This window comes from Companilactobacillus miaonis, from assembly GCF_036913615.1.
Taxonomy (GTDB): Bacteria; Bacillota; Bacilli; order Lactobacillales; family Lactobacillaceae; genus Companilactobacillus.
The window spans coordinates 1-57,671 of record NZ_JAYKTX010000010.1 but is presented as its reverse complement, the minus strand read 5'-3'; the positions used below and the strand labels follow the sequence as shown (position 1 = coordinate 57,671).

Annotated in this window: 47 protein-coding genes, 1 pseudogene and 1 other annotated feature (1 of these 49 running past the window's edge); of the genes and pseudogenes, 35 read left to right on the top strand and 13 right to left on the bottom strand. The window is 37.2% G+C overall.

Features of this window, described 5'->3' with window-relative positions:
* The 5 genes from U8521_RS09525 to U8521_RS09505 form a co-directional block, all read left to right on the top strand.
* Positions 1-52, top strand: the 3' end of a protein-coding gene (locus U8521_RS09525) for a GNAT family N-acetyltransferase (RefSeq protein WP_334333645.1). 437 nt of this gene lie to the left of the window's left edge; the window shows 52 of its 489 coding nt (coding positions 438-489); its start codon lies off the left edge, out of view; it ends in the stop codon at positions 50-52.
* A gap of 295 nt (positions 53-347) precedes the next feature.
* Positions 348-2,879 (top strand): M1 family metallopeptidase, encoded by a 2,532-nt coding sequence (locus U8521_RS09520; RefSeq protein ID WP_334333644.1) that lies wholly within the window; start codon positions 348-350, stop codon positions 2,877-2,879.
* Positions 2,880-3,715: 836 nt separating this feature from the next.
* Positions 3,716-4,456 (top strand): metal ABC transporter ATP-binding protein, encoded by a 741-nt coding sequence (locus tag U8521_RS09515; RefSeq protein ID WP_334333643.1) that lies wholly within the window; start codon positions 3,716-3,718, stop codon positions 4,454-4,456.
* On the top strand, positions 4,456-5,304 hold the full coding sequence (locus U8521_RS09510; RefSeq protein ID WP_334333642.1) for a metal ABC transporter permease: 849 nt from the start codon (positions 4,456-4,458) through the stop codon (positions 5,302-5,304). The genes U8521_RS09515 and U8521_RS09510 overlap by 1 nt, the downstream gene beginning before the upstream one ends.
* Positions 5,301-6,236: a metal ABC transporter solute-binding protein, Zn/Mn family gene (locus tag U8521_RS09505; protein WP_334352558.1), complete on the top strand. Its 936-nt coding sequence runs from the start codon at positions 5,301-5,303 to the stop codon at positions 6,234-6,236. The genes U8521_RS09510 and U8521_RS09505 overlap by 4 nt, the downstream gene beginning before the upstream one ends.
* A 142-nt stretch (positions 6,237-6,378) precedes the next feature.
* Here the strand turns inward: U8521_RS09505 and U8521_RS09500 are convergent, their stop codons facing one another.
* Positions 6,379-7,077 (bottom strand): Bax inhibitor-1/YccA family protein, encoded by a 699-nt coding sequence (locus U8521_RS09500; RefSeq protein WP_334333638.1) that lies wholly within the window; start codon positions 7,075-7,077, stop codon positions 6,379-6,381.
* A gap of 120 nt (positions 7,078-7,197) precedes the next feature.
* Between U8521_RS09500 and U8521_RS09495 the strand changes: the two genes are divergently transcribed.
* The 8 genes and pseudogenes from U8521_RS09495 to U8521_RS12770 all read left to right on the top strand — a co-directional run.
* On the top strand, positions 7,198-9,372 hold the full coding sequence (locus U8521_RS09495) for an alpha-galactosidase (protein ID WP_334352557.1): 2,175 nt from the start codon (positions 7,198-7,200) through the stop codon (positions 9,370-9,372).
* Between the two features lie 687 nt (positions 9,373-10,059).
* On the top strand, positions 10,060-10,512 hold the full coding sequence (locus tag U8521_RS09490) for a LytTR family DNA-binding domain-containing protein (protein ID WP_334352556.1): 453 nt from the start codon (positions 10,060-10,062) through the stop codon (positions 10,510-10,512).
* 2 nt (positions 10,513-10,514) lie between these two features.
* On the top strand, positions 10,515-11,261 hold the full coding sequence (locus tag U8521_RS09485; protein WP_334352555.1) for a LiaF transmembrane domain-containing protein: 747 nt from the start codon (positions 10,515-10,517) through the stop codon (positions 11,259-11,261).
* A gap of 233 nt (positions 11,262-11,494) precedes the next feature.
* On the top strand, positions 11,495-12,751 hold the full coding sequence (locus tag U8521_RS09480; protein WP_334352554.1) for a Fic family protein: 1,257 nt from the start codon (positions 11,495-11,497) through the stop codon (positions 12,749-12,751).
* Positions 12,752-12,779: 28 nt separating this feature from the next.
* The gene (locus tag U8521_RS09475; RefSeq protein WP_334352553.1) at positions 12,780-13,220 is read left to right on the top strand and encodes a hypothetical protein; all 441 of its coding nucleotides are present in this window, start codon (positions 12,780-12,782) and stop codon (positions 13,218-13,220) included.
* A gap of 10 nt (positions 13,221-13,230) precedes the next feature.
* Positions 13,231-14,025, top strand: a complete 795-nt coding sequence (locus U8521_RS09470; protein WP_334352552.1) for an N-formylglutamate amidohydrolase — start codon at positions 13,231-13,233, stop codon at positions 14,023-14,025.
* A 105-nt stretch (positions 14,026-14,130) separates the two neighbouring features.
* A complete protein-coding gene (gene mazE / locus U8521_RS09465; RefSeq protein WP_334352551.1) occupies positions 14,131-14,382 on the top strand; it encodes a type II toxin-antitoxin system PemI/MazE family antitoxin in 252 nt (83 codons plus the stop codon).
* Positions 14,376-14,541: pseudogene (locus tag U8521_RS12770) on the top strand (type II toxin-antitoxin system PemK/MazF family toxin); the annotation flags it as partial. The gene mazE and the pseudogene U8521_RS12770, both read left to right, overlap by 7 nt.
* Before the next feature lie 167 nt (positions 14,542-14,708).
* Here U8521_RS12770 and asnA read toward each other — a convergent pair.
* Positions 14,709-15,716 (bottom strand): aspartate--ammonia ligase, encoded by a 1,008-nt coding sequence (asnA, locus tag U8521_RS09455; protein ID WP_334352550.1) that lies wholly within the window; start codon positions 15,714-15,716, stop codon positions 14,709-14,711.
* Positions 15,717-15,790: 74 nt separating this feature from the next.
* Positions 15,791-16,031, bottom strand: a binding site (T-box leader).
* Between the two features lie 385 nt (positions 16,032-16,416).
* On the opposite strand from asnA, the gene lacD reads away from it, so the two are divergent.
* The 9 genes from lacD (at position 16,417) to nagA (ending at position 25,482) form a co-directional block, all read left to right on the top strand.
* On the top strand, positions 16,417-17,403 hold the full coding sequence (gene lacD, locus U8521_RS09450; RefSeq protein WP_334352549.1) for a tagatose-bisphosphate aldolase: 987 nt from the start codon (positions 16,417-16,419) through the stop codon (positions 17,401-17,403).
* Between the two features lie 250 nt (positions 17,404-17,653).
* Positions 17,654-18,364, top strand: coding sequence for a GntR family transcriptional regulator (locus tag U8521_RS09445; RefSeq protein ID WP_334352548.1), 711 nt, complete (start codon positions 17,654-17,656; stop codon positions 18,362-18,364).
* Positions 18,365-18,391: 27 nt separating this feature from the next.
* Complete coding sequence (locus U8521_RS09440; protein WP_334352547.1) at positions 18,392-18,880, top strand: PTS sugar transporter subunit IIB; 489 nt, start codon at positions 18,392-18,394, stop codon at positions 18,878-18,880.
* Positions 18,881-18,901: 21 nt separating this feature from the next.
* Complete coding sequence (locus U8521_RS09435; RefSeq protein WP_334352546.1) at positions 18,902-19,798, top strand: PTS mannose/fructose/sorbose/N-acetylgalactosamine transporter subunit IIC; 897 nt, start codon at positions 18,902-18,904, stop codon at positions 19,796-19,798.
* On the top strand, positions 19,785-20,600 hold the full coding sequence (locus U8521_RS09430) for a PTS system mannose/fructose/sorbose family transporter subunit IID (RefSeq protein ID WP_334352545.1): 816 nt from the start codon (positions 19,785-19,787) through the stop codon (positions 20,598-20,600). The genes U8521_RS09435 and U8521_RS09430 overlap by 14 nt, the downstream gene beginning before the upstream one ends.
* A gap of 13 nt (positions 20,601-20,613) precedes the next feature.
* Positions 20,614-21,036 carry a PTS sugar transporter subunit IIA gene (locus tag U8521_RS09425; protein WP_334352544.1) on the top strand — a complete coding sequence of 141 codons (423 nt, stop codon included), beginning with the start codon at positions 20,614-20,616 and terminating at the stop codon, positions 21,034-21,036.
* On the top strand, positions 21,029-23,044 hold the full coding sequence (locus tag U8521_RS09420) for a hypothetical protein (protein ID WP_334352543.1): 2,016 nt from the start codon (positions 21,029-21,031) through the stop codon (positions 23,042-23,044). Before U8521_RS09425 ends, U8521_RS09420 begins: the two co-directional genes overlap by 8 nt.
* A 28-nt stretch (positions 23,045-23,072) precedes the next feature.
* Positions 23,073-24,245 (top strand): SIS domain-containing protein, encoded by a 1,173-nt coding sequence (locus U8521_RS09415; protein ID WP_334352542.1) that lies wholly within the window; start codon positions 23,073-23,075, stop codon positions 24,243-24,245.
* Between the two features lie 79 nt (positions 24,246-24,324).
* Entirely contained in the window at positions 24,325-25,482 is a 1,158-nt protein-coding gene (gene nagA / locus U8521_RS09410) for an N-acetylglucosamine-6-phosphate deacetylase (RefSeq protein WP_334352541.1), read from the top strand.
* A 200-nt stretch (positions 25,483-25,682) separates the two neighbouring features.
* On the opposite strand, the gene U8521_RS09405 is transcribed toward nagA, so the two are convergent.
* Together U8521_RS09405 and U8521_RS09400 are read right to left on the bottom strand one after the other, a co-directional pair.
* Entirely contained in the window at positions 25,683-27,080 is a 1,398-nt protein-coding gene (locus U8521_RS09405; protein WP_334352540.1) for an SLC13 family permease, read from the bottom strand.
* A gap of 18 nt (positions 27,081-27,098) precedes the next feature.
* Positions 27,099-28,079 carry a hydroxyacid dehydrogenase gene (locus U8521_RS09400; RefSeq protein ID WP_334352539.1) on the bottom strand — a complete coding sequence of 327 codons (981 nt, stop codon included), beginning with the start codon at positions 28,077-28,079 and terminating at the stop codon, positions 27,099-27,101.
* A 303-nt stretch (positions 28,080-28,382) separates the two neighbouring features.
* Here U8521_RS09400 and U8521_RS09395 point away from each other — a divergent pair, with 303 nt between their 5' ends.
* Together U8521_RS09395 and U8521_RS09390 are read left to right on the top strand one after the other, a co-directional pair.
* Complete coding sequence (locus tag U8521_RS09395) at positions 28,383-29,600, top strand: mandelate racemase/muconate lactonizing enzyme family protein (protein ID WP_334352538.1); 1,218 nt, start codon at positions 28,383-28,385, stop codon at positions 29,598-29,600.
* Positions 29,601-29,614: 14 nt separating this feature from the next.
* The gene (locus U8521_RS09390; RefSeq protein ID WP_334352537.1) at positions 29,615-30,745 is read left to right on the top strand and encodes a lactonase family protein; all 1,131 of its coding nucleotides are present in this window, start codon (positions 29,615-29,617) and stop codon (positions 30,743-30,745) included.
* Between the two features lie 14 nt (positions 30,746-30,759).
* Here U8521_RS09390 and U8521_RS09385 read toward each other — a convergent pair whose 3' ends face one another.
* Entirely contained in the window at positions 30,760-31,668 is a 909-nt protein-coding gene (locus U8521_RS09385) for a LysR family transcriptional regulator (protein ID WP_334352536.1), read from the bottom strand.
* Positions 31,669-31,752: 84 nt separating this feature from the next.
* Here U8521_RS09385 and U8521_RS09380 point away from each other — a divergent pair, with 84 nt between their 5' ends.
* The 3 genes from U8521_RS09380 to U8521_RS09370 all read left to right on the top strand — a co-directional run bounded on the left by U8521_RS09380 (position 31,753) and on the right by U8521_RS09370 (position 34,806).
* Positions 31,753-33,081, top strand: coding sequence for an enolase C-terminal domain-like protein (locus U8521_RS09380; protein WP_334352535.1), 1,329 nt, complete (start codon positions 31,753-31,755; stop codon positions 33,079-33,081).
* Positions 33,082-33,389: 308 nt separating this feature from the next.
* Positions 33,390-33,719, top strand: coding sequence for a plasmid maintenance system killer protein (locus U8521_RS09375; RefSeq protein ID WP_334352534.1), 330 nt, complete (start codon positions 33,390-33,392; stop codon positions 33,717-33,719).
* Positions 33,709-34,806: a HigA family addiction module antitoxin gene (locus tag U8521_RS09370; RefSeq protein WP_334352533.1), complete on the top strand. Its 1,098-nt coding sequence runs from the start codon at positions 33,709-33,711 to the stop codon at positions 34,804-34,806. Before U8521_RS09375 ends, U8521_RS09370 begins: the two co-directional genes overlap by 11 nt.
* 40 nt (positions 34,807-34,846) lie before the next feature.
* Here the strand turns inward: U8521_RS09370 and U8521_RS09365 are convergent, their stop codons facing one another.
* Positions 34,847-35,461, bottom strand: a complete 615-nt coding sequence (locus U8521_RS09365) for a LysE/ArgO family amino acid transporter (protein WP_334333629.1) — start codon at positions 35,459-35,461, stop codon at positions 34,847-34,849.
* Positions 35,462-35,706: 245 nt separating this feature from the next.
* Here U8521_RS09365 and U8521_RS09360 point away from each other — a divergent pair, with 245 nt between their 5' ends.
* A complete protein-coding gene (locus U8521_RS09360; RefSeq protein ID WP_334352532.1) occupies positions 35,707-36,162 on the top strand; it encodes a hypothetical protein in 456 nt (151 codons plus the stop codon).
* 110 nt (positions 36,163-36,272) lie between these two features.
* Entirely contained in the window at positions 36,273-37,964 is a 1,692-nt protein-coding gene (locus U8521_RS09355) for a DUF262 domain-containing protein (RefSeq protein ID WP_334352531.1), read from the top strand.
* A 64-nt stretch (positions 37,965-38,028) separates the two neighbouring features.
* On the opposite strand, the gene U8521_RS09350 is transcribed toward U8521_RS09355, so the two are convergent.
* On the bottom strand, positions 38,029-40,911 hold the full coding sequence (locus U8521_RS09350; RefSeq protein WP_334352530.1) for a DEAD/DEAH box helicase: 2,883 nt from the start codon (positions 40,909-40,911) through the stop codon (positions 38,029-38,031).
* Positions 40,912-40,994: 83 nt separating this feature from the next.
* Between U8521_RS09350 and U8521_RS09345 the strand changes: the two genes are divergently transcribed.
* The 3 genes from U8521_RS09345 (at position 40,995) to carB (ending at position 46,429) form a co-directional block, all read left to right on the top strand.
* Complete coding sequence (locus tag U8521_RS09345) at positions 40,995-41,903, top strand: hypothetical protein (RefSeq protein ID WP_334352529.1); 909 nt, start codon at positions 40,995-40,997, stop codon at positions 41,901-41,903.
* 275 nt (positions 41,904-42,178) lie between these two features.
* Positions 42,179-43,237: a carbamoyl phosphate synthase small subunit gene (locus tag U8521_RS09340; protein ID WP_334352528.1), complete on the top strand. Its 1,059-nt coding sequence runs from the start codon at positions 42,179-42,181 to the stop codon at positions 43,235-43,237.
* Positions 43,238-43,252: 15 nt separating this feature from the next.
* Positions 43,253-46,429: a carbamoyl-phosphate synthase large subunit gene (carB, locus tag U8521_RS09335; RefSeq protein WP_334333618.1), complete on the top strand. Its 3,177-nt coding sequence runs from the start codon at positions 43,253-43,255 to the stop codon at positions 46,427-46,429.
* Between the two features lie 97 nt (positions 46,430-46,526).
* Here the strand turns inward: carB and U8521_RS09330 are convergent, their stop codons facing one another.
* The 4 genes from U8521_RS09330 to U8521_RS09315 all read right to left on the bottom strand — a co-directional run bounded on the left by U8521_RS09330 (position 46,527) and on the right by U8521_RS09315 (position 53,510).
* On the bottom strand, positions 46,527-49,700 hold the full coding sequence (locus U8521_RS09330; RefSeq protein ID WP_334352527.1) for an AAA family ATPase: 3,174 nt from the start codon (positions 49,698-49,700) through the stop codon (positions 46,527-46,529).
* A 2-nt stretch (positions 49,701-49,702) separates the two neighbouring features.
* Complete coding sequence (locus U8521_RS09325) at positions 49,703-50,881, bottom strand: exonuclease SbcCD subunit D (protein WP_334352526.1); 1,179 nt, start codon at positions 50,879-50,881, stop codon at positions 49,703-49,705.
* Positions 50,882-51,179: 298 nt separating this feature from the next.
* On the bottom strand, positions 51,180-52,586 hold the full coding sequence (locus U8521_RS09320) for a C69 family dipeptidase (RefSeq protein WP_334352525.1): 1,407 nt from the start codon (positions 52,584-52,586) through the stop codon (positions 51,180-51,182).
* 81 nt (positions 52,587-52,667) lie between these two features.
* Positions 52,668-53,510: a mechanosensitive ion channel family protein gene (locus tag U8521_RS09315; protein ID WP_334352524.1), complete on the bottom strand. Its 843-nt coding sequence runs from the start codon at positions 53,508-53,510 to the stop codon at positions 52,668-52,670.
* A 133-nt stretch (positions 53,511-53,643) separates the two neighbouring features.
* On the opposite strand from U8521_RS09315, the gene U8521_RS09310 reads away from it, so the two are divergent.
* Positions 53,644-54,099 (top strand): DUF3955 domain-containing protein, encoded by a 456-nt coding sequence (locus U8521_RS09310; protein WP_334352523.1) that lies wholly within the window; start codon positions 53,644-53,646, stop codon positions 54,097-54,099.
* Here U8521_RS09310 and U8521_RS09305 read toward each other — a convergent pair.
* Positions 54,096-54,452 carry a DUF2200 domain-containing protein gene (locus U8521_RS09305; RefSeq protein WP_334333612.1) on the bottom strand — a complete coding sequence of 119 codons (357 nt, stop codon included), beginning with the start codon at positions 54,450-54,452 and terminating at the stop codon, positions 54,096-54,098. The genes U8521_RS09310 and U8521_RS09305 overlap by 4 nt on opposite strands.
* A 112-nt stretch (positions 54,453-54,564) precedes the next feature.
* Here U8521_RS09305 and U8521_RS09300 point away from each other — a divergent pair, with 112 nt between their 5' ends.
* Complete coding sequence (locus U8521_RS09300) at positions 54,565-55,146, top strand: peptidylprolyl isomerase (RefSeq protein WP_334333611.1); 582 nt, start codon at positions 54,565-54,567, stop codon at positions 55,144-55,146.
* On the opposite strand, the gene U8521_RS09295 is transcribed toward U8521_RS09300, so the two are convergent.
* On the bottom strand, positions 55,139-55,993 hold the full coding sequence (locus U8521_RS09295) for a LysR substrate-binding domain-containing protein (RefSeq protein WP_334333610.1): 855 nt from the start codon (positions 55,991-55,993) through the stop codon (positions 55,139-55,141). The two genes, U8521_RS09300 and U8521_RS09295, sit on opposite strands and share 8 nt — an antisense overlap.
* Positions 55,994-56,092: 99 nt before the next feature.
* Here U8521_RS09295 and U8521_RS09290 point away from each other — a divergent pair, with 99 nt between their 5' ends.
* Positions 56,093-57,112, top strand: a complete 1,020-nt coding sequence (locus tag U8521_RS09290) for a YeiH family protein (RefSeq protein WP_334352522.1) — start codon at positions 56,093-56,095, stop codon at positions 57,110-57,112.
* Positions 57,113-57,671 lie beyond the last annotated feature (559 nt).

Below are 57,671 nucleotides of genomic sequence, written 5' to 3'. Positions count from 1 at the left end.
CGAACATGCTGGTGAGACTTGGTATAATTTAGTTAAGAGATTAGATAATTAATGAATTAGATTTTTATCGTTATTGGGAATTGAAACTATATCCTTATTTTTTAATTAATTGATCTAAAGTATAAAATCTGTTATTTAGTCTGGAGCACAAGTCCTGTGATGACTCAGCCGCCAAATTCTAGTTAGTGCTTTAGCACTAACCAATGTGAAGAAAGAGTTCCGTTTATGCTTTCGGTCGTTTTTTTTTCAGAAATTTGAGTATAATAGTTCCATTTTTATTAAAAGTCGTATAAAGTTAAAACTATAATATATTAGAAAGAAATTAAAATTAAATTAGAGGGGTACTCATGACTGAAATTAAACATTTTTATGAAACATTTCATCCAGAACACTATGATGTCTACATTGATATCAATCGTGGAACAAAGACATTTTCTGGTACAACTAAGATCAACGGGGATGCCGTTGAAAAAACAGTTTTAATCAACCAAAAGTATTTGAACATTAAATCAGTTGAAGCAGATGGAGAAACAGTTCCTTTTAAGGTCGACGACGAAAACGAAGGTATTCAAATCGAACTTGAAAAAACTGGCGAAACAACTCTAACAATCACTTATGATGCTAAGTTGACTGATACTATGATGGGAATTTACCCTTCATATTACGAAGTAAATGGCGAAAAGAAGCAACTTATTGGTACACAATTTGAAACTACTTTTGCCCGTCAAGCTTTCCCATGTGTCGACGAACCAGAAGCTAAGGCTAAATTTGACTTAGCATTGAAATTCGACGAACAACCTGGCGAAACAGTTTTGGCTAACATGCCTGAAATCCGTAACGAAGATGGTGTTCACTACTTCGATACAACCGTTCGTATGTCAACTTACTTAATTGCCTTTGCCTTTGGTGACATGCAATATAAGAAGACTAAGACTAAGAGTGGCGTTGAAGTCGGAGTATTCGCTACTAAAGCCCACAAAGCTAAGGAATTAGACTTCACCCTTGATATTGCTAAACGTGCAATTGAATTTTATGAAGACTTCTACCAAACACCTTATCCACTACCACATTCATGGCAATTAGCACTACCTGACTTCTCAGCCGGTGCCATGGAAAACTGGGGACTAGTAACTTATCGTGAAGCTTACTTGTTAGTTGATCCTGACAATACTTCAATTGATACTAAGATGTTAGTCGCAACTGTTGTTACCCATGAACTTGCTCACCAATGGTTCGGTGACCTTGTAACCATGAAGTGGTGGGACGATTTATGGTTAAACGAAAGTTTTGCCAACATGATGGAATACGTTGCCGTTGACGCTTTGGAACCTGATTGGCACGTTTGGGAAATGTTCCAAACATCCGATGTTCCTGCAGCCTTGCAACGTGATGCTACTGATGGTGTTCAATCAGTTCACGTTGAAGTTCAAGATCCAGCCGAAATTGATTCAATCTTTGATTCAGCCATCGTTTACGCTAAAGGTGCTAGAATGCTAGTTATGGTTCGTGCCTTGCTCGGTGATGACAACTTACGTAAAGGTTTGAAATTGTACTTTGAAGCTCACAAGTACAGCAATGCTAAGGGTAGTGACCTTTGGGATGCTCTTGGTGAAGCTTCAGGTATGGACGTCGGCAAGATCATGAACTCATGGCTCGAACAACCAGGTTATCCAGTCGTTTCAGCTAGTGTCGTTGATGGTAAATTGACTTTGTCACAACAACAATTCTTTATCGGAGAAGGTAAAGAAATTGGACGTCAATGGCAAATTCCTTTGAACAGCAATTACGATGTCGCTCCAACAATCATGGCCGACAAGACTATTGAATTAGGTGATTACGAGAAGTTACGTCAAGAAAATGGCAAACCATTCCGTCTAAATGTTGGTAACAACTCACACTTCATCGTTAAATATGATGAAACACTTCAAAAAGATATCTTCGACAATATCGATACAGTCGACACAATTTCTCAACTCGGCCTCTTGCAAAATCTGCGTTTGTTGTCCGATGCTCGTGAAATCTCTTATGCCGACGTTGTCCCAATGCTAAAAGGATTTGCAGAAAGTACATCATCAACTGTCACATCTGCAATGTACAGCATCGCTAATAATTTGAAGAAATTCGTTAAACCAAATTCAGATGAAGAAAAAGCTTTGCAAGCCTTCTTCAACAAGTTGAGTGAAAAACAAGTTGCTCGTCTAGGTTGGGAACCAAAAGCCAACGAATCAATCGATGATCAATTGACAAGACCTTATGTCTTGAATGCAGCTTTGTATGCTAAAAATTCTGATGCTATCGAACAAGCACATAAACTGTTTGAAGCCAATAAGTCCGATTTAGCAAGCTTACCAGCTGATATTCGTTTATTAGTAGTTAGAAATGAAGTTAAGAACTACGGTAATGAAGAATTAATTAAGAGCTTGTTCAAAGACTACAAAGAAACTTCAGATCCAAGTTACAAAGCTGACTTGTCAGTTGCTATTCCAAGTACACCAGATGCAAAATTGATTCAAGAAATCGTTGATAAGTATGAAGATGCCGATGTCATCAAGCCACAAGACTTACGTGCATGGTATCGTGGAATCTTAAACAATGACAATGGTCAACAGGTTGCTTGGGATTGGTTAAGAAATGATTGGTCATGGCTAGAAGATACAGTCGGTGGAGACATGGAATTTGCAACCTTCATTACTGTGACATCATATGCCTTCCATACACCAGAACGCTTAGCAGAATTCAAAGCCTTCTTCGAACCAAAAATCAACACACCAGGATTAACTCGTGAAATTACTATGGATATGAGTATAATCGAAACAAAAGTTAACCTAGTTGAAGATGAAAAAGATGCAGTTAATGCTGCTGTTAAGGCAGAAGCTTAATAGAGTAGTTCTGTTGGTTTGGTAGTGTTTAATGCCGTCTTCCACAACAACTCTGGGAAATTGCTGGAACGATGTGGGCGGACTTGGAGCCAATTCCAAAATCAGGAATTGTCTTCAAGCTCCACCTTTGTCTAGGTGCTAAAGCACCAAGTCAAATTTCACATCTGAGCATTTCCCAGAGTTGTTGCTCCAGACTAGAATGTGGATCTTTGCGTTAGTTCAGTGAATTCTGAATTTTGGTGTAAATTCTATTCAGAATTAATGGGAGCTTATTTTATAGTCTGAATACGTTATCGTATTTCAATATTTTGTTTGGCTTAGTTTTTTAATAGAAAAAGAATTGAGGATCTTACTAGAGCAGCTGTAAATTGCTGCAATGAGTAAGATCCTCTTTTTTTGTCGTTATTATTTCTATTTTAATGATGGCGGTACAATTCCAGCTATCAAAATGCCAACCTCCAAATCAAAATAGAACTACCATTCTTAAACAAGTGGAAAGCAAATAAATAATAAAAGTGAAATTCAGTCCGGAGCACAATCCCTGTGATGACTCAGCCGCCAAATTTTTGTTGGTGCTTTAGCACCTACAAAAAGGCCTAGTTTTGAGATTTTGCGTACTTTGCAAAAGCTCAAAATAGTGCCGGCAGCGTTCCAGCTCATCACAGGGATTGTGCGGAGGACGGCATACTACGTCCCTAAAGAAAGAACGCCAACTATCCATAATTCAACAAAGCTAATTTGCAAGTTAATCTAGCCTAATAAAAATATTGTACCATTATTAACTGCATGTTATGATATAGATAAGGCGGAATACGCCAAAGAAATGGGGGCTCTTAATGCTAACTGTAAAGAACCTCACTGTCGCTTATGATGACACACCAGTGTTTTCTGATGTTGCCGTTAACTTCAACGCAGGAAAAATTACTGGAATCATCGGACCCAACGGTGCAGGTAAATCGACTTTGATTAAAGCAATGCTGAATCTAATCAAAGCCAAACAAGGCCAGGTACAATACAATGGGAAATCAATGAGATCAGTACAAAAAAGTATTGCTTACGTTGAACAAAGAAAAGACCTGGATCTAACTTTTCCCATTGATGTCTTTGATGTCGTTCTAACAGGGACTTATGGAAAGTTAGGACTATTTAAAAATCCAGGAAAAAATGAAAAATTGGCCAGTAAAAAAGCTTTAGAACAAGTTTCACTGACTGAATTTTCGAAACGCCAGATTGGTAACCTTTCCGGAGGCCAACTGCAACGAGTGTTCGTGGCTCGAGCAATTGTCCAAGAAGCGGAAATTATTATTTTGGATGAGCCATTTGTCGGAATTGATTTGCAAAGTGAAACAGCAATTATGCAAATTTTGAAACAATGGCGTGATGATGGCAAAACGATTATTGTTATTCATCATGATTTGAATAAAGTTACTAAATATTTTGATGATTTAGTTATTTTGAACCATGGAATTGTCGATTATGGACCAGCTAGAGAAGTTTATAATCCGGAAAATATCGAACGAGCTTTTAGTGCAGATCTTTCTTCAGTGCTTTTTGCGGGAAAGGCAGGTGTGCAGTGATGGCATCATTGATAGATTTCTTCCAAGCTTTGGGGAAATATGATTTCTTACAAAGTGCCTTATTGACCGCAATTATGGTCGGAATTATGTCCGGAATCATCGGCAGTTTCATTATTTTGCGCGGAATGTCACTGATGGGGGATGCAATTTCTCACTCAGTTTTGCCCGGAGTGGCAGTCGCTTATATGTTAGGTATTAATATTTTAATAGGTGCTTCGATTTTTGGAGTTTTAGCGGCTTTATTAATAGGTTTTGTTGCTTCGAAAAGTAAGATTAAGACTGATACCTCAATTGGGGTCGTCTTCAGTGCCTTTTATGCCTTAGGATTTATTTTGATTTCGATGGCTGAAAGCTCCACCAACTTGCATCATATCCTGTTTGGAAATATTTTAGCCGTTAGTGATTCCGATATCATGACAACAGCTGTTGTTTTAGGAATTGTAATTTTGTTTGTCGTAATCTTCTATAAAGAGTTACTGGTAACTTCTTTTGATGCCACTTATGCCCAAACTTATGGCTTGAACGTCCAACTGATTCACTATTCACTCATGCTGATTTTGACGTTAGTAACTGTATCCGCTCTACAGACGGTCGGAATCATTTTAGTGGTAGCGATGCTGATCACGCCTGCTGCGACAGCATTTCTGTGGACCGATAAATTAGGAGTCATGCTAATCTTATCCGCAATTATCGGGGTAGTGTCTTCAATCAGTGGACTGTACTTTAGTTACAGCTTGAATTGGGCATCTGGCCCGGCAATCGTTATTATGGCAGCTTTGATGTTTGCTATCTCATTTGTTGTTTCACCAAAACAAAACTTCTTTAAATTAAGGAGTGTGGCTAAATGAAACGAATAATTCCAACAGTTTTAATGGTCATCGCTATGATTTCTGGCGTGTACTTTTTCTTAAATACCCGTCAAAATACAACAAATGTAGAAGCAGAAAATAATAAGTTACACATCGTGACGACTAATTCGATTTTGGAAGACATGGTTAAAAATGTTGGAAAAGACAAGATTGAATTGTACAGTATCGTCAAACGTGGGACTGATCCGCATGAATACGAACCACAGCCGAGTGATGTCTCGGCTGCAAGTGACGCAGATTTAATTTTTCACAATGGGTTGAATCTAGAAACTGGTGGTAATGGTTGGTTCAACAAGTTGGTTGAGACTTCGCATAAGAAATTTGGTCGGGAAGTCTTCTCTGCTAGTGAAAATGTCGACGCTGAACATCTGACGACCAATAAGAATGAAGAGGACCCACATGCTTGGTTGGATTTAAATAACGGGATCAAATATGTCGAATTGATCACCAAGGTCATGAAGCAAAAGGACCCGCAAAATGCTGGATTTTACCAGGATAATGCTGATAAGTACATCGCTAAACTGGAAAAATTGCACAAAACAGCTCAATCTAAATTCCTCGACATTCCTGAAAAGCAGCGCCTGCTCGTCACTTCAGAAGGGGCCTTCAAATACTTCGGCAAGGCTTATCACGTGACACCAGCCTACATTTGGGAAATCAACACCGAATCTCAAGGAACACCCGAACAGATGAAGGCTGTGTTGAGTAAAATCAATCAATCTGAAGTAAAAAGTTTGTTCGTCGAATCATCCGTATCACCCAAATCAATGGAGAAAGTTTCAAAAGAAACAGGCTTAAAGATCCATTCCAAATTATTTACTGACTCCCTAGCCAAAAAAGGCAGTCAAGGTGATACGTATTACACCATGATGAAGTGGAATATTGATCAAATTCATCAAGGTCTAAAATAGAAGAGGGTCCTAGAACCCATTTAAAACAAAAAAACTCGAAAACATTAGCTTATGAGGGCTAGCAGTTTTCGAGTTTTTCTTTGAACAGATGATACTACTACCAAATTTTGCTTAATGCAAGAATTTTGTACGTATCGTCTTTTTAATTATTATCACCAAAAATTTGGATGATACTTAAGAACAAGTTGATGAAGTCCATTACTAAATTAACAGAAGCTAACAAGGCGATGGCTCCTAGGCTTTCTGATCCGGCATTGCTTTGGTAAATACGTTTGATATTTTGTGAATCAAAGGCAATGTAAAACAAGAATAAAATAACGATTGCGGCGCTTACTAACATCATCATTGCTGTGCTCTTAAAGATGAAGATATTAATAGCTTCAATAGCGATGACGGAAAGTAAACCAATCATCAAGGTACGACTCCATTTTGTTAAATCTTTTTTAGTCATAAAACCGACAAATGCGGAGATAACGAAGACGGCTGATGTGATTGTTAGGGTTTGAATGATACTCTTAGCGGAATAGAGGTAGAAAACCGGTACTCCCATGAATGACAATGCGAACAAGAACCCTAGATAACTCACGAAGGTTAAGAAATAAGATCTTGTAGCAAAACGAGCACATAAACTGATGAATCCAATTGGAACAGCGATCATTAAGATCATTGTAATTATTCTGTGATTTGCCATACCTTGGAATAACATGGCTGACATCGCTTGATTGTTAGCGATAGCTTGAGCACAAATCATCCAAAAGGCAATTCCTAAGCCGGTATATAAATAGACTAAGGAAGTGAAACGAGCTAAACCAGTAGCTTTAACTTTATCTATACTTTGCAAACTAATTCCTCCTCATTTACTACTAATATAATTGTACAATAGAATAACATTTCTTAGTCAAATTAGAAACCGGTTAATGCTAAAATTGATTCGTAAAAACAATACGAAGAAGGTTAATAGATGACAATTTCAGTAGATAAAGATAAAAAGCTTTTTACGTTACAGACAAAGAATAGTACTTATCAGATGAAAGTTAGCCGTTTCGGTTATTTGTATCATTTATATTATGGTAAGAAAATCGAAGAACCTGATCTATCGTATTTACTTTATAACGGACCATCGAATTATGCGCCTTACCCGCACGAATCATCTGATAAAATGGGATCTTTAACGTTGACTTCACAAGAGTATCCCAGTGTTGGAACAGGTGATTTGGGCAGTGTTGCTTTAGATTTGGAGAACGCAGATGGAACCCATGTCGTTAATTTAAAGTATAAGAATTATCAAATATTGGATAACAAATACAGCCTTGAACAAATGCCTAGCTTTTATGGTCAAGGAGTACAAACTTTAAGAATCGTTTTGGTAGATGAGGTGTCAGGCATCGAAGTAGAATTGCTTTATGGCGTCTTTGATAAATATGACCTTCTTACTCGAGCTGTTCGAGTAAGTAATTTTGGTAAGCAAGCAGTTAAACTGAATCGAGTTCAATCCTTATCACTCGACTTATTACACGGAAATTTTGATTTGATCCATTTCCACGGTCGTTGGGGAAGTGAACGTAATTTAGAGAAATTGCCAATTTCACACACCACCACGACATTAAGCTCAAATTATGGAGTTTCTAGTGCCAAAGAGAATCCTGGTTTTATAGTCACTACTAAAAACGCTGATGAAATGAGTGGAAGTTGTTACGGATTCAATTTGGTTTATAGTGGAGATTTCAACGCTACAGCAGAACAAGGTACTTTAGGGCAAAACAGAATTACGATGGGATTAGGTGATAATCAATTTTCCTGGAAATTAGAACCTGGTGCCTCATTTGAAAGTCCAGAAGCCGTGATGAGTTTTTCGAGTCATGGATTAACGCAACTATCGCATAATTTCCACGATGCTATTCGTAATAATCTTTGTCGCAGCAAGTATGAAAAAGTTCGTCGACCAGTTTTGATCAATAATTGGGAAGCAACTTATTTCGATTTCACAGGCAAGAAATTATTAGCTATTGCGAAGGCCGCCAAAAAATTAGATGTAGATTTGTTTGTCTTAGATGATGGTTGGTTTGGCAATCGTAGTAATGAGGACCATGCTTTAGGCGATTGGTTCGTTAATGAAAAGAAATTAGGATTATCTTTAAAAGAATTGGTCCAAAAGGTTAATAATTTGGGAATGGATTTTGGCCTCTGGTTTGAACCAGAAATGGTTAGTGAAGATAGTAAGTTGTATCGACATCATCCAGATTGGGTCTTGAACTTTCCTGATAGGAAACCACTATTAGGCAGAAATCAGCTAGTATTAGATTTATCAAAAGAATCAGTTCGCAATTATTTATTTGAGCGGATATCAGATATTCTCGATAGCGCTAACGTTAGCTATATTAAATGGGATATGAACCGTCCAATTACTGATTGGTATTCCAAAGGCCTAAAAGATCAAGGAGAATTGCAGCATCGCTATGTTTTAGGATTGTATGACCTATTAGGACGCTTAACGAGAAAATATCCGGATGTATTATTTGAAGGCTGTGCTTCTGGTGGAGCAAGATTTGATTTAGGGATGCTAGCTTATGAACCACAAATTTGGACTTCAGATAATACGGATCCAATCAATCGTCTAAATATTCAATATGGAACGAGTTTCTTTTATCCGCTATCAGCTATGGGTTCACACGTTTCCGTCAGTCCTAACCACCAAAATGGTCGCATAACACCATTTGCTACTAGAAGTGCCGTGGCAATGGCGGGAACGTTTGGTTATGAATTAGATGTAACCAAAATGAGTGAAGTTGAACAACAACAAGCTAAGGATGCTACTGACTTTTATAAAAAAATTCAAGATATGACGATTAACGGTGATTTGTATCGGTTATTGAGTCCATATGCCGATAATGATTTAGTTGCTTGGCAAGTAGTATCAAAAGATAAATCACAAAGTTTATTGACCATTGTGGCAACAGACGTCGTCGCTAATCCGGCTTTTATTTATTTAAAGTTACGAGGTTTAGCAGAATTTTCAGATTACAAAGTTGATGGTCAAATTTATTCAGGACAGACATTGATGAATGCCGGTTTAAAGTTGGATCCATTAAAGGGCAGTTACAGTTCCAGGCAAATATTAATTGAAAAAGTAAGTTAAATTGTTTTATATGGATTAAGATTGTTTCTGAAGGTTGAGTGGTGGTTAGATGCCGTCTTCCGCAACAGCTCTGGGAAACGCTGGAACGCACTGGGCACAACTTGGAGCCAATTCCAAAAGCGGGAATTGTCTTCAAGATTGGCCTTCCACTAGGCGCTGAAAGCGCCAAGAGGAATTTCAGGGCTGAGCATTTCCCAGAGCTGTTGCTACAGACTGGATTTCAGTTTTTTTTGCAGTATCTCAATAAATTCTGGAATTGGATAGAGTTCTATTCGAATTGAGTATTTAACGTTTTTATGGTCTGGATACGTTATGGCCTTTAATATTTTAATTGATTTAATTTGATGTAAAAAAATAGAAGATCTTACTAGAGTCGCAGGAAAATACTGCAATCTAGTAGGATCTTTTTCTATTTCTATTATTACTTTTATTTTGAAGATTGGGAAAACCAATAACCTATCAAAATCCTAAATCAGAATAGAATTAGTATTTTTAAATGGGTAGAAAGCAAATAATAGATAAACAGTAAGATTCAGTCCATCACAGGTTTTGTGCGGAAAACGGCATACTTCTCGCTAATTTCAAAAAGAACAACCGCTTAACTAGTTATTTCGACCGCTCAAGCAAACTCACTATACACTCATGATTAAAAGTGGTGTAATACTTTTAACGAAAGGGTTGTTGGATGTGAAAATAAGATTAGACATTTCGCCACAATATCACGACAAAGAAATCGTGATCCACGCTAGCCAAAAAGACGACGAGGTAGCCGAGATTTTACATAGTCTACAAGAAATTGAAACTAAATTACACAGTATCAATGGCTATTTGGAAGATACCGTCTATTCTTTGCCGATAGCTGAAATTTTATTTTTCGAAACAAACGACCGAAATGTCTATGCTCACACCAAAGACAATGCCTTTTTGATTCATTCTCGATTGTACGAATTGGAAGAGAATTTGCCGGACAACTTTTTACGAATCTCTAAATCTGCCATTCTAAATGTAGATGAGATTAAGTCCTTGAACCAATCGGTGATGGGAAATCTAATAAAGTTTCGTGATAGCTATAAGCAAATTTACGTCTCCCGCCGCTTTCTAAAAAATCTGAAGATGAAATTGAATCAAAGGAAGGGTTAATTATGAGAAATAGAAATGGAATCTTTTGGGGCATTTTCCTACTGCTGAGCGCGGCCTTGTTGATCGTCAGCCAGTTGCACCTGATCACCTACACGTTCAACTTTTGGACAATTGTCGCCACCTTATTTTTAGTATTTTTCTTAGTCAAAAGCTTGGTCTACTTTTCCATTTCGGGAACAGTCTTCACGCTAGCTTTTTTGGCAATTTTATACGCTAAACCATTGGGAATTGCCGCACTTTCGGCCTGGACGATTTTGGGTGCGGCTTTGTTGATCACCATCGGCTTGTCACTGATTTTGAACCCCTTTTTAGCTAAACACCGTCCCTGGATGCGCATCAAAGGTAAAATGAAGTGGGGTAGACGTCCCTTCATTAGCTATTACGAAGCTGATGACGATGATACGAAAACCGTTGATAGTTCTGATGTTGATGTCTTTGTGAAAATGGGTAATGGCGTCAGATATGTCAGATCCGACGACTTTCAAACGGCCAACATCCAAGCTAATCTTGGTGAAGCAAAAGTTTATTTCGACCACGTAATAGTCAGAGATACAGCAACCATCAAAGTAAACGTCTCATTAGGCAATGTCGAGTTGTTCGTTCCACGCAATTGGAATGTTATCAAAGGAGTTAACAACAATATGGGTAACATCTCCGAAGCTGGTACGCAGAAATTGACAGCTGATAGTCCTAACGTCACGATAACTGGATTAGTTTCAATGGGGAATCTAAAAATTCAATATATTTAAAAATAGAGCTGCCTTTCGGTAGCTCTATTTTTGTAAAACAGCAAAATATTGAAATAGGATAGATAAAAAGTAGTTCTATTTGCTCAAAACGGCAAAATATTGAAATAGGATGAGTAAAAGTGGTTTCTATTTGACCAAAACGACGAAATATTAAAATACAGTCGGATAAAATGGATTATATTTCGCCAAAATAGTAAAATATCGAAATAGGTAAGTGAAAAGAGGAGAAAATTATGACATTAAAACCATTATCTATTTTGAGTTATATGAGTAGTAAAGATAATTCTATTGATGTAAAAGCAGAATATGATAGAAGATTGAATAGTGAATCTAGTTTTAAAACTAGTCTTTTTCCTGTTTTGACTGATAAAAATGGTCATCAAAGTGATGTGCTGCCAATATTTTTTATTGAAGATAGGAACTTAGTTATCTCCAGTAATAAAATTCAAAATAATTCACGTAAAATTATTCAATTGAGTCATGAGCTGCCAGGAATAGCCCAAAATAGTTACATTCAATCGCTTTTAACCGATGAAATTCAATTTAGTAATGAAATTGAAGGTGTAAAAACTGATCGTAAAGAGATTGGAACAATCGTCGATGATTTACAGAATAACAATACTCCTTCACAACGTCGCTTAGTTTCGACAGTAAAAAAATATTTGGACATTTTAAACGAACCGGTCATAAGAATAAATAATTTCGAAGATTTACGAAATTTGTACGATAATTTGACTGCTGGTGAAATACCAGCTGAAAAATTACCAGATGGAGAATTTTTCCGTGATAGTTCAGTAAGAATTGGTAATTCAACTCAAACAGTTCATAGACCACCAGTTGATGAAAAAAAGATTAAGGAAAAGTTGTATTCGTTAATTGATTTCATGAATAATGACGATATTCCGCCAATTGAAAAATCCTTGGTAACTCATTTTATGTTTGAAAATACCCATCCATTCAATGATGGCAATGGACGTATGGGAAGATACTTGTTGTCACAATATTTGAGTAAAAAAATTGATTCATTTACAGCACTATCAATTTCTAGCTCGATTCATGAAAATCAAAATAAATATTATAAAATGTTTAAAAATGCAGACAAATTTGAAAATTACGCTGAATTAACATTTTTCATTGGTCAAATGATGAATCTAATCATTGAGGGACAAGAATCTGTATTGGAAAATATGAGTAGGTTATTGAGTACCTTAAATCAAGCTAGAGATAGATTGAAACAAGATCTTGATTTTGCTGATGAGGAGAATATTGAATTTGAAGTCTTAATGATTTTTGTTCAATCAAGGCTGTTTAGTGTCGATTCGTCGCTGGGTATTAAAGATACTGATCTAATAAATCTTTTATATAATCAAAACACTAAAAAATATAAGAAAATAAAAATTAAAGGCATAATTGAAAAGTATGAAAAACTAGGCATACTTGAAAAAATAAATGGAAAACCACTACAACATGAAATAAGAATACAATTGTAGAAAAGTACCAACAAAGAGGAGGGATACGATGGGAGAAATGCACAACTTGCGCTGCAGTAAATGTGGCTATGGAATTGAGGCCAACACAGGAATTGGGATGCTTTATTCTGAGGAAAACGTTGTAAAAAATTTTTTAGCGGATTTAATTGAAGATTCAAAAATCACCAATCAAGCAAAAGTCTTGTTGAAAGAAGGGAACCGGCTAAACGAAAATTACGGTCACGCAATCTATGCCTGCCCAAATGATTTTTATTTGTTTAACAAATTCTATTTCCAACTAGATCCAACTGAATTTGTTCCCCAGTATCCTTGTCCGTATTGTCAAACAACTTTGGAGCGTGTGACCTTTGCCAAAGGAAGCCTTGGGACAACTAAATTAAAATTCATCAAAGAGCCAAAAAAACTTTGGCATTGTCCTAAGTGCGGCAATGAAGAATTAAACGAAATATCCTATGGAAACTGGGATTAGAGGAGAAATCATGGAAAACTTTACTGTCTACAATGAAACAGTTGACGAACTGCCAATTATCATCGATCTGCCACACAGTGGCACTTTTATTCCGGAAACCATCAAATCAAAAATGGTACCGGGACGAATTCTACCTAACGTCGATTGGTTTTTGCCTGAACTTTATGATTTTCTACCACAAAACGGCTTCACTACACTCCAAAATAACCTTCACCGTTACATCGCTGATCCTAACCGGGATTTGTCGATGACCGACATAAATGGCGATTATCGTTACGAGATAGTTTACAGCCAGACAACCTTTGGCAAATCAATTTATCAAAACAAGTTAACAGAAGAAGAAATTGAGCAACGAATCACCCAATTTTATCGACCATATCATGCTAAATTACAGGAATTGATTGACCACAAATTAGAGAAATTCGACAAAATTTACCTCTTCGATCTCCACAGTTTTGCCGAATATCCTCACGAAGATGTCAAAACCCAAGACGTCGTTTTAGGCAATCGCTTTGACACAACTTCAAGTGCCACTTTCAGAAAATTTTTAACAGAACAATTAAATCAAAAAGGCTACACCGTCTCTAATAATCATCCCTTCTCAGGTGGCTACATCACACCGCATTACGGAGCCGATAAAAGAGTGGAGTCGATGCAAATCGAATTAGCTTATCATATGTATATCGAGAATCGCTATTTTGGTGAAGAAGAACTCACCGGTGTTGATGTCGGAACCTTTACGACTGCAAAAAATAGTTTACAAAGTATTTTCATGGAAATTTTAAATTATGTTTTGACCAAATAAGAGGTTGGGATATAACATAACTTTCTCCGCTTTGTTTTTGTCTCGAAGCACATGTGTATTCACCGAGTCTTAATTTAATAAGATTTTGAAATGGAAGATGGGCTTATGGAAAAATATGTAAAAGCTCGAAAGCAAGGAAACTCCATCGTTGTTACAATTCCGAGTAACCTAGCTGTAGCACCCGGAACTCAGTATAAAGTTGAAAAAAAAGATAATGGGGAATTAATTCTTAAACCCTCAAAAAAAATGGCAACTAGTTTAGACGACCTATTTGAAGATTGGCATGGAAGTTATCAGCGTGCGGATGATCTGAATGATTGGGAAAATACAAAACCAGTAGGGGAAGAATTATGGTAAATATGCCTAAAAGTGGAGAAATTATTTACATTGATTTCGATCCATCTGCTGGAGCCGAAATACAAAAAAAGGAAGCCTGCTGTAGTTGTTAGCAATAATCAGCTGATGGCTACTTTCCCATTAGGGGTTGTCTCTATATCACATGGTAAGTTCAATGGAGTGGGAATGGTTTAAATATTAAAAATCCCCTTCGCATTATAAAAGGCTACCAACCGATTATAATGCGAAGGGGATTTTTTTATGTCTAAATCAAATGGCGTAGGAATAAAAAGCGGTTATGTTCCAAGCTCTTTACTTTCGAGGGCTTATGTTACAGCCCCTTATTTTTATAGCAAGTGAATATTATTTTCTTCACATTTATCGCGCAAATCTTGTGGCCAAACGGCAGCTTGGACTTCACCAACGTGAGCCTTGCCGAGTAGCAACATGCACAAACGAGATTGACCGATACCACCACCGATAGTGTATGGTAACTCACCATTTAGCAACATTTTGTGGAATGGTAAGTTGGCTCGATCTTCGGCGTGGGCAATTTTTAATTGTTCTCTCATTGATTCCTCACTAACACGGATTCCCATACTTGAGATTTCTAAGGCGTGTTGTAGAGGTTCATACCAGAATAAAATATCACCGTTTAATTTCCAGTCGTCATAGTCAGGGGCACGACCGTCGTGGCGTTTGCCGCTCTTCATAGGACCTCCGATTTGCATCAAGAAGACACAGCCGAGTTCTTTACAAATGGCGTCTTCACGCTCTTTTGGAGTCTTATCTGGCCAGCGGTCTTCGAGTTCTTGGGTCGTCACGAAGTGAATCTCATCAGGTAGGTGATGAACGGATTGGGGAAATTTATAACAAACTTCGTGTTCCATGTGTTTGATAACTTTAAAAATTAATTTAACTGTCGATTCCAAAGTGTGAATGTTTCTTTCATCCTTGGCAATAATTTTTTCCCAATCCCATTGGTCGACGTAAATTGAATGAATGTTGTCGAGGTCTTCGTCTTTTCGAATGGCATTCATGTTGGTGTAAATTCCTTCGTGCATGCCGAATTTATAGCGTTTCAAAGCGAGTCGCTTCCACTTAGCAAGGGAGTGGACAATTTCAATGGTCTCGCCAGGTAAGCCTTTCATAGTAAAGGAAACGGGGGATTCAACGCCGTTTAGATTATCATTTAGACCCATTCCTTTTTCGACCATCATTGGTGCTGACAGACGGGACAAATTCAATTCTTTACCGAATTCATCTTGAAAAGTTTCACGAATATATTGAATTGCTTTTTGTGTTTCTTTAACAGATAGTTTTGGATCGTAATCCTTAGGTATGATCAAGTTCATGTTAATTCCCCCATGTTTTTAAATTTGAATGCAAAATAAAAAAAGCCTTTCATCGCAGTTATTAAATTAATAATAACTGGGACGAAAGACTTCGCGGTACCACCCAAGTTGCCTAAAATTAGACCACCTCAATAAGAACACTAACATGCTCCACCGTTGGTAACGTACCGGTTAACGTCTGCACTTACTTTAAGAAATTTCAGCCAGAAACATAAGAAAGTGTTATTCAGAAAATTCATTGACCTACTAGGTTCTCACCAATCCCAGTTCACTGTCGGTATGAAAAATCTTACTCTTCTTTCTTGTCGTTTTTATCTTGTGACACTTATATTAGCATTAAATTTGAAAATGTAAAACAAAAATTTGGTTTTAGAATAAAAATTAAACAGTTTTTAATTTGAAAATAGCCATCACACTTTCTGAAATTGTATTGTTTAAGAACATCAATTCTTTTCTGAATAGAATTTGGCGTTTTTCGATAGATTAAACAAAAATTGGTAGCATTTTCCCGTACCAAAAAAATATTTTTTATAAATTTTTCCGAATCATGGTTTATAACTTTGCTTACACAATCCGTATCTTTTCCTCAAGTGGTATTATCAAAAACCGCTGTAACCACTGGTATGACTGGTATTGACAGTTTCTTAGTTAACCATTATTTTGAGATTGCAATGATAAATCACCAATGGAGGAATTTTTAATGACAACATCAAATAAATATAAGGCGCTTGAAAGAATGTCAAACGATGAGGGGATAATCGCTGCTTTAGCTATTGATCAACGCGGTTCTTTGAAGAAAATGTTAGCCGCTGGATCAGATCATGCTAGTGATAATGACATTGTTGAATTCAAGAAGGCAATTTCAGAAGAATTAACACCATACGCATCATCAATTCTATTAGATCCTGAATACGGACTTCCAGCTGCAAAAGTTAGAAATGAGAATACCGGACTACTCGTAGCTTATGAAAAAACTGGCTATGACGTTACTGAACCAGGACGTTTACCTGACTTGATTTCTAATTGTTCAGTTCGTCGCATAAAAGAAGAAGGAGCCGATTCAATCAAGTTCTTGTTGTACATAGATCCGGATGAAGCTAGCGAAATCAATGAACAAAAATATGCTTTTGTTGAAAGAATCGGTGATGAATGCGTTGCCCAAGATATTCCGCTATTTTTAGAAATTTTAACATACGATGCTGGAATCGATGATGCTAAAGGTGCTGAATACGCTAAATTAAAACCACAAAAAGTAATTGCCGCAATGAAAGAATTTTCAAAACCTCAATACCATGTTGACGTTTTAAAAGTTGAAGTGCCATTTAATATTGCCTTTGTTGAAGGGTTCAATGGGGATAATCCAATCGTTTATACTAAGGCACAAGCAATTCAATATTTGAAAGATCAAAGCGATGCGACAGATTTACCATATATCTTCTTAAGTGCCGGAGTTTCTGCCAAAGCCTTTCGTGATGAATTGTATATGGCTAAAGAAGCTGATGCTAAGTTCAATGGTGTGCTTTGTGGACGTGCTACTTGGAAGGGTTCAATTGTTCCATTTGCTAAAGAGGGTGAAAAGGCTGGACGTGAATGGATGAGAACTGAAGGTAAGGAAAATATTGAAGCCTTGAATGAAGTGCTAAATAAAACTGCCACATCTTGGAAAGAAAAAGTTACTAAACAATAATTTAAAAAGGGGCCAATAAACAGTTGCTCCTATATATTTTTCCTTGATCAAGTAAATCTTTAGTAAATAGCTGGCTTTGTTATAAATATTTTAATACAAAAAAGTACCACTTTCGTTTTATTACAAATTTCATATGATACCACTGGTTTTGCCGATGTACCACCTTAGAATTGGTATATACAGACTGTTGTGTAGATCTATGTAAGCGTATACAATGGACTTGTGGTTGATACCAGAGAGGGGGGATTAAATGAAGATGACGTTACAGGATCAGTTAATAAATTTACTAACCAATTACGTGCAGAATTTACCAGCTAATACTAAAATTCCATCAGAACGAGCTTTGGCAATGAAGTATGAATTGTCTCGGACAACTGTTAGATCTGCCTTAATGGAAATGGAAATTACGGGGTTAATTAGACGAGTACATGGCAAGGGGACTTTCGTCAACAAAGTGGATTTAAAGAGTGATTTGAATCAGAGTTACAGCTTCAGTGAACAAATGATCTCTCTAGGTAAAGAACCCAAGACACAAATAATCAGTTTTGAAAGAAGGGAGGCCAATTCATTTTTTGCTAGGAATTTACAAGTTGAACTCGGAAGTCAAATTATCAAATTAAAACGACTTAGAATAGCTGATGAAATTCCGATGATGTTGGAGAGGACGTATTTGCCAGTAGAACACTTCAGTCTGATGACCAAATCAATGTTAGTCGAGCATTCGTTGTATGAGGTCTTTGAACAAAATTTCAATGAAAGAATAAACTATGCAGATGAGTATTTCTTAGCTGGCATTACCAGTGGAGAAGATAGTAAATATCTCAATCTTAAAGAGGGATCACCTTGTTTGAATTTAAGAAGGCAAACCTTTAATCAGAACAATCAGATTATTGAATTTACACTTAGTGTTGCTCGTAGTGATCAATTTGCATATCATATCCGCCACAATGTAAGTAATTAATTATGAATCCTCAGGAGGGAAAAAGTAATGGGAATTATTGCGGTAAGAATCGATGAAAGACTTATTCACGGCCAAGTAGCCAATCTGTGGACTACAAAGCTTCAAGCATCAAGAATTATGGTAGTTGATAACGAAATTATAAAAAATGATATTCAAAAAACAGCCTTGAAGTTAGCTAAACCAGCCGGGGTCAACTTGAGTATCCTCGGTACAGCCAAGTCTTCTGCAAATATTAATAACGGAAAATATGATTCTCAAAAAGTATTCTTAGTCGTTAAGAAACCAGAAACACTTGTGGAAATGGTTGAAAATGGCGTTAAGTTCGACACAGTCAATGTTGGTAACATGTCACAAAAAGACAATACTCAACATTTGACACATTCAATCAATGTAACTGATGAAGATTTTGCAGCCTTTCAAAAGTTAATTGATGCAGGGGTAAAAATCACTGCACAAATGGTACCCAATGATGATGCAAAAGATTTCGCTGCAGTTTTAAAAGATTATAAAAAATAGCAATTAATGGGGGAAGAAACAATGGAATTTACGATTGTCCAAATACTGCTCTTAACGGCATATTCTATGTATAACATTTATGATGAATTGCAAATGAACTCTTCATTGAGTCAACCAGTTTGGGCCGGAATGATTTCTGGCTTGATCATGGGGGACATGAAAACTGGTTTGATCATCGGTGCCGCTCTTCAATTGACAGTTCTTGGAGTTGGTACTTTCGGTGGTGCTTCTAAAATCGATGCTAACTCAGGTACTGTTTTAGCTACAGCTTTCTCAATTGGTACTGGTATGAAGGCTGCTACAGCCATCGCCGCTATCGGTGTACCGGTTGCTGCTTTATTAACTTCATTTGATATTTTGGCAAGATTTGCTAATACATATTTCCAACACAAAGTTGATAAAGATATTGAAAACTTCAACTATAAAGGAATTGAAAGACATTCAATTATGGGTGTTTTACCTTGGACATTATCACGTGGTATCCCAGTCTTTCTAGCCTTAGCATTAGGTCAAGGTGTTGTTAAGACAATGGTTACTTACTTAAACGGTGACTTACAATGGTTAAACACAGGTTTACAAACAGCTGGTGCAACACTTCCAGCCGTAGGTTTTGCGATTTTACTTCACTACTTACCAGTTAAAAAACATATTGCTTACTTAATTTTAGGATTCACTATTACAGCTTTACTATCAACATTATTTACAAGTATTCAAACAATTGGTGCAGGAGTTGGTGCTGTTAATAAAGCTTTCACAGCTTCATTCAATGGTCTACCAATGTTAGCTATCGCCTTGATTGGTGGTTCACTAGCATATCTTCAATATAAGAGATCCATGGCCAAAATTTCAACTCCAAGTGCAACAGCAGAAGTTCAAGAAGAAACTGATGGGGAGATAGACGGTGATGAAGAAGAATAACGAATACGAATTAACAAAACAAGATTTCAAACAAATCAACAAACGTAGCTTGTTCGGTTTCCAAATGGGTTGGAATTATGAAAGAATGCAAGGTTCAGGTTACTTGTACACAATCTTGCCACAACTAAGAAAAATTTATGGTGACGGAACACCAGAACTTAAAGAAGCAATGAGAACTCATAACCAGTTCTTCAACACTAGTAACTTCTTTAACACAATTGTTACTGGTATCGACTTAGCGATTGAAGGAAAAGAAGGCGTTGATTCACTTGATACTGTAGCCGGTGTTAAAACTGGTCTGATGGGACCGTTTGCCGCAATTGGTGATTCATTGTTTGCTGCTTTGATTCCTACAATCATGGGTGCTATCGCTGCTACTATGGCAAGTCAAGGTAACCCAATTGGATTGTTCCTTTGGTTGGCAGTTAACATTGCTATTATGGTTTTCCGTTGGAAGCAATTGCACTTTGCTTATAAGACAGGTACAAAATTGGTTTCTGAAATGCAAGGTCAATTGAACGCTTTAACTGATGCTGCAACATTACTTGGTGTCTTCATTGTTGGAGCTTTGATTGTAAGCATGATCAATATTCAAGTCCCATTAGTTGCTCAATTAGGTAAAGTTTCCTTACCAGTTCAAAACAATATCGACATGATTCTTCCTAAGTTAGTTCCAGCTGCTGTTGTAGGACTTGTTTACTGGCTACTTGGTAAGAAAGGTATGACTTCAACTAAAGTCATCTTTATCGTAATTATTTTTGCAGTTGCTTTATCAGCAATTGGTGTACTTGGCAAAATCTAGGAGGATTTAAATTATGGCATTAATCTTGATGAGTCATGGGGACATGGCAGTTGAAACTTTGAAATCCGCAGAATTGATTGTGGGACAACTGCCAGAGACTGTTGCTTTAGGTCTTCATGAATCCGATGGACCAGATACTTTGAAAGCAAAAGTAGTTTCTGAAATTGAAAAATATTATCAAAAAGAACCAATTTATTTGTTAGTTGACCTACTCGGAGGAACTCCAGGCAACGTCGCTGTTAATTTAACTCAAGACTATCCAGAATTACATGTGATTTCTGGTTTGAATTTACCAATGGTCCTCAATTATGCCAATCAAATGTTTATCGGTGAAGAAATCAAAATCGCCGATATTATGAACGAAGGTAAAGCCGGAATTGTCGATGTTAATGCCTTTATTAATGCCGATGCAAGTGAGGATGATGAGGATGAATAATCCGTATCGTTATACTTTGAGATTAGCTGTTGATAAGAGTATTTATAATGAGGAAAAGAAGCAGAGAATGATTGATTTTGTCAAAAAAGCTCAAATTCAAGATGTAGCTTTTTTCCTTAATCAAGAAGAGTTGTCAGATACGCATATAACTTTGGACAAAGCTAGGGAGCTGATTAAAGACGTTGAAACAATCAGTCAGCCCTTAAAAGATATGGGTATACAAATCAGTCTTAACCCCTGGACAACTTTAAATCATTCTGATCGGGGAATTGCTTTAAAACCGAAATTAAATATTTTACCGATGGTCAATTATCAAGGCCAAAAAAGCCTCTCTATGGCTTGTCCAGGAAATGTTTCTTGGGCCGAGTATATCAGTGATGTTTATGCGATTTGGGCTAGTATTCATCCCAACGAATTATGGTTAGAAGATGACTTTAGACATTATAAGAACGCACCCTTCAAACTAGGTTGTTTCTGCGAAAAGCATATGCAGCAATACAACGAACACTTACAAACCGCTTTGTCTAGAGAAGAATTTGTCGCCAAAATGTTTACTGGTGGGAAAAATAAATATCGAGATACTTACTTAAAAGTTGCTCGTGAAGAAATATTTAAAGTTGCAGAGTTAATTGAACAAAAGGTTCATCAAGTTTCACCAACGACAACTTTAGGTTTAATGAGTTCTTGGCCTGAAGTACATGCTTTAGAAGGTAGAGATTGGCAAACATTATTGGACAGATTGAGTGGTGAAAATACGCCAGCTGTTTCTAGACCACATTTGCCCGCTTACAATGAAGTGAGTCCTCAACAATACGCTCGAGATTTTGAAAAATATACTGTTGCAACTCGAACAGAGATTGGACCCAAGCATAAGATTTATCCTGAAATGGAAAGTTTCCTGTATTCACCCTATGCTAAATCAAATAAATTTACGCGATTTCAATTGGATACTACTAGTTTAGTCCGAGGCGATGGTGTTTTATTAAATATGTTTAGCATGATGGGTGATGGGATCAATCCGACTTATCACTATGATGAATTGTTAGCTAAGAGTAAAGATTTTCTAGATTTTCTCTATCGTGAGGGAATTGACATTGAAGTTCGTGATGGAATCGTCGTGCCGATGAATCAAGATGTTGTGGAAACTAAATTTGATGAAGATGGTACTTTGGAAGGCTTGATGGCATCTCAAACTCAGTGGTTAGAAATTTTATCGACTTTAGGATTCGCTACTAAGCCGCTGAATTTTGTTGGCCAAGAAATCAAAAATAAGTGTGTGGCAATTACCGGTAATTTTTTGAATACTTTGTCGGATGATCAAATTAAGCTCATTTTTGGGCATAATTTTATCCTGTTGGATGGGGATGCCGTGGTAGTTTTAGCTCTTCGTAAATTGTTGGACTTAATCAATGCAGAAAGTATTGAAGTTTTAAAAAACCGTTCGGGAAAACAGTCGTTTGAACAATTTGATAATGCCACTATTTCGGGAATCAAAAATCCTAGAATTACTATGCTGACACATACGGGCGACTATGTAAAAATCAATTACCGTTCTTATGAAACTGTCCATTCGACTGCGTATGACCGATTTGGTAAAAAAATTGGTCCAGTGACCGTGAATGATGATTGTTTTTATATTTTGCCAATGACCGATTCGAGAAAATACGGTTGGCAAGCACAGTACACGGATATTCGTGAGGGCGACTTGAAGAAATTCTTTGAGGAACAATTGAGTACGCCACATTTAGTTGAAATGTATAACTGTAAAATGATCATTGATGAAAATCAGTCGAAAATGATCATTAGTAACTGGTCGCTCGATTCACTTACAAGAATAAATTTCTTCTTAAAAGATCGTGAAATCAATCATGTTCGCGTGACATATCGAAATGAGTCTGGGCAAGTTCAAAGTGAAACTTTAGAGACCTCTTTGGACAAACGAGGCATTTATCACATTGATTTCACCGTCAAAGAATTGGCAGTTATTCACATTCAATTTTTAGATTAAATAAATAGAGAAGGGATATATTCGAATCATGTTTACTAAAACAAACCAAGAACTAGAAAAAATGGGAGCTAAGATTACAACTCGCGAAATTCAACAACAACCAGTTTTATGGCAAGAAGCATTTGACAATTATGTAGCTAAAAAGTCTGATATTGATAGATTTTTAGAAGAAATCTTGATGAAGTTTCCCGATCAAAAGATCAGAGTTATTTTCACAGGAGCAGGGACTTCAGCTTATGTTGGAGATACGTTGAAGCCATATTTAAATCGTGTTGGGGCTATTTCTCGCTTTGTTTTTGATAGTCTTCCAACTACGGATATTGTCTCTGCTCCACTAGATAATTTAAAAAAAGAAGAACCAACAATTTTAGTTTCATTTGCTAGAAGTGGAAACTCGCCTGAAAGTGTTGCAGCAGTTGAATTGGCCGAGAAGTTAGTTGATAACTTGTATCAAATCACGATAACTTGTTCATCAGAAGGACACTTGGCTAAAAAAGCTGAAACTGAAGCTGATAATCTTCTACTTCTACAACCAGCCTTATCAAATGACAAAGGTTTTGCAATGACCGGAAGTTTCTCCTGTATGACACTGACGGCTGCTTTGATTTTTGATACTAGTGCTGAAACTAAAAAGGCTGGTTGGATCAAAACAATCATCACTATGGGTCAAGAAGTGATCAGTCGTGAAAGTGAAATTCAAACTTTAGTTAACCTTGATTTTGACCGCATCACTTATCTAGGTAGTGGTTCATTGTCAGGTTTGACTCGAGAGGCTCAATTGAAAGTACTTGAACTAACTGCCGGTAAATTGACAACAATTTTTGATTCATCAATGGGCTTTCGTCATGGTCCTAAATCATACGTCAACGATAAGACAATCGTCTTTGATTTTCTCAGCAATGATAAATATACCCGTCAATATGACGTTGATATTTTGGAAGAAATCAAAGCTGATGAAATTTGCGTCAAAGTTGTCGGAGTTGGCACAAGTAGTGATAATAATTTCTCAGGTGATAATTTCTTCATTAAAGCTGGAGATAGTAAATTACCAGAAATTTATCAAGCTTTACCAGATGTAATTTTTGCTCAAACCTTTGCTTTGATGAACTCAATTAAAGTCAACAACACCCCTGATACACCATCAGCAACGGGGACAGTTAATCGAGTTGTCAAAGGTGTTACGATTCATGATTATGAATAATTAAACGATAGGAGCTGAGACGAGTGTTTCGGCTCTTATTTTTTGAAAAAATAAAAAGGAAAAATAAGGTAGAGGTAATATGTCATATTTTATTCACGCAAAGAAGTTTTTCTTAAAAAATGCAACTGAGAATGGAGGTTATCTGGAAGTCACGGATGACGGCAAGTTTGGACGCTTTTTTAGTGTTGATGAAGCTAAGCCAGAAGGAAAGATAGTTGACTATGCAGATAGTTTCATTGCTCCAGGTTTAGTTGACACGCACATTCACGGGCTTTGTGGTCATGATGTGATGGACAATGATTTTGATAAATTAAATGAAATGTCAGAAGGATTGTTAAAAGCTGGGGTAACTTCTTGGTTGCCAACAACTTTAACTGCTTCACATGACCAATTATTGAGTATTTGCCAAACAATTGGCGATAATTATCAAAAAGTCACTGGTAGTAAGATTCGTGGAATCCATTTTGAAGGACCTTTTTATACAGAGAAGCATAAAGGAGCACAAAATCCTAAATATTTCCGTGATCCTGATGTATCTGAATTTAAAGATTGGCAAAACGCTGCCCATGGGATGATCAAGAAAATTTCAATTGCCCCAGAGAGAAAAGGTTCAGTTGAATTTACCAAAGAAGTTTCTCGTGAAACGGCTGTTTATCTAGGACACAGTGATGCTACTTTTGAACAAGCTAAAGCCTGTGTTGAAGCTGGTGCGAGTGGATTTACGCATACTTATAACGGTATGAGTGGGTTAAATCACCGTCTGCCAGGGATGGTCGGAGCTGCTTTGTCCATGAAGTTGGTTGACGATGAGTTGATCTGCGATGGACATCACGTAAATCCATACGCAGCCCGAACTGTGATCGAAAAGAAAACCCCAGAACACGTTGCCTTGATTACGGACTGTATGCAAGCAGGATTGATGCCTGATGGCGACTATATTTTAGGAGAGTTGCCTGTAATTGTTGAAAATGGAACTGCCAGATTGACCGATGCCTCGCACAGTTTAGCCGGCTCAGTCTTGTTATTAAAAGATGCCATAAAAAACGTGGTTGACTGGAACATTGCCACTCCAGAACAAGCAATCGAAATGGCGACCCATACAGCTGCCAGATGTTCAAGAATTGCTGATCAGTGTGGTGTGATAGCTGACGGATACGATGCTGACTTTATCGTTTTAAATGGAGATATGAGTTTGTCAGAAACATATCTCGACGGAATTTCCCGTTACAAAGCTTAAACGTGGACCCACTGGTTTTTGGGTGAAGCAACTTCCTTTAAAAACGAGAATGAGAAAATGATGAAATTTAAATTTTCTGCAGTCAGGATGTTTTGATGGTCTTAGACAACATAAAGAATCTAACAAAATAAATTGAGACTAAAAAAAGTTGTACTAAAGGGAAAACTCCCAGTAGTACAACTTTTTTATTTTTTTCAAGATTAAGCGATACCCATAAGCTGCCAAAGTGGAACGCAAACGAGTAAGCCAATAATGTTTAAAAGCATGTAGCCAATTGATGATTTAGCCATTGCACCACGTGAAGCCATACTGTCGTTGACGGCAGCACTACCAGTCAAAATAGGAGCGTTCATGTAAGACAATAACCAAACGTTAACACTGGTTGTAACGATGATAGCGATAATTGCAGGGCTGAAACTCATTTGTGAAAAGAATGGTAGCAAGCCGATTGTGATCAAAGTACCAGTTGAAATCAAGGAAACAACGACGAACTTGCAGAGGTAAATGATGATTGGCAAAACGATCACCGTAATGTATAAGTTGTCGATGATTGGTGAAATTGCTGGAGCCAAAATTTTTCTTAACCAAGTAGTTAAACCAGCTGATTGCATGACGTTACCTAAAGCCATAACGGTACCGATGAAGATAATTGTGTTCCAACTCAAACGAGTCTTGAAATCTTCGGGTGTTAAAACTTTTAAAGCGACTAAGACACTGACACCGATAATGGCAGTTACAGCGGCGGGGATGTGGAAAATTGATTCTAAAATCCAAAAGACGATGGCAATTAAAATTACGCCAGCAGTGATTTTTTCATCGCGTGACATCGGACCTAATTCTTGCAGTTGCTTATTGATGAAATCCCGAGAAACAGGTTTATCATCTTTAGGTTTGAACAAAAAATTCAATAGGAAGTAGCCACCGACTAAGATGACGATTGTCCAAGGAATCATCATTAAAAACCAGTTGCTCCAAGTTAATTGAGCTTGAGCTTTGGAAGGCAATAGTCCTTTAAAAGCGTAATTTTGAGCTGTAGCACTCAAGAAACTTGCTTCAGTTACGAAGAAGCCCCATAAAGCAGCTAGAAAGATTCCGGAACTGCCTTTGCCAAAAGGTTTGTAGCCTAGAGCGTTACTGATACCTTTGGCAATTGGGGTACTCATAGCAGTTTTAGGGTGAGCACTAGGAATCATTGGAGCAATAATTGTGCCGGCAGTGAAGAGTGCTAGTGATTGGCCTCTAAAATTAGCCGGGAAGAAGGTCATAATTTTCAAAGCGATACGTTTGATCAGACCAGTTTTAGTAGCAGCCGCACCTAAGCCAAGTCCACCGATGATGATCCACATAGTAGTAGTGGAGAAGATTTGGTAGGCGACTTCAAATTTGACCGCTCCCAAAACGACCCAAGAAGATAGCATGAGTAAACCAGTTGCAAAACTGGGAATAACGTTAAAAATCCAGAAAATATTTGCAGTAACTAATGATGCTAAAACGACCATACCTGCATGAGTTAATCCTTGTGGAGTCGGGATGAAAAAGGCGATGGCAACTCCTAAGATAATTCCAACTATGCCGGCTATTAACTTTTTATGTCTCATAATAGGCGACCTCATTTTTTATTTTTGTAGGATTTCTTGGTTAACTGGGAATTCAGGAACTTTACCATTTGAAAAGTCGATGATAGCCTGAGCAGCACCTAAACCGAGTGCCTGGTTAGCTTCGATAGTCGTTCCAGCCATATGACTAGTCAAAATTGTGTTCTTGCTTGTGAAGAGTGGGTTATCAGGAGCTGGAGGTTCAGGATTGAAGGAATCAATGGCAGCACCAGCGATAACGTCATTATTTAAAGCATCAGCTAAGTCATCTTCGTTGATGATCCCCCCACGAGCTGAGTTGATGATGAAGGCTGTCTTTTTCATTGATTGCAATTGTTTTTCAGCAATCATATTTTTAGTTTCGTCAGTCAAAGGCATGTTAATGGAAAGAAAATCAGCGATCGGATAAATGTCTTCTAACTTCTCATAAAGTTTTACTGGTGAATCTTTCAAATATGGATCGTAGCCAACGACATTCATACCAAAGACTTGAGCTAATTTAACTAATTCTTGGCCAATCTTACCAAGTCCTAAAATAGCTAAAGTCTTGCCTCTTAGTTCGTTACCATTCAATGAGAATTGAGTTGAGAAACCAGGTAGTGAACCGATGGCAGCTAGTTCATCTTTTTTCTCGTGAATCAATTTATTAGAAGTTAAAACTTTACGACTGAGCAATAACATGGTTGTCATTACGTATTCAGCAACCGCAAAAGCATTGGCACCATTGACCTTGGCTACTAAAATATTTTTCTTAGTAGCTTCGTTTACGTCAACGTTGTTGATACCAGTACCATTACGAGAAATAATTTTCAATTGTTCACCAGCATCGATGACTTCAGCAGGAAGTTGTGATGAACGCATGATCACTGCATAAGCATCCTTGATTTCTTTTTTCATCGTTTCAACGTCAGTTCCAGCAGAAACGTGAACATCGAAGCCGTTATCTTTCAAAAGTTGAATTCCTTTATCGTCAATTTTTTCACTCAACAAAACTTTTTTCATAAGTTGAATCCTCCCAATTTAAGTTCGTTACTGATGTCACTAAATTTGTTTTCAGGAATAATTATAGTTAATATTTTCACTATCTTACAGTCACGAAATGGACACCAGGTGAACCAATTATTACATACAAAATGATAATATTGAGGTTAATATGCCAACTATCAATCTTTGACGAAGAAAAAATGTCATAAATAAGTCCAAATAGTTCACCAGGGGTAAATAATTGGACTGTGAATTAGTGAAAATTATAACTACAATGAATTTGAAAATAGTTGCACAAAGTAAATGAATGGAGGAAAAATAATGAAGATTGTTAGTGTTGATATTATGAAGGTTCCAAGTGCAGATCCTAGTTTCAGTGGAAACGGTCAAGGTTCTAAGGAAGATTGGTGTCCACTAGTAATCAGAATCAACACTGATACTGACATTTGCGGTTTTGGTGAAGCTGGCCTGGCTTATGGAAAAGGTTGGCGTGGTGGCTTCGGGATGTTACAAGACTTTAGTGAAGTCATTATTGGTGAAGACCCCTTAAATATTGAAAAAATTTGGGATAAGCTTTTCAATACGACTTATTGGGGCATTGCCGGAGGTGTTGTAGTCAATGCAGCTATTAGTGCCATTGATATTGCACTTTGGGATATCAAAGGAAAATACTACAACACACCAACTTATGAAATTCTCGGCGGCAAAACTAACGATCATTTACGTGCTTATGCCAGTCAATTGCAATACAACTGGGGTGAACACATCGATAAATTAAAGTTGATCACGCCACAGGATTATGCCGAGGTAACGAAAAAAGTTATGTCTGAAGGCTATGATGCTTTGAAGTTTGATCCAATCATGTTGAGTGACCAACCTGATGGCGGTGGAACTTGGCATACTAAAGGAACTGTTTCGCAGCACGTCATTAAGGTGGCTTATGATCGAGTTAAAGCAATGCGTGATGTTGCTGGAGATGACTTAGATATCATTATTGATATGCACGCTAACTCTGATACGACTTCAGCGATAAAGATAGGTCAAGCGTTAGAAGATTTGAATATTCTTTATTATGAAGAACCAGTCAACACTCTTAATCCAGATAATACTTTGGAAGTTTCTCAACACGTTAACATTCCAATCGCTGCAGGTGAGCGAGTATTTACTCGTTGGGGCTTTAGAAAATTCTTTGAAGACCGTTCAATCAAAGTAGCTCAACCAGACCTTTGTTTGGCCGGGGGAATTTCCGAAGCTAAGAAGATTTGTGATATGGCTTATACGTATGACATCAACGCTCAAGTTCATGTTTGTGGAGGACCAATTGCGATTGCGGCCGCTTTACAAGTTGAAGCCGTTATTCCTAATTTCTTGATTCACGAAGTTTACCAACGAGCCATCAACGCAAAAGACCGGGCAACTTGCAAATATGATGATTACCAACCAGTCAACGGCTTTATCGATATTCCTGATCGACCAGGAATCGGCCAAGAATTGAAGCCAGAAGTCATTGCTAAATGTAAGAAAGTAACTATTAAATAACGGAGGCTTTTAAAATGAAGGATAAATTTATTTTAGGCGGTTATACAGAAGATAGTTATACGCCACACAATCAATCAGAAGGTATGTATGTCGCTACACTAGATACTAAGAAAAAGCAGATCACCGATATCAGTTTGTTGGCCAAAGTCGATAATCCCGCTTTTTTGAATTATTCAGCTACCGACGGTAAGATTGCGACAGTCTTGACGCGAAATGGTGATCAAGGTGGAGTCGGAATTGTTGATGCCAAGATGGGAAAATTGGTTTCAGCCAGTTATTTACCAAAGAAACACGGCTCATATGAAGCTTATGATGCAGCCAAGAATTTATATTTCTGGAATGAATTACCATATACCGTTCCTTCATACATCTCAATCGACAGCGAACACAAAGTTTTGTTTGCCGCAAATTACAATACTAATGCCATTCATACTTTTAAAATGAATGACGATTATGAAATTGTCGGCAGTCACACTTATCCAATCGAGGGTCACGGCCCATTAGTTGAACAAGATCACGCCCACATTCACTTTGCTAGAGAATTGCCAGATGGCAGATTGATGGTTTGTGGGTTAGGTTGTGACAAGTTATTCATTTTTGATGTTAACTTTGATACTGCCGAATTGACTTTGAAGTCAGCCTTTGAAACTAAACCTGGCTTTGGACCTCGTCAACTAGCTATCGCTAAAAAGACTAATTACGTCTATGTTTTAGGTGAGTTATCCAGTCGAGTTGGCGTAGTTGAATATCATCCAGAAACTGGTAAGTTGGAACGAATCGCTGATTATTCCAATATTCCTGAAGGCTACGTGGGTCACAGTGGTTCCGCTGCAATTAGATTGTCACCAGATGAAAAATTCTTGTACATCTCTAATCGAGGTCACGATTCACTAACGGTTTACAAAGTTTTGGATGGTGGAAAACACTTGGAAAAGATTCAGAATATTAAAACTGAAGGTATTTTCCCACGTGATTTCAGTATTAGTAAGAACGGGGATTTCTTACTCTGCGCCAATCAAAATACCAACGACCTAATTCTTTTTGAACGTGATACTAAGTATGGATATTTACGGATTGCTCAAAAAGATATCAAACACGATGCTTGTGTGCGGGTGCTTGAAGCGACTGATTTTTTGGCAAAATAAAAAGGCTGAAATCATTAAGATTCCATCCTTTTTAAATCAGCAACTAAGTTTACCAATGAAGGATTTTTGTTGTTAGGATTGTAAAGAAACGCCGAAGCATAGTACTTGTTGACTTTATCAGTGATTTTTAGAAACTTGATCATCGGATTTTGTGCACGTTCCTTATTTAAAAACGGACTTGGGTAAAAGCCGATTCCGTTGTTGGATGCGACCATCATATCACGCTGCTCTAATGAAGAGACCCGATTGATCTGTTCAGGATTCAAAAAGCCGTTGAATTTGTCGAGAAAGACTTCTCTTAAGTAGTACGATTCAGATGAACTGTAGTAAAGGACTTTCATATTATTTATCTCATCTAAACTCACTGAATCTTGCTTACTTAGAGGATTGTTGATACTGACGCCAACCATTAATTCACCTTCAGCTAATTTAATCATTTTGGTATTTTTATAATCGATTTTTTCACGAGTTAGATTATAAAATGGCGTTACGGCAAAATCGAGACTGTCGTGTTCGAGTAAATGAATCAAGCGGATGCCGCTTTCTTCCTTAACCTCTAATTTAATATCAGGATATTTTTTAGTGAAGGGTGCGATGACGGTTTCTAAAATCACAGTTTGATTGAGGGATGAAAAACCGATTCGTAAAGTTGGTGTTGGTGCTTCATTGATAGTTTGTAATTTTGTCACGGAATCGTTGTAAGTATTGACGATATCTTGGGCTGTGACGACAAACTGATTACCAGCTTTATTCAACTGAGTACTGTTCTTTTGCCGTTCAAACAATTGAACCCCTAATTCATTTTCAATCTGATCCATTTGTTTTGAAACAGCTCGTGGAGATAGGAAGAGTTTTTCAGCTGCGGCTTTAAAACTACCGTTTCTTGCGACTGATAAAAAAGTTTTTAGTCGGTTTATTTCCATTATTTCAATCCCCTTCACATTGCGTTAATACCAATATTATACATGAATAATAAATTTCAAGATTAATTTAAAAGGAGAACAATTATGACTATTCCAAAAATTGAAAAAATGGATGTATATCCAGTTGCAGGTTATGACAGCATGCTCTTAAATCTATCCGGAGCCCATGGCCCATATTTCACAAGAAACATTGTCATTTTAACAACTGATGAAGGCCAAGTTGGTGTTGGTGAAGTACCTGGTGGACAAAAGATCACCGATACATTGAACCAGGCCAAAAAATTGGTGATTGGACAATCCATCGGCGAGTACAAAGCTGTTTTACTAAAAATTAAAGAAGACTTCTCGTACTTGGATAAGGGTGGCCGTGGACAACAAACCTTTGACCAAAGAATCATGGTTCACGCTTTAACTGCGATTGAAACTGCCTTTTTGGATCTATTAGGAAAACATCTCCACGTGCCAGTTGCTGCTCTTTTGGGTGACGGTCAACAACGTGAAAAAGTCGGTGTTTTAGGTTACTTATTTTATGTCGGGGATGCAAGTAAGACGGATATGCCATACTTAACTGACGATGACAATTCTAGTGACTGGGGCAAACTTCGTCGAAAACCTGCCATGGATCCTGAATCAATCGTCAAATTGGCCAAGGCTGCTTACGATAAATATGGCTTCAAGACTTTCAAGTTAAAGGGTGGTGTCTTTGATGGTGAAGAAGAAGTTGCCGCCATTAAAGCACTACACGAAGCTTTCCCAGATGCTAAGCTTGACCTTGATCCAAACGGTGCTTGGTCATTGAAACAAGCTGTTCACTACGCTGACGAATTGAAAGGAATTTTGCACTATATTGAAGATCCATGTGGTGGTGAAGATGGCTTCTCAGGTCGTGAAATCTTGTCTGAGTTCCAACAAATCACTCATATGCCAACAGCAACGAACATGGTTGATACTGACTGGCGTCAAATGTCTCATGCGATTGCTTTGAACGCCGTTTCAATTCCACTAGCCGATCCACACTTCTGGACAATGGAAGGTGCTGTTCGAGTAGCTCAATTGTGCAACGAGTTCAATTTGAATTGGGGAGTACATTCAAACAACCACTTTGATATCTCACTAGCAATGGTTGCCAATGCTGCTGCCGCTGCTCCGGGACGTGTTTATGACGTTGATACTCACTGGATTTGGCAAGATGGTCAAAACCTCACCAAGAATCCATATAAAATTGAAAATGGCCAATTGACAGTTCCTAAGACAAACGAAGGACTAGGAGTAGAAATTGACCTTGAAAAGATCAAACAAGCTAACGAATTGTACGTTGAAAAGAACCTCGGTGCCCGTGATGACGCTAAAGCTATGCAATTCTTGATTCCAAATTGGAAGTTTGATCCTAAGAAACCTTCTATGGTTAGGTAAAGAGCGGGACATAACATGGTCAGCTTTCGAACATTAAGGCAAATATCCCCGGGTAATTGAAGTTCTTTGATTACCCGGGGATATTTGTTTTAAGCGGAAAAAGCTATGTTATGTTCCGCTTTTATGCTGCAAATTTAGGAGTGAAAAGTAGTTATGTCTCAAACTTTTTTGGTGAAAGTCATAAATTTTTTCGTAATGTTTATCATACCTATTTAAGTTAGTTAATTTTATTGAGCAATTCAATCGACAAAAGTCATTGACGAGGATATTATAATATAGTTATTAACCAAAAAGGTTAAGGTGATCACTTGGAAATTTATGGAAATACACGTAAATTATCAAAGATAATTTCTTCTGAGAAACTCATAATAAAGCAGTATGGAAAAATGGTTGGGGCTAAATTAATGCAAAGAATTTCAGAATTTCGAGCTACTGATAGCTTGTCTGAAATTAGTCATTTACCACCCCCGAGATTACATTCTTTGGGTGGTGATAGAAATGGTGAATTTGCAGTTTCCTTAACAGGTAATGAGAGATTGGTATTTAAGGGCTTAGATATTAATAATGAATTTACTTCAAATAAATCTCAAGTGGTTAAAATATATATATTGGAGGTTGTTGACTATCATGGCAATTGAATTATTTAAAGTACAACCGGATTATGCAACCAAACCAGGAGCGATATTAAAGGAAACCATCAGTGATTTAGGAATGACACAAGTTGAGGTCGCAAGACGTTTGGAAATAACACCTAAACATTTATCAGAGATAATTAATGGAAAAGCTCCTATAAATGTCAAACTGGCAACAAAATTAGAGTTTATTTTTAACTTACCAGCTAAATTTTGGTTAAATTTAGAAACTAACTATGCCACTAACAGAGAAAGAATAAAACATGATAATGATTTAGTGAATCAAAGTGAATGGATTAGTAAATTTAATTATGCAGAATTAGCAAATAAAGGATTTGTACCAAAGACAAGAAAACCGTCTGAGAAGCTTAACAATCTATTAAAGTTTTTCAGATTTCCAAATTTTGAGACATTAAAAAATAATTTAGAAAATGATGTCCTATTGAATGGAGCATATCGAATTACTCGTAAACAAGGCAAAATTGATAAGTATGCCCTTTCTGCGTGGATACAGCAAGGGACTAAAGAAGCTGAAAGAATTAAGACTAATGAGTTTAATAGAAATCTGGCAAAAGAATCTGTAGATGAATTTCGAAAGCTAGTTATTGAAGATGATCCCAAAATTTTTGTTCCTAAAATGATTGATATTGCCAAGAAATTTGGTGTGGCAGTGGTTTTTGTACCTGAAATCAAGGGCAGCCGAGTCAGTGGATTGACAAGATGGATGACACCATATCATAAAGCGATAATTCAATTAAGTTTAAGATATAAAACCAATGATGCTTTGTGGTTTACTTTTTTTCATGAGCTTGCACATATAATTTTGCATAAAAAAGAAATGTTCATCAATGGTTATTCAGATGCTGATAAGGAAGAGGAAGCAAATGATTGGGCAGCTAATGTTTTAATTCCGAAAGATAATTGGAACAATTTTATATCAGAAACAAATAATTTCTCGAAAACTAATATAATTAATTTTGCTGATAGCATTTGTATTCATCCGGGAATAGTAGTCGGAAGACTTCAGCGGGAAAAAATAATACCATATAATAGATTTAATCACTGTAAGATTTTTTACAAATGGAATATTTAAAAAAGGAACCACACAATTTAATTGTTGTGTGATTCCTTTTTTAGTGGATCAATAAAGTTACAAAGTTATAAAATAATTTCAAACCATAAAGAATAATAACCGCCCCGCAAACCATGTTAATGATGCGCAAAACTCGGGCATTGAATTTATCCTTGAATTTGGCAATGACCAAATTTAAGCCAATAAACCAAGTCAGTGAAGCCAAAGCAACTCCGCTGATAAAAATTGAGTAACCACTCACTGGCAATGTGACTTGAAAAGCCCCCAACATCAATGAGCCATCGATAATTGCTTGTGGATTGAACCAGATCATGACAAAAGCCGTCGAAATGGTTTTAAACATCGTCAATTCAGTATCTTTACTGCCGATTTCCGTTGTTTCCGCGCGCAGTAAGTTGGTACCCATGTAGATGACAATCAAGCTCCCGAAAAGCAAAATTGCCAATTTCAGCCATTCGAACCGCTTCATGATGGCCCCAATACCAAAGAAGCAAGCCACAGATAAAGCAATATCGAAGAATGCTACAAAAAAAGCCGCGACGTACGAACGTTTGCGTGATTGCGTTAATGCATTGTTGATGACAAATAAGTTTGCCAAACCAATAGGCGCCTCAATAGCGAATCCCATAGTCAAACCCTGTAGAAAGATACTCATACTCAAATCCCCTCATTAATCCATTTATAATTTGGACACAATGATGATTATTATATAAGTATTTTTGGGGTTAGTCACTGGATAGGGGGAAAAAGAGGACGTTTATTTTTTAATACCAAAATATATTTAAACAGGCTCTTGAAAAAATAATATCTAATTTGGTTATAAATGAGTGAATACTTACTACCGTGTACTATACTTAATGGATAATTGATAACGATAACAAAAGGATAGGTAAATTAAAAATGGGATTAGAGAATTTTGAAAACTATCTAAAAGAAAATGATGAAGTTAAGTGTTTTATAGTTGATTCAAGTTCGAAAGAGAATCACGCTGACATTGATTTTGTTCAGTATAGCTGGAATCAAGCTCAAAATAACAAGATAGAAGAAAATGATCTTTTTATCTATCGTAGATCACAAAAAGCCTCAGAAATTAGTGGACAGTTTTATTTTTTTGGCGCAGGAAGATTTGGTCAGATTATATCGGTTGATGCTGACACTAAAAATGTTTTGTCAAAGATTGAAATGCCGTATAGATTTCCAGAAAAAATTCTAAAGGATGATATGGAAGGTGAGGATTGGGAATTTAGAAATAGGCCGGACTCCTGGCAGTATTCTTTTAACATGTATGGTATTACGCAAGTGAGTCGTAAGGATTTTTTGAAGATTCTTGATTTGGAAAGGTACTTGAATAGATAACACACACAGTTAATGTATCTTGATGTATTGTACTATAATAAATTTTATTGGATCATAAGAATATATAAATACTTTCCTTAAAATTTAATGAGGAATAGGGGGAATATATATTGGGTATAATTAATTCAAATTTTGAAACGATGGATAAATATTTAATGGAAAAATATTACATTCCTGACTATCAAAGAGAATATTCCTGGGATCAGGAGCAATTGGATGATTTTTGGATAGACCTTAATCAAATTGTAGATAAAGAAATGGATCAACATTTCTTTGGTCAAGTAGTAATTCATAGCAATAATGGCGGGAAAGAAAAATATATAATTGATGGGCAGCAAAGAACGATAACATCTATTATATTCTTAGCCCTTATTCGAAATATGTTAAGAAGTTTGAAAAAAGCTGATGGATCTGAATATCAAGACGCAGAAGATGACGCGTCAGATATACAAGTGAAATATATTGGAAGGATTTCAGAAACCAAAGATAGACGCCAATTAATACTAAGTAAAATGGACAGAGATTTTTTCAAAAATTATATACAATCACAAAACTTAAATAAGAGAATGGATTCTTTTGATAGTAAGATACCTTCTAATAAAAGAATTAAGGTTGCATATGAGTTTCTTGAAAGAAAGATGGAAGACAAAGTCGCAAAGGCTAATGATGTGACTGAGAAATATAATATTATTAGCGATTATAAGGATTGTTTTATAAATAAATTTAAAGTAATGCACGTAGAAACGGATGATATTAATGAAGCATTTGTTATATTTGAAACTTTAAATGATAGAGGAAAGAGTCTTGAAACGGCGGATTTATTAAAGAATCATATTTTTAGATCAGCTGGAAATAATTTAGATAGTGTGAAAAATGAATGGCTAGAAATAGTTGAGAATTTAGAAGATATTGATGTTACTAAATATATTAGATATTACTGGAATTCAAGGTTTGGATTTGCTCGAAAGAAAGATTTATATAAATTATTGAGAGCCAAAATAACTAACTCAAACGAAGCAAAAAATATATGTGATGATTTGTATTCATTATCGTCATGTTATGTGAGTTTAGTGAAACCAAATGAAGGGGACTATTTTTCTAAGGAGATAAAGGAAATATTAAAAAATATTTCCACATTAAATGCAACATCGTTCTATCCAATTGTTTTATCAATTGTTTCAAGAGAAATATCTGATACAGATACTTTAAAAATATTAAAGGCAATTGAAATTTTAGTTTTGAGAAATTTTGTTGTTTCCGGATTAGTTGCAAACAAATATGAAATGAAATTTTCTGAAATAGCACGGAATATTTTTGCTGAAAAAATAACCCCAAATGAGGCAGTAAAAAAGATTGCTGAATTAATAATAGATGATGATGAATTTAAAAATAATTTCTCAACATTTACAGTAAAAAATTCGCCTGTAATCAGATACTTATTGAAAAATATTAATAATTATCAATATACTGGTGAGATGATTGTAAATAGCGATAATGCAAAAGTTAATATTGAACATATACTTCCTAAAAAATTTGAAAAATGGGGATTAGATTCGGAGGAAGCTGAACCGTATGTTTGGAGATTAGGAAACTTAACGTTGTTGAGTGGGAGATATAACAGAAGAATTTCTAATGATACTTTTGATAAAAAAAAGAAGATTTATAAAAGTTCAGAAATTAAAATGACTAGAGATTTAACTAAAATTGATAACTGGAATTATTCTGAAATTGATAAGCGTCAAAAAGAAATGAGTGTAATTGCAGTCAAGATCTGGAATATTTCTAAAGTAAATAAGCAATGAAAGTATTTATTAGAAGAATTGCAGGTAATAAAAAAGCAGCACGGATTCCTTGCCGCTTTTTTTGTTATCCTTCAGTCAAAAAATGATACAATCCCAAATCCAATTCATGTTCCAAACGAAGAGTAAATTCAACTAGTTTGGTTGGTTTGCCGTCGATATTCTCTTCTACGATATCTTTTGCAGCGAGAATCTTTGCTGAACCCAGGTAGTAGAAATCTTTGCCATCAATTCTATTGTTGTTGGATTTTCTTACGAATAGTTGGATCATCCCGAAACCTTTGTGTTCTAGAATTTCACTTTCAGTTGTACTGGAAGTAGAACGTCCGCTTTTAGAAAACAGCGGTAAGGTTGAGCGGTCTAGGAAGGTATTTTTGTAGACTATCTTATTTTGAATTTTCTCAGTTTTCTTCAAGGAGATGAAGACTGGTAGGAAACGACCATCTTCTCTTAGTCCGTAACCACCAATATTAATGTAGTTGGGTTCGTGTTTCCAGTTCAACATTTTGATAATATCTGAACGGAAATACTTTTCGCCGATGGTGAATCGATTGCGGTAGATTGCTGGATTTTGTTGGACGTCGAAGAGTTTTGCATCCAGGGCGTCTTCAAAATATTTTTTAAACGTTGTTGACTGCAACATTTGCTTGAATTCTGAAGTGAATTGCCAGTTATTGTTTGCGTGATTGGTTAATGAGATATGACCGTATTTCTTTTGTTTTACTTTGGAGAAATAGGTGAAGTCTAGCACAGAAGCTACATTAGTCAGAGTTTCTTCATCGCAAAAAATATTTTTGGCTTGAAGTGAGGATAGAATTTGCTTGTCGGTTAAGCGGTCCTTGGTCAATAATTTTTTCAAAATCCACGCTTCAACTGGGCGTTTGGAGACGGTGATCTCTGCGGAGATGAATTTTAGATATGAATGTTGTTCTTTAGTAAGTGATTTTGATTGGTCGGGTTCAAATTTATTTTGCATATCGTAAATAGTTTTGAATTTCTCGATAACATCGAGTACATCAACGCTGCCTTTTTGAGCAAAGTCCAATAACATTGGTGAACGTTGACCGATTTTTTCTTTAAGACTTTGATAAGCGGCTTTGAAGCGATTCATGTCATTTAAGCGAGCCCTTGAAACGGCGTCTAGGATACGATTGCGGGCGACTTCTTCAAAATTGATTGTAGAAACTCCCGAGATTTTTGGACTGACAATTTGTTTGATAATCTTCTCTTTGTTACTGGTATGTGTGCGGTCAAAAGCCATTGGAATCAAATAATTTTCATCGTAATTACCAATGAAGTCTAACACGGTAACAAAATCTTTATGGGGAAATTTGCGGAGTCCGCGTCCTAATTGTTGAAGAAAGATGATGCTGGATTTTGTAGGTCGCATCATAATGATTTGATTGAGAATCGGGATGTCGACACCTTCGTTAAAAATATCGACAGTTATGATGTATTGCAATTTGCCTTCGGTTAATTTTCGAACAGCTTGTTCACGAGTCTCAACTGTATCTTTAGCCGAAACAAATTGGGCATTGATACCTTTATTGGTAAGCTTAGCAGCCAGTTCCTGTCCTTCAACGATTCGGCTAACAAAAATCAAACCATGTACGTCCGCATTTCTTGGACCATAATAATTAGTTTTGTCGATAATATAGTTGACCCGCTCGTCGGATACTAAGTGTTTCAAGCTAGTTTTGTCGTCGATAACTTCACCGTTTTTCTCGTAATCAGTCACGCCAATGTAGTGAAAGGGAACAAGCAAATTGTTGTCTAATGAATCAAGTAATGAAATTTCATAAGCTAAGTGATAATCGAAATATTTGTAAACGTTGGTTCCGTCAGTTCGTTCAGGAGTAGCGGTCATTCCAAGCATAAATTCAGGCTTGTAAAAATTCATCAAGCGCTGATACATTGACTCTTTTTCACCCAACTGATTTTGGCTAACACGGTGAGCTTCGTCGATGATAATGTAGTCAAAAGCTTGTGCTCCCAGTTGTTCACGAATAGACTTTTTCGAAACCATATTGACCGTCGCAAAGATAAAGCGTGCGGTCATTTCTTTTTGATTACCACTGAGGATTCCGTAATCACTGTCGGGACCACCTAAAACTTCTTTAAAACTGGCCATAGCTTTACGCAAAATCTGTTCGCGGTGAACTACAAATAATAATCTTTTCGGTTGAAATTGCTGAACATCAAAAGCGGCTAAATAAGTTTTACCAGTTCCAGTAGCCGCAACGACTAAACCTTTTTTAGCATGTTCTTGATTGCGTAGCTCTTTCAAAGCTTCTAGTGCAGATTGTTGCATCTGGTTAGGCACAATTTTGTTCGATTTATTATTTTTCTTAGCTCGAAAAGTTGAATAATTTGGCTGCCAATCTTTGGCATAATCGTCGATCCACGAGTGTGTTAAGGGAGTAGCTTGTTGCCAAAGTTGAGCTAGTTTATTTTTGATGTCTTGAATCACGTCACCACGTTCGGTTGAAGTGATTCGTAAATTCCATTCAAAATTCTTTTTTAGTGCATTTTGAGTTAAATTAGAGCTACCAATTAAGGCACTTTCGAAATCTTGGTGCTTAAAATAATAAGCTTTCGTATGAAATCCTGCTTGCTCCAAAACTCTAACATCAAGATTAGGAATTTGTAATAAGTCTTCAAATACCTTAGGATTGTTGAAACCTAAGTAAGTTGAAGTGATAAGTTTTCCACGGACACCATGAATTGCCAAATCAGATAAAGTGCTTTTCAAATCTAGTAAGCCACCCAAAGTTATGAAGGCGACTGCAATTGTAAATGATTTGGAATTTCTCAACTCATCTTCTAGAGTGTCGAGGACTGTTCCATTTTGGTTAGTAATCAAGGCGGGTTGATAGCGAGCTAATGATTGTGTTGAATTGTCGATAAAACCAAAGTTGAGTCCTTGGCTGATTTCAAAATCCGTGTCCATTTGTTTCACTTCCGATTAGTAATTGTTCTAGACAAGTATATCAGAAGCATGATGTACAATGAAAAATAGAGGAAGTGAATTCTATGAGTCAAAATGAAAACTCCCAAACTAATTATTTCATCATCGATTCCAGCTCCAGTGTCGAACATAACGATGTAGATTTTAAATATTACAGCTATCAAAACCGCAACAACAACCAGCTCCACGAAGGCGACCGGATAATTTATCGTCGTTCAGGCAGTGCTTCAGAATGGGGCAATGAGTTTTATTTGTATGGAGCTGGTGAATTTGGCGAAATTGTTGGACAAGACCCAAGAACTGGCAACGATATTGTGACAATAAAGCAGCCTTATCTCTTCTCACATCGACTGATGAAACAAAATCTCCGCACCTTTGATTGGACTTTTCGTAAGTTCAAAGGTAAGTGGTCGAATTTCTTCAACATGAATGGCATTACCCAAATAAATAAAAAAGATTATTTCGGATTATTAAATCGCCAAGTCGAGATGTCTAATTTGCCGAAACTTTCTGAAAAGGAAGAGGAGATTGCCGTGAAGTGTTACCAGGCGGAGAAAAATGAACTCTACTTTATCAATGATGAAGTCAAAGGGGTCAAAACTTATGACGCTGTTCAAAAATTTTTTGCGGACAAAGTGAAATTCAACTACCGTTATAAATCCGCCGTTGCAGGACCAGTAAATGAAGATGAACTCGTTGCTACCAGAATAGTACCTTGGGCGGCAAACAAGGAGATTCGTCTCGACCCACGTAACGGTATCTGTTTCACAAAAAAACTTGCTCAAGCTTTTACAGAAGGTTATTTTACCTTCAATGATAACGGTCATATCGTTATATCGTCGATCAGTTCGCCAGACAGTAAAATCAATAAATTATTAGATAAATATAAAAATAGAAAAATTCACATGAATTACCAATATTCTCCTAATAAGAAATATTTACAGTACCATCGGGAACACATTTTCCTAAAATAACCCTATTGACGAAAAACGTAGTTGCTTGTATTATATGTTCAACAACTTTTAATTAAGTCCAGTGAGACTTGGAAAGTGTAATCGCTTATGGGGAAACCCCAACTAACTTTCTTTGTCACACTGGCAAGGGAAGTTTTTTTATATCTTGAATTTTTAATCGGATCCAGTGAGGTCTCAAAGGTTCAGTCTAATAATCAATCTAAGACAAAACTTGAGGGATGCTGGATAAGCATCCCTTTTTCTATATCAAATATTTCGAAAGTTTGGAGAATATTATGAAAAGATATCTAGTTTTTGAAGATGGAACTTATTTTGAAGGTAAAGCGTTCGGAAGCGACGTCGAAACAATTGGTGAACTCGTATTCACTACCGGGATGACCGGTTATCAAGAAGCCATCACCGACCAATCTTATAACGGACAAATCATCAACTTCTGTACACCAATGATTGGAAATTACGGCATTGCTAAGAAATTTGACGAGTCACCAAAATCCTATATCAAAGGCGTTTTGGCTCGAGAAATTTGCGAAACAGTCGGTAACTATCAAAGTGAAATGACCATCGATGAATTCCTCAAACAAGAAAATATCCCCGGAATTTATGACATCGACACTCGTGCCATCACCTTGAAAATCCGTAAAGCTGGAGCTTTGAAAGCCGCTATCGTTGATAGTTTAAACGCCGGGTTGATTGATGAAATTTCTTCGTGGAAACTAGATGCCAAACAACTCGAAAAAAGTGTCACACCAACCAAACAAACTTTTGAAGGCAGTGGCAAACACGTCGTTTTATTAGATTACGGCTACAAACAAAGTATTGTTGACGAATTACAAAAACGAGGACTAAAAGTAACCGTCGTCCCTGGCAATACGTCCGTCGCTGATATTGAAAATCTCAAACCAGATGGAATTTTGTTAAGTAATGGTCCTGGAGACCCGGTCGATCACACTGATATTTTGCAAAATATTGTTGAACTAGAAAAAGAGTATCCAGTATTTGGAATCTGTATGGGACATCAATTGCTATGTCTCGCTAACGGTGCGAAAACTTTCAAAATGAAATTTGGACATCGTGGCTTCAACCATCCGGTAAAAGATTTAGAAACCGGTAAAATCTATTTCACTTCTCAAAATCATGGCTATGCCGTTGACCCGGATTCAGTTGCTCAAACAGATTTGAAAATCACCCAAGTTGAATTGAATGACCAAACTGTTGAAGGAGTCGAACACAAAAAGTACAACGCCTTTTCAGTTCAATTCCATCCTGATGCTATGCCGGGACCACATGACGCTGACTTCATTTTCGATAAATTCGTTGAAAGACTAAACAAATAGCTGGAGGAACAAATTATGCCAAAGAGAACAGACCTTAAAAAAATTATGATCATCGGTTCAGGTCCTATCATCATTGGACAAGCCGCCGAATTTGATTATTCCGGAACCCAAGCTTGTTTAGCCTTGAAGGAAGAGGGTTACGAAGTTGTATTGATCAACTCCAACCCCGCAACCATCATGACGGACAAACATATTGCGGATAAAGTATACATTGAACCAATCACGCTTGAATTTGTTGAGAAAGTACTAGTTAAAGAACATCCCGATGCAATTTTACCAACCCTTGGCGGTCAAACTGGTTTGAATATGGCCGTTCAACTTCAAAAATCAGGAATCTTGGATCAATTAGATATTGAAATTATTGGAACTAAATTAAATACCATTAATGAAGCTGAAGATCGTGAAGAATTCAAAGAATTGATGAATCGTCTCCACGAACCAATCCCCGCTTCAAAAACTGCTTACACATACCAAGATGCCAAGGAATTCACTGATGAAATCGGTTTTCCTGTCATTATCAGACCAGCCTTTACCATGGGTGGAACTGGTGGTGGAGTTGCCCACGACGACAAGGAATTGAAAGAAATCGTTGAACGTGGTTTGAAAGTCTCACCATCGACTGAATGTTTGATTGAACAAAGTATTGCCGGCTTCAAGGAAATCGAATTTGAAGTTATGCGTGATAGTGATGACAACGCTTTGGCCGTTTGTGGCATGGAAAATGTTGATCCCGTCGGCATTCATACAGGAGATTCAATCGTTGTGTCACCAATTCAAACACTGACCGACGCTGAGTTCCAAAAGTTGCGTGACGTCTCACTCAAGATTATCCGCGCTCTAAAAATTGAAGGTGGCTGTAACGTGCAGTTGGCCATCGATACGAAAACTAGCAATTATTACATTATCGAAGTTAACCCTCGTGTCAGCCGTTCTTCAGCACTAGCTTCTAAAGCAACCGGTTATTCAATCGCTAAAATTGCGGCCAAAATAGCTGTCGGTTTGACCTTGGATGAAATCACGAATCCAATCACCGGTAAGACTTTTGCCCAGTTTGAACCTGCTTTGGACTACGTCGTTTGCAAGATTCCTCGCTGGCCATTTGATAAGTTTTCAAAAGCCGACCGCACAATTGGTACACAAATGAAGGCTACTGGTGAAGTTATGGCTTTGGGTCGTAATTTTGAAGAAGCCCTCCAAAAAGCCGTTCGTTCACTAGAAATCGACCAACACGATCTCATCATGGATTCACTTAAAGACAAATCGACTGAAGAGCTTGAAGAATACGTGCAAATCCCTAAAGATGACCGCCTATTTTACTTAGCAGAATTGTTACGTCGAGATGTTTCATATGAAAAAATCAATCAACTAACAGCTATCAATCCCTTCTTCTTAGCTAAAATGAAACGGATCATCGATTTTGAAAAAGAATTGACTAACGGCACACTCACTAAAGAAGTCGTTACTGAGGCTAAACGATTAGGTTATTCTGACAGAACAATTGGTCGTTTGAATAATTTACCAGAAGACATAATTCGTACTTTCAGATTACAAAATGAAATCTTACCAACTTATAAGACAGTTGATACTTGTGCTGGTGAATTTGAAGCCGAAACACCTTATTTTTATAGCACTTATGAAACCGAAAATGAATCAGAAAAGATGTCTGACAAGTCAGTTCTGATTTTAGGATCAGGCCCAATCAGAATCGGTCAAGGTATCGAATTTGATTATTCAACTGTGCACTGTGTCAATGCTGTTCAACAAATGGGTTACAAGGCAATCGTCATCAACAATAATCCTGAGACAGTTTCAACTGACTATTCAATCGCTGACAAGCTATACTTTGAACCATTAACATTGGAAGATGTTTTAAATGTCTGTGATTTGGAAAAACCAGTCGGCGCTATTGTCCAATTTGGTGGCCAAACATCAGTTAATTTGGCTCAACCACTAAAAGACAATGGTATTAAGATTCTTGGTACTTCGGTTGAAGATATCAATCGAGCTGAGGATCGTGACTTGTTCGACCAAATCATTAAGAAACTTGAAATTCCACAACCAATTGGGGGAACTGCAACTTCCGCTGATGGTGCTTTAAAAGTTGCTCAAAAGATTGGTTATCCAGTCTTGATTCGTCCAAGTTACGTCTTGGGTGGTCGAGCAATGGAAATCATCAAATCGGATGAAGAATTAAACAAGTACATGAAAGAAGCGGTCCACGTTTCAAACCACCATCCTGTTTTGATTGATAGTTACTTAACGGGTCGTGAGTGTGAAATCGATGCTTTAAGTGACGGTGAAAATGTCTTGTTACCAGGAATCATCGAACATATCGAACGTTCTGGAGTTCACTCTGGAGATTCAATGGCTGTTTATCCTCCCCAAAATATTCCCGATTCAGTCCAAGACCAAATCGTCGAATACGCCAAACGACTAGCTAGAGAATTACATTGTGTGGGCATTATGAACATCCAATTCGTTATTCATGACAATCAAGCTTATGTCATTGAAGTAAATCCACGTGCCAGTCGAACAGTACCGTTCTTGAGTAAAGTAACAGGTATCCAAATGGCTAGAATCGCTACTAAATTGATCTTAGGTGCTAACTTCAATACCTTAGGATTAGAACCAGGACTAGCTCCAGAATCACGCTTGATCCACGTTAAAGCACCAACTTTCTCCTTCAATAAGTTAAACGACGTCGACAGTGCCTTAGGACCAGAGATGAAATCAACTGGTGAAGTTATGGGCTCAGGAGTCGACTATACTGAAGCCTTATATAAAGCCTTTGAAGCAACTAATCAACACATTGCCGATGCTGGTAACGTCTTGATCACAGTCAACGATGCTGACAAGAAAGAAGCCTCCAGTTTGGCAAAACGTTTTGAAGACGTCGGTTTCCAAGTTCTTGCCACCAAAGGAACTGCCAAGTACTTCAACAAGTTAGGTATCAGAGCCAAAGTTGTACCAAAGGTTGGAGAAACTGATAAAGATATCATCTACGATATTACTCACAACAAAGTTCAATTGTTGGTCAACACAGTCGGTGACAAACGGACACACACATCTGACGGCTACATCATCAGACAAAATGCCGTCTTGAATTCAGTGCCACTGTACACATCACTCGATACCGCCGATGCCATCTTGAGAGTTTTGGAAAAGAGATTCATCGGAGTTAATCCATTATAAAAGAGAGTGAAACAAGAGCGTTCAGCTCTTAGCTGAGTCTGGCTTGTGCAACTCGTTTAAATAAAAAAAGTCGTCCAGAAATGGGCGGCTTTTTGTGTCACTTATTAACAATTTCTACTTTACTGCGGCCATCGCCAAGTTTCTTGATCAATACTTGTTGGCCAATAGTTTGTTTCATCGATTCAATATGACTGATAACCCCAACCATTCGATTTTGACCGATAGTTTCTAGGGCCGTCATTGATTTCTCCAAAGTTTCATCATCTAGAGAACCAAAGCCTTCATCGACAAATAAAGCATCGATTTGGACACCGTTTGAAGAAGATTGGACAACTTCACTGAGTGACAGTGCAATTGATAGGGCGGCGATAAAAGTTTCCCCACCAGACAATGTGTCAGAAGAACGCGATTTTCCAGTTTCATTGTCAAAAATATTGATATCCAAACCGTGGTCACGCATCTTGTCGCTTGGGTCATCAGAAAGTTCAAACGTGTAACGATTGTTGGAAAGCAGATTGATGAAGTGGTCGTTGGCGTAATTGAGTACCTTTTGTAGGTAGTTTTGGACGACATAAGTTTCCAGTTTCAACTTACTATCGTTGTTACCTTTACCGTTGACGATGTTGTAAAGATCGGATAACTGATTGAATTTCTTGGCAAAGTCACCTTGTTGAGCGATGATTTTTTGAATTCGTTTGAGATTGGTTTGAGCATCTTCAAAAGTCCGTTTATCGTTAGCGACTTGTGAAATCAGTTGATCCTTTTGAGTCTGTAAATTGTTGAGAGTTTCTTGCAAACTAGCTAGATCAGGCTGCTTCTTGTCAGCTAAAGTAGTCGACAATTGCTCAATTTCTTTAGTGAGACGAGTTTTGTCTTGTTGATAATTGGAAATTTTAATTTGTAGGGAAGAAAGCAGATTACTATTAACTTCAGCAATCCAATCACGCAAAGTTTTAATATCGTTGGTTTTGCTTGTAGTGAAAGTTAAGGCAGAATCAATCTCTTTTTGCAATTGAGCAATGGAATTTCTTTGTTCGGTTAACTGATTTTCGGCATCATCAATCTGCGTTTTGTTGTTGGAATACTTGATTTGACTAGCTTGAGCAGCTTTTTGAGTTTGATCTAATTGAGCTTGATAATTTTTAACAGCTTGTTCAAGTTGGGTGATTTCTTTTGAAATCTCTTGGCTAGATCTGTTTTCATCACCGATTTTAGTTAAAGTTTGTTTGAGGTCGGCTTGATTGGCTTGTAGAGCAGATTTTTTCGAAGCTAAATTCAACTTGAAGGTATTTTGTTGTTCAGTAATTTCTTGACTGTTATGTTGCAATTGGTCAATTTCAGCAGTCAGTTGGCTGGCAGTGAGTAATTGCTGACTCAGAGTAGCGATCTCTTTGTCAAAGACTTGTTTTAAGTCTTTCATCGAAAATTCAGTAGGGAAGGTTAGTGAGGATTCACTAGTCAATTTTTGATAAGCATCAGCTAACTCTTGAGCAGATTTTGTTAAATCGGCTTGACGAGTGTTCAATTCCTCAGTTGCTTGGCGAATATTTTCATTGAAAGTTTCGACTTCCTTTTGAGCGGAGGCAAATTTATTTTGGGACTGGTCGACTTGTTCCATGGAAGCCTTCAATTCGACTTCGTCAGCGTCAATCGTTTTGACCATGTGTGAATGATCAGTGGAACCACAAACAACGCAAGGTTCGCCATCGACAAGTTCTTTTTGAAGTTGAGCAATCATTAGTGCTTGACGATGACCCTTTTTCTCTTGAAAATCAGCTTTTGCCAGTTGTAAATTCTGTTCTTTGGCTTGTAGCTGGGTAGTCAATTGATTTAACTGTTTTTGCAAGCGAGTGACTTCTTTTTGAGAATCCAATTGGTGGTTCTCGAGTGGCGTCAAGGTTTCGACGAACTGGTTTCTTTGAATGGTTAAATCATCCTTTTGTTTTTGTAATTCATCGCTATCGACTAGGGATGATTTTTTAATTTCGATTTCAGTAGTGACATCTTGAAGTTTTTGTTCCTGAGTAGCTACTTTATTTTCAAGTTTGGTTAGTTCAGGTTTTTGATGAGTGATCTCCGTTTGAAGTTTTTCGATTCGTTCAACGTTGGGGATCAAAATAGCTAATTGTTTACTCTTGGTAGTCTTTTGGTCAAAAATATCTTTTTGAGCGGTTAATTCTTCATTTTTAGCTTTAGCAACTTGATAATCTTTTTTAGAAATTTCAATTTGGGCTAACAAGTTATCCTTTTTAATAGTTGTTTTTTGTAGTTCGGCGGTTTTGTTATCTAAGTCCCGGAGGGTATCTTTGTAGCTATTGGCCCACTGTAACTCTAGAACGTGAGCTTGATTAGCAGCGATGTCGGTTTCTTTGTCGGTGATTTTTGTTTGATAATCGTTTTTAGCAGATTTCAAATCGCCAAATTGTTTAGCCAGATCTTTGGCTGCTTGTAAATTTTTGTCGGCGGTTTGAACTTGTTGATTAATTGCCTGGGATTGTTTTTCAGCAGTTTTAAAATTTGCTTGACGTTTTTCCACAAAGTTTTCCAATAGAACAATTTTTTGTTCGTCAGATTCGTGTTCGAGTTGAGCTTTTTCCGAGTCGGTCCAATTAGTGGAATCAAATTGAGCAGCTAGATCAGTGGCGAAGGTTTCGTTTTTCTTCTTATTAGTCGTATAAAGTGCTTTTAATTTGGCCGCGAAGTCGGAGTAAAGTTGTGTGCCAAAGATTTTTTTGAGGATAGCTTCTTTAGCGTCGGTTTTTGATTTCAAGAATTCAGAGAAATCATTTTGAGGAAGGAGAATGATTTTTTTGAATTGTTCAGCTGACAAATTCAAAATTTCAGCAATGGCAGTTCCGACATCACTAGGTTTAGCGGCAATACTGTCGATCTCAGTACCACCAACTTTATCCACAATGGCCAATTTAGCGGTCGGCTTTTTATTAACCAACTTATCCCCACCGCGTTGACTTTTAAGCCATTGTTCAGGACGACGAATCAAACGATACAAATTATTGCCTTGTTCAAAGTAAAAAGTAACTTCGGTGGCTTTGTCGCTAGGGGCAAATTGACTGCGCATTTCTTTGGCATCCCGCCCGTCAGTAGTAGTGCTGCCGAACAATGCAAAAGTCATTGCATCAAAAATAGTTGATTTACCAGCACCAGTATCGCCACCAATGAGAAAAATCGGTGCTTCATCCAGTTTACGGAAATCAATTTTAGAATCAGCATGTGGTCCAAAGTAGTTCATTTGTAAGTAAATTGGTTTCAAAATTATTTCTCCTTTCCTAAATCAACGAAAATTTTATCCACAATCTGTTTTTGAGTATCCGATAAATCTTCGCCAGTTATGCTGTGGAAAAATTGATCAACTGTTTGATCAGGACTCAAATCACTGATATTTTTTGTGGTTTCGACTTGTTTATCCTGATAAATGTTCTCATAATCCAGCTCCACGACGGTTCCATAAATCTGCTGCAATTGAGCTCGGACGTTGATATGTTTACTGCGATCGAAGTCCTTAACGGTAATAGCGAACCAAGCTTTTTGAGTTGGCTGTTTTTTGTAAAAAACAGGATCAGTTAAAGTATCCCAATCTTCTTCAAGGACAATCAAATCGGTTTGAGGTTTGATTTCTTTGAAAGTACGGGTGATTTTATCGTTGTTGATTTCAACGATATCCACACCTTTACCTTTGTTTTTGATGCGAGCTTCTTTGACATTGAATTTTACTGGGCTACCAGAGTAACGGATAGTTTCACTAGGGGAAGCGAAGCGGGTGTGAATATGGCCCATCATGACGTAATCAAACATCTTAAATTGATCGGCAGTTAAAGTTGCTAGACCACCGACAGTTGAAGAAGTTTCACTAGTTAATTCTAGTTTGGTATCTTTATTCGGCGTCACGGCAAAGTGGGTGATAAGGATATGTTTCTTAGCTGGATCAAATTTTTCTTGAATATCTTTTAGAACTAGATTCATGGCGTCAGTTATGCTGTGGATACTTTTGGCGTCTTCTTCGGACATGCCATTTTGGCGATAATAAGCGCGAACGTCCATCGGGTCAAAATATGGCAACATGAAAATTTGTGCTTCGGAGGTTTCAATCGGTGTGAAAGCTTCTTCGACCAAAGTATTGAGATGAAAATTAGTGTAAGCCATCCAGTCACGGCCATAATTCAAACGTTTAGCCCCATCGTGATTGCCAGAAATCGCGTAAATCGGTAGGTGATTGTCGATATTTATCTCTTTGAACATCTCATTTAGAGTTGTCACGGCATCAACGTTTGGAACGGCTCGATCGTAAATGTCACCGGCGATAACGATACCGTCAACTTGTTCCTCTAAAGCAATTTTTAGAATTTGTTGGAAGGCGTATTTTTGTTCTTTTAAAAGTGAGTAACCATTTAGTGTCCGACCAATATGCCAGTCGGCGGTGTGTAGTAGTTTCATGTAATCCCTCCTAGAAGATTTGTTTAATTCCTTTGTACGATTATCTGATTGGTTTAGCAATACTAAATTACGAAAAAATTAGTCAAAAAAAAAGAATCAAGAGAACGCAAGTTCCACCTTGCGTGCACATATCTCTCAATCCTTTTAACGATAATCTCCATAATCGTTGGATTACATACCCTTGTCATAAGTGAGGGGTGATACCTCCTCACCTATGACGTGATAATACTATAACCTTTAAATGAAAGTTTCAATAAAACAATTTTACAAATGTTTTATGATTTTTTAAAATTTAAATTTAATCATTTAGATTGTAACGTAATTTCATATGTTCGGAACCCATTGTAACCATGTCACCCAATAATTTTGTTTGTTTTTCAAAGGCAACGTTAGCTAATTTTTCGTTAGCCTTTTCTAGATAGTCATTAGCGTTGGCTTTATCCAAATTTTGATCAGTGTCATTTTGAATCTTACGATAAGCACTCATGGCGTCGAGTTCATAATCGTTTCTCATATCAACGTACAAGTCATAATCTGTATCACCTAAAAGAGCAGTTGTACAGCTTAACCAGTACATATTGTTGAGGTCGAACTTACCAGTGGCATTCTTGTATTGAGCTGGAGTGTCATTGACATTAGCATAAAATGGTACAACGGTGTTGAAAGTATTGGCACCGTAGGCTAACCAGTGAATACCGGCGATTTCTTTAGGAACGTTGTTTCTGATTTGTAAGATGTGAACGTCGTGGTTTCTATTAATTCCGATAGGTCGGAAGAGTTTCTTGTCAGCGTCTGTTCCATTTCCGTAAACGTCATACTTAGTATTTTCGAAGTGTGAACTCAAGACAAACTTGACGTCCTCAATTGAAATTTTGCGATTGGCGTGGCAGATGAATGGTAGATCTTGTTCCATTGGATCATCTGTTGTGTCATCCGGGCTGAAGAATTTTTGACCATACCAAGCACGAGGGTTGTTGTAAACTGTATCCTTGATTGAAGAACTACCAAGAATGTGTCTTAAATTGTAATTGTTAAAGTCAGGATTGAGGTTATTTTCATCAATTAAGTCCTTCAAGTCAGCGGAACAAAGAGTGTCATCTGAATTAAAGTCAAAATTGTCGATGTTCATGCGGTTAGGTGCAACAACATAAGCATCGTCAGGGATGCGAACAGCTGCCCAGTGGTGACCACCGATTGTTTCTAACCACCAAACTTCTTCGTTATCGGCAAAAGAAATTCCGTTTGGTTCGTAAGTTCCATATTGTTCTAATAATTTACCGAGGCGTTTAACACCGTCACGGGCACTGTGGATGTAAGGAAGAACTACGGTAACAAGATCTTCTTCGCCTAGTCCATTTTCAACAAATGGGTCGATACCTAATACGCGGGAATTAGTAGTGATTGTTTCGGTTGCTGACATAGCAACATTTTCACTATTGATTCCAGCAGCGGGCCAGATTCCGTTAGTCAAAATTGAGTTAGGAATTGATGTGTAACGCATTGGATCATCAGGCAATTTAACGTTAACCTTGCTGATGACTGAAGTGTAGTCTCTTGGTTGATCACTAGGATTTACTACGACAAAACGTTGAGGGTCAAGTGCCTCGTGGCCATCGTCGTTTCGAGAAATGATTGTTGAACCATCAATAGAAGCTTTTTTACCAACTAAAATTGATGTACATGAACCTTTGATACGTTTTTCCATTATTTGAATGCTCCCTTATGGTTATTGATAGGTTAATTATAACTTTTCTAATTTGGTGTTGCCAATAATTCAAAGATTGGGTTACTTAGGTAACTCGATACCTGCGTCGGTGATGGCTGTTAAATATCTTTCCAGCAAAACATTTTTGGCCTTAAATTGGGCGCCTGGTTTAGTATAAGTTGCTATTTGGATGACGAGTGTGCCGTCTGGTTGATTGGAAAAGCCGACGATATAAGGCTTGACGGTCAGCTGCAACTCGGCTAAATTGAGATTTTCATTGATTTGATTGATGATTTTAGTGATCTCTTCAAATGGATTGGAACTGGCTACGGGAATTTCCATCAGGGCCTGCATGTTGTTGCGGGACTTGTTGCTGACGACGGTGATGTTGCGATTAGGAATGTAATTGAGCGTTCCGTCGATGCTCTGAATTTGGGTTGTCCGGATTCCGACGTAGGTAACTTGCCCATCGATACCATTGACGGTGATAGTGTCGCCCACGCTGATCTGTTGTTCCAAAAGGATGAAGAAACCGTTGACCATATCGGATACGAAACCTTGAGCACCAAGACCAATTGCCAAACTGAAGATTCCGGCACCGGCAATCAATGTACCGACAGGAATTCCAATGGCTGAAAGTAGAGCATAGATCCAAAAGAACATCAGGATGTATTTAAAAATGTTGAGCACTAACGTGTAAATCGTGTCGAGCTTTTTCGGTGAGATGCCACGTTTTGATTTGCGCAGACCAGTTTTGAAAATGTGACGAATGATTTTTTTACCGATCCAATTGATCAGTAACAAGACAATCGTCAATAAAACTAGTTGGAAAACGACTGAAGCGACGTGTTGAATGACTGCTTCCCAGTCGACTTTGAGAAACATTTTCTTGATAAGACTGTTAAAATTTAGAGATGAATTCAATGTGAGTAATCCTTTCAAAACGATATAAAACTATAATATCACACTAATAAACGTTGATATATCAATGATGCTAGTAACTCTAGCTACCATTTTTCTAGAATTTGGGTAAGTTATAACTATGGAGGTCGTCAAAATGGACTTTGGAACGCAAGTGAAAAAATTACGTAACAGTCGTCATCTGACTCAAGAACAGCTGGCTTTGAAATTGAATGTTTCACGACAAACAATCTCCAGTTGGGAGAACAATCGGAATTTGCCTGACTTGGAAATGGTCGTCACGCTTTCTCAAACATTTCAGATTTCTTTAGACCAATTAATCTTAGGTGATCCGTCGATGACTGATAAGTTAGTGAAGGATGGTAGTGAAATGAGAAAAATTAAGATAACTTTGTATGTGACGCTTGTCATGATTTTAGCTGGAGTAGGATGCTTTTTACTCTTTAGTATGATTGGATCATATTTAGACAGTGATGGTATTTTACATGAGTCATTTTTCTTAGTACCAATTGGTTATTTGTTCCTATTGTTAGGCTTAGTTGGTGGAGTAGTTAACTTAATTCAACGAAAACAAAATAAAAAGCACCATTAAGATGCTTGTCGTAAAATCTTTTCCATGGCTTTGCCACGGGCTAATTCGTCAATCAGTTTATCGAGGTAACGAATGTCTTTAACGATTGGATCTTTGATATCTTCAACGCGCACACCACAAACAACGCCTTTGATCAGGGAGATGTTTTCGTTCATTTGGGGAGCTTCCTTAAAAAAGTCAGTTAAATCAATATTTCTGGTAATTTGCTGGGATAAAGTTTGTTGATCATATCCAGTTAACCAAAAAATGATTTGGTCAACTTCAGCTTGAGTATGTCCTTTGCGCTCAGCTTTTTTGATATAAAGCGGGTATAAGTCCTTGAATGACATTTGGGTAATATCTTTTTTCCTCATAATAAACCTCCATCCTTTTATTCAGTGTATCAAATTCCCACAGAGTTAACTGGTTTAATGAATTGTAAAATGTGGTACAGTAAGTTTACTTAAATATAGAAGGGAAATAATTATGGCATATCCACAATTAGATTTAGAAAACGCCACAGGTAGTGTTGCAACTATCAAAACTAATCATGGCGAAATTAAGATTCAATTATTCGATGAACTAGTTCCTAAGACGGTTAAAAACTTCGTTGAACTAGCTAAAAAAGGTTATTACAATGGAATAATTTTCCACCGTGTCATTCCTGATTTCATGATTCAAGGTGGCGACCCAACTGGCACTGGTGCTGGTGGTGAAAGTATTTACGGTCAAAATTTTGAAGATGAATTCAGTGACCAACTCTTTAACTTAACAGGTGCACTTTCAATGGCTAATGCTGGTCCTAATACAAATGGGAGCCAATTCTTCATTGTTTCAAACGAAAACATGCCTAAGCGTATGATCAAAGAGATGGCTAGTGCTGGTTATCCAGAAGAAATCATTGCTGCTTATAAGAATGGTGGAACTCCTTGGTTGGATCACCGTCACACAGTCTTTGGTCAAGTTCTTGAAGGTATGGAAATCGTTCAAGAAATCAGTCGTGTTAAACGTGATGGTAATGACAAACCTAAAGAAGATGTTGTAATGGAAAGCGTTGAGATTAATTAGTTTCTAGAAATGAATCGGTCAACGTTTGATAAGTTTCTTTAAAGTAAGAATTTTTGAGAAAAACTAGATTGATGGGATGTTCAATTTTAAAGCCCGGAAAATCTAGTTTTTTTAGTTGACCAGAAGCTAGCTCTTTTTGGACGAGTGATTGGTAGATGAAAGTTATCCCGGGATTCTGTTTGAGCAATTCGATGATGGTGTTGGGACTAGCGATTTCCATCACGTTTGAAAAGTCGGAAATTTTGTAATTTTGAGTGGCAAGCCAATTTTCAAAGATGTTGCGGCTACCGGAGCCATTTTCGCGGATCAGCAGGGTCTGGTTGAATAAATCTTCGATTGAATTGAGTTCGATGTTCTCGTGGGAAGCACAGATGAACTGTTCTTTTTGTAAGAAGAAGGAGTCAAACTCGTCTTTGTCAAAATTGCCTTCAATCAACCCAAAATCGACTTTGCCATCGCGGATGTCTTGCAAAATGTGTTGGGTATTATTGATTTTTGTCGTTGTGATGGGCATCTTGTCACTCAAATGATTGAGAAATTTCGGTAAGAGAGTTGAACTCAGTGATAGGGTGCAACCCATTTTAAAGGTGGACTGTTGTTTGAGAGAATTGAGGACTTTTTCACTTTCGAATTCGACTTGTTTGGCATAATTAGCTAAGTTTTGACCAACTGGGGTCAATTTGATGCGATTGTGATTACGGATGACAAGTTTTAGATTGAGTTCATCCTCTAAAGAAGTAATCTGCTGGGAAACTGCCGGCTGGGTGATGAAGAGTTGATGAGCAGTCTTAGTAAATGAATTGGTTTGGGCTAGGACTACGAGTGTTTGGTAACGTTTATCGAGCATATTGTTCTCCTTTGATAAATTTTACTTATCCAAAAGTAATGAATACTAATTTTTACTTATATAAGTTATATATTATCATGTGAATTACGGAGGATTAGTATGTATTTAAAATTATTTGAAAAAAGTTTTCTTTATGCGTTTTTAATGACATTGTTTTGTTCACTTGCGGGAACATTTCTTGGGGGATTACCATATTTAACCGTTATCGGTGCTTTGGTGATCTCATTAGTGATTGGGATGATGTTTCAAATGTATCGCCCAGCTATTAAAAAAGCTGAAGAAGGGATTGGATTCATTTCCAATAAATTTTTACGTTTAGGAATTATTCTATTAGGATTTAAACTGAATTTGATTGATCTGGCTAATGCTGGAGTTAAAACGATTTTGTTTGCAATAGTGATCGTCAGTGGGATGGTCGTCTTAACTTACAATATTGCTCGTAAATTTGGAGTAAGTAAGCGATTGGCAATTTTAACTGCTAGTGGAACTAGTATCTGTGGGGCTGCCGCTGTTATGGGAATTTCACCACAAATCAAGGTCAGTAAAGAAGAAGAGGCGGCAAAACATAATGAAGAAGTTTTAGCTGTTGCCATCGTCGCAATTCTTGGAACTGTCTTTACTTTGATTGAAATTGGTCTCAAGCCAATGTTACATATGACTGATACCCAATTTGGTGTTATGGCCGGCGGTTCTTTGCATGAAATTGCTCACGCCATTGCTACTGGTAGTGCTGGAGGGTCAGTTAGTTTGAGTGCGGCTATCATCACTAAGCTGTCGCGTGTTTTAATGTTAGCTCCTGCTGCTTTGATAATTGGTATTTGGTATCAACATCAGGATAAAGCTGTTACAGGTGAAAAAGGTAAATTGCCAATTCCTTGGTTTATGGCTGGATTTTTGTTAGCTAGTGTTATTGGGACTTTTGTTCCGATGTCCACTACAGTATTGAACTTGTTAGTTAAATTAGCTTACTTAGTACTAGGTATGGCAATGGCTGCTTTAGGGATGAGTGTAAATTTCAAAGCCTTCTTGAGTAGTGGCAGAAATGCGGTCCTAGCTGCTTTGTCAGCCTCAGTTGTTTTGTTAACTTTTACAATTATAGTTAGTAAAGCATTTTTCTAAGCTTATCGTATAAATATAGAAAGCAAGAGCCAAAGTGATCGAATTTTGATTACTTTGGCTTATTTTTATTAGTAAATTGATATTTTCTTAGACATATGGTCAAAATTGGTCCCAATCATTGGCCAAACGTGGTATAGTATTAATAACCTATTAATTGTTGCAATTAATAGGAAGAAACAAGTAATAATGAAACTGATTTTGAAAAAAATCAAAAAACTTTCAAAAAATACTTGCATCGTAGTAACTGAAACGGTAATATATATCTTGTTGTTGCGACAGAGCAACGGCGTCAACGGTTTGAAGCTTAATTGCTTCTCCTTGATGCCTCTAATTATTTTAAAAAAGTTCTTGACTTGGTCTTGTAACTTCGATATGATAACTAAGTTGTCTGTTAGACATCTCCTAACGTTTTCATCATTAACTTGTTGATTTCGTTAGAAAAATTATTTTAAAAAGTTCTTGACAAGTTATTGTCAGCTTGATAAAATAATTAAGTCGCTGATGAGCGTAAGCGCTTAATCAGCTGGTAGACCTTTGAAAACTGAACAAAGTTTTAACG

Coding starts and splice junctions, on each gene's coding strand:
- U8521_RS09350 (WP_334352530.1), bottom strand. CDS start 40,911: ATGGACACGGATTTTGAAATCAGCCAAGGACTCAACTTTGGTTTTATC.
- U8521_RS09400 (WP_334352539.1), bottom strand. CDS start 28,079: ATGAAAAAAGTTTTGTTGAGTGAAAAAATTGACGATAAAGGAATTCAA.
- U8521_RS09360 (WP_334352532.1), top strand. CDS start 35,707: ATGGGATTAGAGAATTTTGAAAACTATCTAAAAGAAAATGATGAAGTT.
- U8521_RS09510 (WP_334333642.1), top strand. CDS start 4,456: ATGGCATCATTGATAGATTTCTTCCAAGCTTTGGGGAAATATGATTTC.
- U8521_RS09300 (WP_334333611.1), top strand. CDS start 54,565: ATGGCATATCCACAATTAGATTTAGAAAACGCCACAGGTAGTGTTGCA.
- U8521_RS09470 (WP_334352552.1), top strand. CDS start 13,231: ATGGAAAACTTTACTGTCTACAATGAAACAGTTGACGAACTGCCAATT.
- U8521_RS09430 (WP_334352545.1), top strand. CDS start 19,785: ATGAAGAAGAATAACGAATACGAATTAACAAAACAAGATTTCAAACAA.
- U8521_RS09325 (WP_334352526.1), bottom strand. CDS start 50,881: ATGAAACTACTACACACCGCCGACTGGCATATTGGTCGGACACTAAAT.
- U8521_RS09475 (WP_334352553.1), top strand. CDS start 12,780: ATGGGAGAAATGCACAACTTGCGCTGCAGTAAATGTGGCTATGGAATT.
- U8521_RS09495 (WP_334352557.1), top strand. CDS start 7,198: ATGACAATTTCAGTAGATAAAGATAAAAAGCTTTTTACGTTACAGACA.
- U8521_RS09385 (WP_334352536.1), bottom strand. CDS start 31,668: ATGGAAATAAACCGACTAAAAACTTTTTTATCAGTCGCAAGAAACGGT.
- U8521_RS09515 (WP_334333643.1), top strand. CDS start 3,716: ATGCTAACTGTAAAGAACCTCACTGTCGCTTATGATGACACACCAGTG.
- U8521_RS09520 (WP_334333644.1), top strand. CDS start 348: ATGACTGAAATTAAACATTTTTATGAAACATTTCATCCAGAACACTAT.
- U8521_RS09305 (WP_334333612.1), bottom strand. CDS start 54,452: ATGAGGAAAAAAGATATTACCCAAATGTCATTCAAGGACTTATACCCG.
- U8521_RS09505 (WP_334352558.1), top strand. CDS start 5,301: ATGAAACGAATAATTCCAACAGTTTTAATGGTCATCGCTATGATTTCT.
- U8521_RS09415 (WP_334352542.1), top strand. CDS start 23,073: ATGTTTACTAAAACAAACCAAGAACTAGAAAAAATGGGAGCTAAGATT.
- U8521_RS09445 (WP_334352548.1), top strand. CDS start 17,654: ATGAAGATGACGTTACAGGATCAGTTAATAAATTTACTAACCAATTAC.
- U8521_RS09420 (WP_334352543.1), top strand. CDS start 21,029: ATGAATAATCCGTATCGTTATACTTTGAGATTAGCTGTTGATAAGAGT.
- lacD (WP_334352549.1), top strand. CDS start 16,417: ATGACAACATCAAATAAATATAAGGCGCTTGAAAGAATGTCAAACGAT.
- U8521_RS09310 (WP_334352523.1), top strand. CDS start 53,644: ATGGACTTTGGAACGCAAGTGAAAAAATTACGTAACAGTCGTCATCTG.
- U8521_RS09435 (WP_334352546.1), top strand. CDS start 18,902: ATGGAATTTACGATTGTCCAAATACTGCTCTTAACGGCATATTCTATG.
- U8521_RS09295 (WP_334333610.1), bottom strand. CDS start 55,993: ATGCTCGATAAACGTTACCAAACACTCGTAGTCCTAGCCCAAACCAAT.
- U8521_RS09370 (WP_334352533.1), top strand. CDS start 33,709: ATGGCAATTGAATTATTTAAAGTACAACCGGATTATGCAACCAAACCA.
- carB (WP_334333618.1), top strand. CDS start 43,253: ATGCCAAAGAGAACAGACCTTAAAAAAATTATGATCATCGGTTCAGGT.
- U8521_RS09395 (WP_334352538.1), top strand. CDS start 28,383: ATGAAGATTGTTAGTGTTGATATTATGAAGGTTCCAAGTGCAGATCCT.
- U8521_RS09320 (WP_334352525.1), bottom strand. CDS start 52,586: ATGGAAAAACGTATCAAAGGTTCATGTACATCAATTTTAGTTGGTAAA.
- U8521_RS09290 (WP_334352522.1), top strand. CDS start 56,093: ATGTATTTAAAATTATTTGAAAAAAGTTTTCTTTATGCGTTTTTAATG.
- nagA (WP_334352541.1), top strand. CDS start 24,325: ATGTCATATTTTATTCACGCAAAGAAGTTTTTCTTAAAAAATGCAACT.
- U8521_RS09425 (WP_334352544.1), top strand. CDS start 20,614: ATGGCATTAATCTTGATGAGTCATGGGGACATGGCAGTTGAAACTTTG.
- U8521_RS09340 (WP_334352528.1), top strand. CDS start 42,179: ATGAAAAGATATCTAGTTTTTGAAGATGGAACTTATTTTGAAGGTAAA.
- U8521_RS09440 (WP_334352547.1), top strand. CDS start 18,392: ATGGGAATTATTGCGGTAAGAATCGATGAAAGACTTATTCACGGCCAA.
- U8521_RS09480 (WP_334352554.1), top strand. CDS start 11,495: ATGACATTAAAACCATTATCTATTTTGAGTTATATGAGTAGTAAAGAT.
- U8521_RS09390 (WP_334352537.1), top strand. CDS start 29,615: ATGAAGGATAAATTTATTTTAGGCGGTTATACAGAAGATAGTTATACG.
- U8521_RS09485 (WP_334352555.1), top strand. CDS start 10,515: ATGAGAAATAGAAATGGAATCTTTTGGGGCATTTTCCTACTGCTGAGC.
- U8521_RS09380 (WP_334352535.1), top strand. CDS start 31,753: ATGACTATTCCAAAAATTGAAAAAATGGATGTATATCCAGTTGCAGGT.
- asnA (WP_334352550.1), bottom strand. CDS start 15,716: ATGAACTTGATCATACCTAAGGATTACGATCCAAAACTATCTGTTAAA.
- mazE (WP_334352551.1), top strand. CDS start 14,131: ATGGAAAAATATGTAAAAGCTCGAAAGCAAGGAAACTCCATCGTTGTT.
- U8521_RS09345 (WP_334352529.1), top strand. CDS start 40,995: ATGAGTCAAAATGAAAACTCCCAAACTAATTATTTCATCATCGATTCC.
- U8521_RS09365 (WP_334333629.1), bottom strand. CDS start 35,461: ATGAGTATCTTTCTACAGGGTTTGACTATGGGATTCGCTATTGAGGCG.
- U8521_RS09405 (WP_334352540.1), bottom strand. CDS start 27,080: ATGAGACATAAAAAGTTAATAGCCGGCATAGTTGGAATTATCTTAGGA.